The 55868-nt window shown below is 73.0% G+C and carries 51 protein-coding genes, 1 rRNA gene and 1 pseudogene (1 of these 53 running past the window's edge); 37 read left to right on the forward strand and 16 right to left on the reverse strand.

The genetic code is table 11. The features are described from left to right. Positions 1–206: 206 nt before the first annotated feature. From rrf to AB0L89_RS39125, 3 genes are all read left to right on the forward strand, one after another. Positions 207–323, forward strand: a 5S ribosomal RNA gene (rrf, locus tag AB0L89_RS39115). A gap of 94 nt (positions 324–417) precedes the next feature. After that, positions 418–1716: a hypothetical protein gene (locus tag AB0L89_RS39120; protein WP_365152520.1), complete on the forward strand. Its 1299-nt coding sequence runs from the start codon at positions 418–420 to the stop codon at positions 1714–1716. Beyond that, entirely contained in the window at positions 1608–2405 is a 798-nt protein-coding gene (locus AB0L89_RS39125; protein ID WP_365152509.1) for a hypothetical protein, read from the forward strand. The genes AB0L89_RS39120 and AB0L89_RS39125 overlap by 109 nt, the downstream gene beginning before the upstream one ends. Positions 2406–2501: 96 nt before the next feature. Here the strand turns inward: AB0L89_RS39125 and AB0L89_RS39130 are convergent, their stop codons facing one another. Beyond that, complete coding sequence (locus tag AB0L89_RS39130; RefSeq protein WP_365152390.1) at positions 2502–3785, reverse strand: DUF1015 domain-containing protein; 1284 nt, start codon at positions 3783–3785, stop codon at positions 2502–2504. A 71-nt stretch (positions 3786–3856) separates the two neighbouring features. Between AB0L89_RS39130 and AB0L89_RS39135 the strand changes: the two genes are divergently transcribed. Next, positions 3857–4909, forward strand: coding sequence for an HAD-IIA family hydrolase (locus AB0L89_RS39135; RefSeq protein WP_365152392.1), 1053 nt, complete (start codon positions 3857–3859; stop codon positions 4907–4909). A gap of 25 nt (positions 4910–4934) precedes the next feature. Here the strand turns inward: AB0L89_RS39135 and AB0L89_RS39140 are convergent, their stop codons facing one another. Then, complete coding sequence (locus AB0L89_RS39140) at positions 4935–5768, reverse strand: siderophore-interacting protein (protein WP_365152394.1); 834 nt, start codon at positions 5766–5768, stop codon at positions 4935–4937. A 170-nt stretch (positions 5769–5938) separates the two neighbouring features. Between AB0L89_RS39140 and AB0L89_RS39145 the strand changes: the two genes are divergently transcribed. The 3 genes from AB0L89_RS39145 to AB0L89_RS39155 are packed head-to-tail and all read left to right on the forward strand — an operon-like array spanning position 5939 to position 8900. Further along, positions 5939–6982, forward strand: a complete 1044-nt coding sequence (locus AB0L89_RS39145) for an iron chelate uptake ABC transporter family permease subunit (RefSeq protein WP_365152396.1) — start codon at positions 5939–5941, stop codon at positions 6980–6982. After that, complete coding sequence (locus tag AB0L89_RS39150; RefSeq protein ID WP_365152398.1) at positions 6979–8007, forward strand: iron chelate uptake ABC transporter family permease subunit; 1029 nt, start codon at positions 6979–6981, stop codon at positions 8005–8007. The genes AB0L89_RS39145 and AB0L89_RS39150 overlap by 4 nt, the downstream gene beginning before the upstream one ends. After that, positions 8004–8900: an ABC transporter ATP-binding protein gene (locus AB0L89_RS39155; RefSeq protein ID WP_365152400.1), complete on the forward strand. Its 897-nt coding sequence runs from the start codon at positions 8004–8006 to the stop codon at positions 8898–8900. Before AB0L89_RS39150 ends, AB0L89_RS39155 begins: the two co-directional genes overlap by 4 nt. Positions 8901–8904: 4 nt before the next feature. Here the strand turns inward: AB0L89_RS39155 and AB0L89_RS39160 are convergent, their stop codons facing one another. After that, the gene (locus tag AB0L89_RS39160) at positions 8905–9252 is read right to left on the reverse strand and encodes an alkyl sulfatase C-terminal domain-containing protein (RefSeq protein ID WP_365152402.1); all 348 of its coding nucleotides are present in this window, start codon (positions 9250–9252) and stop codon (positions 8905–8907) included. Positions 9253–9294: 42 nt separating this feature from the next. On the opposite strand from AB0L89_RS39160, the gene AB0L89_RS39165 reads away from it, so the two are divergent. The 3 genes from AB0L89_RS39165 to AB0L89_RS39175 are packed head-to-tail and all read left to right on the forward strand — an operon-like array spanning position 9295 to position 11343. Beyond that, a complete protein-coding gene (locus tag AB0L89_RS39165) occupies positions 9295–9603 on the forward strand; it encodes a hypothetical protein (protein ID WP_365152404.1) in 309 nt (102 codons plus the stop codon). 7 nt (positions 9604–9610) lie between these two features. Beyond that, positions 9611–10426 carry a TlyA family RNA methyltransferase gene (locus tag AB0L89_RS39170; protein WP_365152406.1) on the forward strand — a complete coding sequence of 272 codons (816 nt, stop codon included), beginning with the start codon at positions 9611–9613 and terminating at the stop codon, positions 10424–10426. Between the two features lie 11 nt (positions 10427–10437). Continuing rightward, positions 10438–11343, forward strand: a complete 906-nt coding sequence (locus AB0L89_RS39175; RefSeq protein WP_365152511.1) for an NAD kinase — start codon at positions 10438–10440, stop codon at positions 11341–11343. A gap of 65 nt (positions 11344–11408) precedes the next feature. On the opposite strand, the gene AB0L89_RS39180 is transcribed toward AB0L89_RS39175, so the two are convergent. After that, complete coding sequence (locus AB0L89_RS39180; protein WP_365152408.1) at positions 11409–12767, reverse strand: FtsX-like permease family protein; 1359 nt, start codon at positions 12765–12767, stop codon at positions 11409–11411. Between the two features lie 219 nt (positions 12768–12986). Here AB0L89_RS39180 and recN point away from each other — a divergent pair, with 219 nt between their 5' ends. Together recN and AB0L89_RS39190 are read left to right on the forward strand one after the other, a co-directional pair. Further along, positions 12987–14714: a DNA repair protein RecN gene (gene recN / locus AB0L89_RS39185; protein WP_365152513.1), complete on the forward strand. Its 1728-nt coding sequence runs from the start codon at positions 12987–12989 to the stop codon at positions 14712–14714. A gap of 669 nt (positions 14715–15383) precedes the next feature. Continuing rightward, positions 15384–16520 carry a glycosyltransferase family 4 protein gene (locus AB0L89_RS39190; RefSeq protein WP_365152410.1) on the forward strand — a complete coding sequence of 379 codons (1137 nt, stop codon included), beginning with the start codon at positions 15384–15386 and terminating at the stop codon, positions 16518–16520. 1 nt (position 16521) lies between these two features. On the opposite strand, the gene AB0L89_RS39195 is transcribed toward AB0L89_RS39190, so the two are convergent. Both AB0L89_RS39195 and AB0L89_RS39200 read right to left on the reverse strand, forming a co-directional pair. Then, entirely contained in the window at positions 16522–18180 is a 1659-nt protein-coding gene (locus tag AB0L89_RS39195) for a PucR family transcriptional regulator (RefSeq protein ID WP_365152412.1), read from the reverse strand. Between the two features lie 116 nt (positions 18181–18296). Beyond that, entirely contained in the window at positions 18297–20108 is a 1812-nt protein-coding gene (locus AB0L89_RS39200; protein ID WP_365152515.1) for a glycoside hydrolase family 15 protein, read from the reverse strand. Positions 20109–20552: 444 nt separating this feature from the next. Here AB0L89_RS39200 and AB0L89_RS39205 point away from each other — a divergent pair, with 444 nt between their 5' ends. From AB0L89_RS39205 to AB0L89_RS39260, 12 genes are all read left to right on the forward strand, one after another. Then, positions 20553–22229 (forward strand): CTP synthase, encoded by a 1677-nt coding sequence (locus tag AB0L89_RS39205; protein ID WP_365152517.1) that lies wholly within the window; start codon positions 20553–20555, stop codon positions 22227–22229. Between the two features lie 85 nt (positions 22230–22314). Further along, on the forward strand, positions 22315–22941 hold the full coding sequence (locus AB0L89_RS39210) for an NUDIX hydrolase (protein WP_365152414.1): 627 nt from the start codon (positions 22315–22317) through the stop codon (positions 22939–22941). Positions 22942–23210: 269 nt separating this feature from the next. Next, positions 23211–25190 (forward strand): tetratricopeptide repeat protein, encoded by a 1980-nt coding sequence (locus AB0L89_RS39215; protein WP_365152518.1) that lies wholly within the window; start codon positions 23211–23213, stop codon positions 25188–25190. Positions 25191–25335: 145 nt separating this feature from the next. Next, positions 25336–26451, forward strand: coding sequence for an alanine dehydrogenase (ald, locus tag AB0L89_RS39220; protein WP_365152416.1), 1116 nt, complete (start codon positions 25336–25338; stop codon positions 26449–26451). 413 nt (positions 26452–26864) lie between these two features. Beyond that, positions 26865–27971, forward strand: a complete 1107-nt coding sequence (locus tag AB0L89_RS39225) for a ParA family protein (protein WP_365152419.1) — start codon at positions 26865–26867, stop codon at positions 27969–27971. After that, positions 27956–28555 carry a hypothetical protein gene (locus AB0L89_RS39230; RefSeq protein WP_365152421.1) on the forward strand — a complete coding sequence of 200 codons (600 nt, stop codon included), beginning with the start codon at positions 27956–27958 and terminating at the stop codon, positions 28553–28555. The genes AB0L89_RS39225 and AB0L89_RS39230 overlap by 16 nt, the downstream gene beginning before the upstream one ends. A gap of 18 nt (positions 28556–28573) precedes the next feature. Continuing rightward, on the forward strand, positions 28574–29599 hold the full coding sequence (locus tag AB0L89_RS39235) for a segregation/condensation protein A (protein WP_365152423.1): 1026 nt from the start codon (positions 28574–28576) through the stop codon (positions 29597–29599). Further along, positions 29596–30252, forward strand: a complete 657-nt coding sequence (gene scpB / locus AB0L89_RS39240; protein WP_365152425.1) for an SMC-Scp complex subunit ScpB — start codon at positions 29596–29598, stop codon at positions 30250–30252. Before AB0L89_RS39235 ends, scpB begins: the two co-directional genes overlap by 4 nt. A gap of 10 nt (positions 30253–30262) precedes the next feature. Further along, positions 30263–31387: a pseudouridine synthase gene (locus AB0L89_RS39245; protein WP_365152427.1), complete on the forward strand. Its 1125-nt coding sequence runs from the start codon at positions 30263–30265 to the stop codon at positions 31385–31387. Positions 31388–31507: 120 nt separating this feature from the next. Beyond that, the gene (locus AB0L89_RS39250) at positions 31508–32233 is read left to right on the forward strand and encodes an NUDIX domain-containing protein (protein ID WP_365152429.1); all 726 of its coding nucleotides are present in this window, start codon (positions 31508–31510) and stop codon (positions 32231–32233) included. Next, the gene (locus AB0L89_RS39255; protein WP_365152431.1) at positions 32230–33234 is read left to right on the forward strand and encodes an ADP-ribosylglycohydrolase family protein; all 1005 of its coding nucleotides are present in this window, start codon (positions 32230–32232) and stop codon (positions 33232–33234) included. Before AB0L89_RS39250 ends, AB0L89_RS39255 begins: the two co-directional genes overlap by 4 nt. A 3-nt stretch (positions 33235–33237) precedes the next feature. Then, entirely contained in the window at positions 33238–33996 is a 759-nt protein-coding gene (locus tag AB0L89_RS39260) for a nucleotidyltransferase domain-containing protein (protein WP_365152433.1), read from the forward strand. Here AB0L89_RS39260 and AB0L89_RS39265 read toward each other — a convergent pair. From AB0L89_RS39265 to AB0L89_RS39280, 4 genes are read right to left on the reverse strand one after another with little or no spacing between them, the layout of a single operon-like run. Then, positions 33922–34671 carry a nucleotidyltransferase domain-containing protein gene (locus tag AB0L89_RS39265; protein ID WP_365152435.1) on the reverse strand — a complete coding sequence of 250 codons (750 nt, stop codon included), beginning with the start codon at positions 34669–34671 and terminating at the stop codon, positions 33922–33924. The genes AB0L89_RS39260 and AB0L89_RS39265 overlap by 75 nt on opposite strands. 22 nt (positions 34672–34693) lie before the next feature. Continuing rightward, positions 34694–35167 (reverse strand): Rieske (2Fe-2S) protein, encoded by a 474-nt coding sequence (locus tag AB0L89_RS39270; RefSeq protein ID WP_365152437.1) that lies wholly within the window; start codon positions 35165–35167, stop codon positions 34694–34696. Further along, positions 35164–35754: a DUF6529 family protein gene (locus tag AB0L89_RS39275; RefSeq protein ID WP_365152439.1), complete on the reverse strand. Its 591-nt coding sequence runs from the start codon at positions 35752–35754 to the stop codon at positions 35164–35166. Before AB0L89_RS39275 ends, AB0L89_RS39270 begins: the two co-directional genes overlap by 4 nt. 41 nt (positions 35755–35795) lie before the next feature. Further along, positions 35796–36482, reverse strand: coding sequence for a hypothetical protein (locus AB0L89_RS39280; RefSeq protein ID WP_365152441.1), 687 nt, complete (start codon positions 36480–36482; stop codon positions 35796–35798). Between the two features lie 183 nt (positions 36483–36665). On the opposite strand from AB0L89_RS39280, the gene AB0L89_RS39285 reads away from it, so the two are divergent. The 6 genes from AB0L89_RS39285 to der all read left to right on the forward strand — a co-directional run bounded on the left by AB0L89_RS39285 (position 36666) and on the right by der (position 41764). Beyond that, positions 36666–37118 (forward strand): YidB family protein, encoded by a 453-nt coding sequence (locus AB0L89_RS39285; RefSeq protein WP_365152443.1) that lies wholly within the window; start codon positions 36666–36668, stop codon positions 37116–37118. A gap of 116 nt (positions 37119–37234) precedes the next feature. Further along, positions 37235–37597, forward strand: coding sequence for a chorismate mutase (gene aroH / locus AB0L89_RS39290; RefSeq protein WP_365152445.1), 363 nt, complete (start codon positions 37235–37237; stop codon positions 37595–37597). Next, positions 37594–38679 (forward strand): prephenate dehydrogenase, encoded by a 1086-nt coding sequence (locus AB0L89_RS39295; RefSeq protein WP_365152447.1) that lies wholly within the window; start codon positions 37594–37596, stop codon positions 38677–38679. Before aroH ends, AB0L89_RS39295 begins: the two co-directional genes overlap by 4 nt. 172 nt (positions 38680–38851) lie before the next feature. Continuing rightward, positions 38852–39538 (forward strand): (d)CMP kinase, encoded by a 687-nt coding sequence (gene cmk / locus AB0L89_RS39300; RefSeq protein ID WP_365152449.1) that lies wholly within the window; start codon positions 38852–38854, stop codon positions 39536–39538. Then, positions 39496–40200, forward strand: coding sequence for a lysophospholipid acyltransferase family protein (locus AB0L89_RS39305; RefSeq protein ID WP_365152451.1), 705 nt, complete (start codon positions 39496–39498; stop codon positions 40198–40200). The genes cmk and AB0L89_RS39305 overlap by 43 nt, the downstream gene beginning before the upstream one ends. An 82-nt stretch (positions 40201–40282) precedes the next feature. Next, on the forward strand, positions 40283–41764 hold the full coding sequence (der, locus tag AB0L89_RS39310; protein ID WP_365152453.1) for a ribosome biogenesis GTPase Der: 1482 nt from the start codon (positions 40283–40285) through the stop codon (positions 41762–41764). Between the two features lie 74 nt (positions 41765–41838). On the opposite strand, the gene AB0L89_RS39315 is transcribed toward der, so the two are convergent. Together AB0L89_RS39315 and AB0L89_RS39320 are read right to left on the reverse strand one after the other, a co-directional pair. Beyond that, positions 41839–42159: a hypothetical protein gene (locus tag AB0L89_RS39315; RefSeq protein WP_365152455.1), complete on the reverse strand. Its 321-nt coding sequence runs from the start codon at positions 42157–42159 to the stop codon at positions 41839–41841. Positions 42160–42410: 251 nt separating this feature from the next. Beyond that, complete coding sequence (locus tag AB0L89_RS39320) at positions 42411–43196, reverse strand: hypothetical protein (protein WP_365152457.1); 786 nt, start codon at positions 43194–43196, stop codon at positions 42411–42413. 526 nt (positions 43197–43722) lie between these two features. Here AB0L89_RS39320 and AB0L89_RS39325 point away from each other — a divergent pair. Then, on the forward strand, positions 43723–44340 hold the full coding sequence (locus AB0L89_RS39325) for a transglycosylase family protein (protein ID WP_365152459.1): 618 nt from the start codon (positions 43723–43725) through the stop codon (positions 44338–44340). An 85-nt stretch (positions 44341–44425) separates the two neighbouring features. After that, entirely contained in the window at positions 44426–45022 is a 597-nt protein-coding gene (locus AB0L89_RS39330) for a transglycosylase family protein (RefSeq protein ID WP_365152461.1), read from the forward strand. Here the strand turns inward: AB0L89_RS39330 and AB0L89_RS39335 are convergent. The 3 genes from AB0L89_RS39335 to AB0L89_RS39345 are packed head-to-tail and all read right to left on the reverse strand — an operon-like array spanning position 44979 to position 48912. Further along, entirely contained in the window at positions 44979–45680 is a 702-nt protein-coding gene (locus AB0L89_RS39335; RefSeq protein ID WP_365152463.1) for an ATP-binding cassette domain-containing protein, read from the reverse strand. The two genes, AB0L89_RS39330 and AB0L89_RS39335, sit on opposite strands and share 44 nt — an antisense overlap. After that, the gene (locus AB0L89_RS39340) at positions 45681–48347 is read right to left on the reverse strand and encodes an ATP-binding cassette domain-containing protein (RefSeq protein WP_365152465.1); all 2667 of its coding nucleotides are present in this window, start codon (positions 48345–48347) and stop codon (positions 45681–45683) included. Between the two features lie 4 nt (positions 48348–48351). Next, positions 48352–48912, reverse strand: coding sequence for a hypothetical protein (locus AB0L89_RS39345; RefSeq protein ID WP_365152467.1), 561 nt, complete (start codon positions 48910–48912; stop codon positions 48352–48354). 155 nt (positions 48913–49067) lie between these two features. Between AB0L89_RS39345 and AB0L89_RS39350 the strand changes: the two genes are divergently transcribed. The 5 genes from AB0L89_RS39350 (at position 49068) to AB0L89_RS39370 (ending at position 54369) form a co-directional block, all read left to right on the forward strand. Continuing rightward, positions 49068–49643 carry a hypothetical protein gene (locus tag AB0L89_RS39350; RefSeq protein WP_365152468.1) on the forward strand — a complete coding sequence of 192 codons (576 nt, stop codon included), beginning with the start codon at positions 49068–49070 and terminating at the stop codon, positions 49641–49643. Then, the gene (locus AB0L89_RS39355) at positions 49618–50913 is read left to right on the forward strand and encodes an ABC transporter substrate-binding protein (protein ID WP_365152470.1); all 1296 of its coding nucleotides are present in this window, start codon (positions 49618–49620) and stop codon (positions 50911–50913) included. The genes AB0L89_RS39350 and AB0L89_RS39355 overlap by 26 nt, the downstream gene beginning before the upstream one ends. Positions 50914–51076: 163 nt before the next feature. Next, positions 51077–52339, forward strand: coding sequence for a glycosyltransferase family 4 protein (locus AB0L89_RS39360; protein WP_365152471.1), 1263 nt, complete (start codon positions 51077–51079; stop codon positions 52337–52339). Beyond that, positions 52336–53247: a hypothetical protein gene (locus AB0L89_RS39365; RefSeq protein WP_365152473.1), complete on the forward strand. Its 912-nt coding sequence runs from the start codon at positions 52336–52338 to the stop codon at positions 53245–53247. Before AB0L89_RS39360 ends, AB0L89_RS39365 begins: the two co-directional genes overlap by 4 nt. A 45-nt stretch (positions 53248–53292) precedes the next feature. Beyond that, on the forward strand, positions 53293–54369 hold the full coding sequence (locus tag AB0L89_RS39370) for a YafY family protein (RefSeq protein WP_365152475.1): 1077 nt from the start codon (positions 53293–53295) through the stop codon (positions 54367–54369). On the opposite strand, the pseudogene ctaD reads toward AB0L89_RS39370, so the two are convergent. Further along, positions 54308–55868, reverse strand: a pseudogene (ctaD, locus tag AB0L89_RS39375) (cytochrome c oxidase subunit I) (its annotated part continues 74 nt past the right edge of the window); the annotation flags it as partial. The gene AB0L89_RS39370 and the pseudogene ctaD sit on opposite strands and share 62 nt — an antisense overlap.

A 55868-nucleotide genomic window follows, 5' to 3' on the forward strand; every position in this document is an offset into this window, starting at 1 on the left:
AGATCTGGAAGCCCGGTAACGGGTGGAGGTGACTGGTACTAATAGGCCGAGGGCTTGTCCTCAGTTGCTCGCGTCCACTGTGTTGGTTCTGAAACAACGAACAGTTGTGTCGGCTGAACAGCGTCACTACTTAATTGAAGAGTGTGCTTGTTCGCTGCCCTGTTTGAGATCCGGCCGATCTTGATCTGCTGGATATTTCATAGGGTTTCGGTGGTCATAGCGTGAGGGAAACGCCCGGTTACATTCCGAACCCGGAAGCTAAGCCTCAAAGCGCCGATGGTACTGCAGGGGGGACCCTGTGGGAGAGTAGGACGCCGCCGAACAATTTTTGGAGGACCCCTGGTCCCAGCGTTCACGCTGGGACCAGGGGTCCTTTTGTTTTTTGCCGAAGCGCGCCGGCACCCATGCTGCGCAAGAATGACTGCGGTACCGAAGACTAGGAGTCACCGATGTCCACCAACTCTCCCGACGAGCGTCCGGAGCGCGAGCAGCGCCGCCGGGACGGTGGTGACCGGGGCGGATACCGCGGGGCTCCTCGCCGCGACAACGACCGCGGTGGTTACCGCGGGCGTGACGACCGCCGCGACGACAACCGCGGCGGAGGCTACCGGGGTCGCGACGACCGCCGTGACGGCGGCGACCGTGACCGTGGTGGGCGTCCGCCGTTCCGTCGCGACGACCGGTCCGGCGCACCGCGTCGTGACGACCGTCGTGACAACGACCGCGGTGGCTTCCGCAGGGACGATGACCGGCCCGCCTTCCGCCGGGACGACCGCCGTGACGACCGCGACCGCGGCGGATTCCGCCGCGACGACAACCGTGGTGGTGGCGGCTTCCGCGGGCGCGACGACCGCCGCGACGACCGCCGTGACAACGACCGCGGTGGCTTCCGCCGTGATGACAACCGTGGTGGTGGTTACCGGGGTCGTGACGACCGGCGCGACGGTGACCGTGGTGGGTTCCGTCGTGACGACGACCGTGGTGGGTTCCGCCGTGATGACCGCCGTGACGACCGGCGCGATGACCGCCGTGACGGTGACCGCGGTGGCTTCCGGGGTCGCGATGACCGGCGCGATGACAACCGTGGTGGCGGCGGGTTCCGTGGGCGCGACGACCGTGAGGGCGGGCGTCCTCCCTTCCGTCGTGACGACCGGTCCGGTGGGCCGCGTCGTGATGACCGCCGTGATGACCGCCGTGACGATCGGCGCGACGACCGCCGTGACAACGACCGCGGTGGCTTCCGCCGTGATGACAACCGTGGTGGTGGTTACCGGGGTCGTGACGACCGGCGCGACGGTGACCGTGGTGGGTTCCGTCGTGACGACGACCGTGGTGGGTTCCGCCGTGATGACCGCCGTGACGACCGGCGCGATGACCGCCGTGACGGTGACCGCGGTGGCTTCCGGGGTCGCGATGACCGGCGCGATGACAACCGTGGTGGCGGCGGGTTCCGTGGGCGCGACGACCGCGGGCGCGGGCCGCGTCGGGACGACCGGGGCGGGCGGCCCGGCGGGTTCCGCGGGCGGGACGACCGGCGTGACGGCGACCGTGGCGGGTACCGCGGCGGACGCGACGACCGCGACCGTGACCGCGAGCCCATCAAGCGGCTGCCGATCCCGGAGGACGTCACCGGGTACGAGATCGACAAGGACGTACAGCAGGAGCTGCAGAGCCTTCCCAAGGGTCTGGCCGAGGACGTCGCCAAGAACCTGGTGATGGTCGCCAAGCTGATCGACGAGGAGCCCGAGCAGGCGTACGCCTACTCGAAGGTCGCCCTGCGGCTCGCCTCCAGGGTCGCCGCCGTGCGTGAGGCCGCCGGCTTCGCCGCGTACGCGAACCAGAAGTACAGCGAGGCCCTCGCCGAGTTCCGTGCCGCGCGCCGGATGACCGGCAGCGTCGAGCTGTGGCCCGTCATGGCGGACTGCGAGCGCGGGCTCGGCCGGCCCGAGAAGGCCCTTGAGATGGCCGGTGCGCCCGAGGTGCAGAAGCTGGACAAGGCGGGGCAGGTCGAGATGCGGCTCGTCGCCGCCGGGGCCCGCCGCGACATGGACCAGGTGGACGCCGCCATCGTCACCCTCCAGAGCCCCGAGCTGGCCTCGAACTCCGTGCAGCCCTGGACCGCGCGGCTGCGGTACGCGTACGCCGACGCGCTGCTGGCGGCGGGCCGCGAGGACGAGGCGCGCGAGTGGTTCGCGAAGGTCGTCGAGTCCGACAAGGACGGCAGCACCGACGCCTCCGACCGGCTCGCCGAGCTGGACGGCGTCGAGTTCGTCGACGCTCTGGTGGACGACGAGGACGAGGAGAAGGCTCTCGCGCCGGTGGCCTCGGACGAGGACGCCGATGCCGACGAGGACGTCGACGCCGACCTGGACGCGGACGAGCGCAAGGACGCGGACGAGCGCTGATCGCTGAGATCGCCGAGTCATCGGCACGCGGAAGACGGAACGGGCGGCTCCCTGGAGGGGGCCGCCCGTTCCCGCGTATGCGGAGGGAAGGAAGGATCAGAAGGAGAGGTCGCGCAGCACCAGGCCCGTGGCGGGCTTGGGGCCGAAGGACGTCGACTTGCGGGGCATCGTGACGCCCTGCTGGGCCAGCTCGCGCACGACCTCCTCGCGGACCGGGTGCATCAGGACCGCCGTGCCGCCGTCGCGCTCCGCCTTCTCGACGGTCGCCGCCGTGTCGTGGATGTACGCGATGTGGTCCGGGGTGTCGGGGATCCGCCAGACGTGGTCGAGCAGGGTGGCGTGCAGGACCGTCGCGTCCAGGGTGCGCCAGGCCTCGGGGTACTCGCCCGGGATCGTACGGTCGAGGAGGGCCTGGGAGGGGCGGTCCACGAGGTGGAAGGAGCCGTCGCCGACGAGGACGAAGGCGTTGCCCTTGGCGGCGGCCTCGGCCAGGGCGTCCAGCGCGTGGTCGAGCGGGCCCTCGACGGTGCGTACGCGGAAGGAGTCGCCGAGGGCCGCGAGCGCGTCGGCGACCGGCAGCCGGTGCAGATAGCGGTGGATGGCGCGGACCCGCAGCGGATAGCGGGCGGTGTCCACCAGCAGGACCAGGCCGTAGTCCCAGGCGCTGGGGGAGGGGTGCTCGGCGCGCACGCGCAGGTTGGTCGCCCAGCGGTGGTGGCCGTCGGCGATCAGGGCCTGGTGGCGGGAGAGATCTGACTGGATCTCGGCGAGCTCCGCGGGATCCGTCACGGACCACAGGCGGTGGTGGAAGCCGTCCTCGGTGGTGGTCGACAGGAGGGGCTCGCGCCGGACGGTCCGTTCGAGCACGGACCCCGCGCCGGTGGGCTCGGCCTCGCTGTCGGTGCGGTACGTCAGGAGCAGCGGCTCCAGGTTGGCGGAGGTCGCGCGCATCAGGGCGGCGCGGTCCTCGACGACGTGGGGCATGACGTCCTCGTGGGGCAGGACGACGCCGTCCTCGGCCGGTGAGAGGCGGAGCGCGCCGATGATGCCGCGCTGGAGGATGTCGCTGTTGCGCTGTTCGTATACGTAGAGACTGGGCTCGGCGTCGGGGGCGAGGATGCCCTCGGCGAGCCAGCTGTGCAGGGTGTCCGCGGCCTGTTGGTTGCGGGCGGCCGGGGTCGTGGCCTGCGGGAGGATCAGCCGGACGATGTTGTGCGGGTCGGCGGACTCCAGGTGGAGGAGCCCGTCGGGGCGGACGACCACGTCGTACGGGGGCGACGTCACGGCGGCGAGGCTGCCCACCCGCTCGGGGATGTAGCGCACCCCCCGGAAGGGGATCAGGTCGAGGCCGTGGGCGTCCGTGTGACCCGCTGTATTCATTGGGGCATCGTATGTGTGCGAGCCGTGTAGGCGATGATCGGGGGGTGAGATCGAGCGAGGAGAGATGTGTAATGAGCCAGACCGCGGACCCCAGTGCAGGTCGGAGCGTCCGGACGTGTCCGGGGGCCGGTGCGCGGGCGCTGAGCGAGGCCTATGACACGGCTCTGCTGGATCTGGACGGGGTGGTGTACGCGGGCGGGCAGGCCATCGCGCACGCCGTCGACTCGCTCGCGAGCGCGCGGGCGGGCGGCATGCATCTCGCGTACGTGACGAACAACGCGCTGCGCACGCCGGACACGGTGGCGGAGCATCTGACGGAGCTCGGGATCCCGACCGGCGCCGCGGACGTGATCACGTCGGCGCAGGCGGCGGCGCGCCTGGTCAGTGAGCAAGTGCCCGCGGGGGCGCGGGTGTTGGTGATCGGCGGCGAGGGGCTGCGGGTCGCGTTGCGCGAGCGGGGTCTTGAGCCGGTGGATTCGGCGGACGACGATCCGGCTGCGGTCGTGCAGGGGTACGGCGGTCCCGACATGGCGTGGGGCCGGTTCGCGGAGGCCTGTTACGCGATCGCGCGCGGGGTGCCGTGGTTCGCGTCGAACACGGACCTGACGATTCCGAGCGGGCGGGGCATCGCGCCGGGCAACGGCGCGGCCGTCGAGGTCGTACGCATCGCGACGGGCGCCGAGCCGCAGGTGGCGGGCAAGCCGCTGCCCCCGATGCACCGCGAGACGATCCTGCGGACGGGTGCGCGGCGGCCGTTGGTGGTGGGCGACCGGCTCGACACGGACATCGAGGGGGCGTTCAACGGCGGGGTGGACTCGCTGCTCGTCCTGACCGGTGTCACCGACGGCGCGCAGCTGCTGGCCGCACCGCCCGAGCACCGGCCGACGTACGTGGACGCGGATCTGCGCGGGATGCTCACCGGGCAACCCGAAGTCACCGCCGTGGACGGCGGGTTCGGCTGTGGCGGGTGGACCGCTTCGGTGCGGGGCGGTGCGCTCGCGCTGGACGGCGAGGGCGAGGCCATGGACGGGCTGCGGGCGCTGTGCGCCGCGGCCTGGACCGATGCCGGGGACGGGGTCTGCACGCTGGACGCGGACAAGGCGCTGGCACGGCTCGGGGTGTGAGGACGGGGCGGGCGGGGGCGCCGGTTCAGGCGCTCTCGTTGCGTTCGATCAGTTCGTCGGTGGTGGTGTGCTTGCGCCAGTAGCCGGAGAACGTGACGCGCTTCCGGTCGATGCCGCGGTCGCCGACGAGGTGGCGGCGGACGGCCTTGACGGTCGCGGACTCGCCGGCGACCCAGGCGTAGGGGGTGCCTTCGGGGAGGGCCGCGCCGCGGATCGCGTCCGTGGTGGCGCCCTCCTCGGTGAGCCAGTGGATCTCGGTGTCGGCCTTGGTGGGCAGGGGCTGGCGGTCGGCGAGGTCGTGGAGCTCGACCCAGACGCGGGTGGGGAGGCCGGGCGGCAGGATTTCGAGGATGTTGGCGACGGCGGGCAGCGCCGACTCGTCGGCGGTCAGGAGCAGCCAGTCGGTGTCGTGCGGCGGCCGGAAGTCGTACGCGCCGTTCTCCTCCTCGACGGGGGCGAGGACGCCGATGCGCGCGCCGGGCCGCGCGGTCCGTGCCCAGCTGGTGGCCGGGCCGTCGGTGGGGGAGGGGGCCGCGCCGTGGACGGCGAAGTCGACGGTCAGCTCGTCGGGGTCGCGGCGCAGGTCGCGGGTGGTGTACGTGCGCATGATGCCGCGTACCGCGGGGTCGAGGGCGCACCAGGCGGCGTACCAGTCGGTGGCGTCGCCGGTGTCGGTGTCCGGCATGACCGGGGAGTCCTGGCCCGGGTGCGGCAGGAAGATCTTGATGCGCTGGTCGCGGCCGGCCGTGGCCATGCGGGACAGGTCGGGGCCGCCCAGGGTGACGCGGATCATGGCGGGGGTGACGTGCTCGGTGCGCAGGACCCGGGCGTCGAAGAACTGGTAGGGGGATTCGGTCATCGCTTGAGCCTCTTCGACTTCTCGACGGCGGCGGCGAGCCGCTCGGGGGACGGGGCGTATCCGGCGTAGCTGTGGCGCTCCTCCATCTACCGGGGCATGGCCCGGTAGGCCCTGACGGCGGGGAGCGGGGACCGTCGAAGTGAACTAGGAGGGTAGGCTAACCTAACCTGGTGTTGGTCGACAGTCCCCCAGAACCCGGCGCGGAGACCGCTCCCGCGCCCCCCAAGCGCCGCGCGATACGCAGCATCGGGCTGCTCGCCGCTCTGGCGGTCCTGCTGCTCGTCTTCCTCACGAGCATCGCGGTCGGCGCCAAATCGATGTCCCTGGACCAGGTCTGGCACGGGCTGTTCCAGGACACGGGGACGTATGACGACGTCGTGGTCGGGGAGCGGCTCGCGCGCAGCCTGCTCGGACTGCTCGCCGGGGTCGCGCTCGGCCTGTCCGGCGCCGTCCTCCAGGCGCTCACCCGCAACCCGCTGGCCGACCCCGGACTGCTCGGCATCAACCTCGGCGCCTCGGCCGCGGTGGTCAGCGCGATCAGCTTCTTCGGCGTCACCTCGCTGAGCGGCTACGTGTGGTTCGCCTTCGTCGGCGCCCTCCTCGTCGGCCTGCTGCTCTACATCCTGGGCGGCGCGCGCGGCGCGACACCGGTGCGGCTCGCGCTGGCCGGCACGGCGATCAGCGCGGCGCTCTACGGCTATCTGCAGGCCGTCATGATCATGGACGGCGCCGCGCTCAACAAGATGCGCTTCTGGACGGTCGGTTCCCTGGCCTCCGCCAACATGGACACCATCAAGCAGGTGCTGCCCTTCCTCGTGATCGGCACCGTGATCGCGCTGGGCCTGGCCCGGCCGCTGAACGCCATGGCCATGGGCGACGACACCGCCCGCGCGCTCGGCGCCCGTCTGACGCGCACCCGCGCGCTGTCCATGGCCGCGGCGACGCTGCTGTGCGGGGCCGCGACCGCCGCCTGCGGGCCGATCGTGTTCGTCGGCCTGATGGTGCCGCACATCGTGCGCTCCTTCACCGGGCCCGACCTGCGCTGGATCCTGCCGTACGCGGCCGTCCTCTCGCCGGTGCTGCTGCTCGGTGCGGACGTCGTCGGGCGCGTGGTGGCGCGGCCCTCGGAGCTCCAGGTGGGCATCGTGACCGCGGTCATCGGCGCGCCGGTCTTCATCCTTCTCGTCCGGCGGCGGAAGGTGGCCCAGCTGTGAAGGCGATCCGCACCCGGGGCGGCCTCTCCGTCCGCCTCGACGTCCGCACGGCCGTCGTCGTGACCCTGCTCGCCGTCGCCGCGCTCGTCGCGAGCGTCGTCCTCATCGGCACCGGCGACTTCGAGATCCCGGCCGCCGACGTCCTGCGCACCCTGCTCGGCAACGGCGACGCGGGCCAGGAGTTCATCATCAACGAACTGCGCCTGCCGCGGGTCCTGGTCGGCCTGCTGGTCGGCGCGGCCCTCGGCCTCGGCGGCGCGCTCTTCCAGTCCATCGCCCGCAACCCGCTGGGCAGCCCGGACGTGCTCGGCCTCGGCCAGGGCTCGACCGCCGGGGCGCTCGGCATGATCGTCCTGTTCCAGGGCAGCGCGCTCCAGGTCGCGGCAGGCGCCCTCGTCGGCGGCCTGGTCACCGGCCTCGCCATCTATCTGCTCGCCTGGAAGCGCGGTGTGCACGGCTACCGCCTCGTCCTGGTCGGCATCGGCGTCTCCGCGTTCATGACGGCGATCAACGGCTATCTGCTCACCAAGGCGGACTTCGTCGACGCCGCCCGCGCGGTGGTCTGGATGACCGGTTCCCTCAACGGCCGGGACTGGGAACAGGTCTGGCCGCTGCTCGTGCTCTGCGCCGTCCTCGTGCCCGTCGTGCTCGTGTACGGGCGGTCGCTGCGGATGCTGGAGATGGGCGACGACGTCGCGAACTCGCTGGGCGTACGCGTGGAGCGCACCCGCTTCGTCCTGCTGGTCGCCTCCGTGCTGCTCACCGCTGCCGCCACCGCCGCCGCGGGCCCCGTCAGCTTCGTCGCGCTCACCGCGCCGCAGCTGGCGCGCCGCCTCACGCGCTCCCCGGGACCCAACCTGATGCCCGCGATGTTCATGGGCGCCACGCTCCTGGTCGTCGCCGACTGGGCCTCGCAGCGGGCCTTCGGCGCGGACCAGCTGCCGGTCGGCGTCGTCACCGGCGTGCTCGGCGGCGGCTATCTGCTGTGGCTGCTCGTCACCCAGCGCAAGGCGGGGCGGATATGAGTCCCCGCCGCGAACCCGTACCACCCCACGACCAGGAGCGTGCTGCTGTGAACCGGCTCATCGCCGACGACGTCACCCTCGGCTATGACCAGCGCGTCATCGCGTCGAAGCTGTCCGTCGAGATCCCCGACAACTCCTTCACCGTGATCGTGGGCCCCAACGCCTGCGGCAAGTCCACGCTGCTGCGCGCCCTGTCGCGGATGCTCAAGCCGTCCGCCGGGCGGGTGCTGCTCGACGGGAACGTCATCCAGTCGATGCCGGCGAAGAAGGTCGCCAAGACGCTGGGCCTGCTGCCGCAGTCGTCCGTCGCGCCCGACGGCATCACGGTCGGCGACCTGGTCGCGCGCGGCCGCTACCCCCACCAGGGCCTGCTGCGGCAGTGGTCGCCGGAGGACGAGCGGATCGTGAACGAGTCGATGGAGGCGACGGGCGTGCGCGAGCTCGCCGAGCGCTACGTCGACGAGCTCTCCGGCGGGCAGCGCCAGCGCGTGTGGATCGCGATGGCGCTCGCCCAGCAGACGCCGCTGCTCCTCCTCGACGAGCCGACGACGTTCCTCGACATCCAGCACCAGCTCGACGTCCTCGACCTGTGCGCCGAGCTCCACGAGGAGCAGGGGCGCACGCTGGTGGCCGTCCTGCACGACCTGAACCACGCGGCCCGCTACGCCACGCACCTCATCGCCCTGCGCGACGGCGCGGTGATCGCCGAGGGCGCGCCCTCCGACATCGTCACGGCGGAGCTGGTCAAGGAGACCTTCGGGATCGACTGCCGGATCATCGAGGACCCGGAGACGGGGACGCCGCTGGTGATCCCGGCGGGGCGCTCGGGGCGGGGCCGGTCCGCGGGCGGAGCGACCGATGCGGCGAGCGGAGCGGCCAAAGCAGCGATCTGAGCGGCTAGAGCAGCGATCTGAGCTTCAGCAGGTCCCGGAAGCCCGCCTCCAGCCTGACCCGGCCGGAGCCCCACGCCTTCGCGAAGTTGAGCTCGCCCGCCACCATGGCGACCAGGTCGTCGCCCGTCATCGCAAGACGGATCTCGGCCCTCTCGCGGGGCGGGCCCGGGCGGCTGTCGTGCACCGCGATCCGGCCGTTCTCCAGACGCCCCGTGAAGGTGGCGTCGAGGTCGGTGACGTGGCAGCTCAGCGAGCGGTTCAGGGCAGCGGCGCTGCGCACGTCGCCGTCGGCCGACGCGAGGTTGTCCGAGAGTCTGTCGAGTGCGGTACGGCACTCCGCCATGGTCGCCATCGTGATCGACGGTACCCCAGCGCTTCGGGGTAGCGTCGTGCCATGAGCGACTCTTACGCGGGCCCCGAAGAGGGGGAGGCGGTGGAGCCGGAGCCTCAGGTTCCGGGCGAACCGTCGTACGACCCCGCCGCCCCCGCGCCCCTGGGCGTCGAGCGCACGCCCACCGGAAACGCCGAGGTGGACGAGCGTCTCGCCCGGCTCGGCGACGCCGACCACCTCGCCACGGACGGCCACGTCGAGGTGTACGAGGATGTACACCAGGGCCTGCGCGACGTGCTGACCGCGCTCGACGCACGCCCCGGCCCGCCGGCCCCCGCCGCGGCCCCCACACCTTCGTACAACAGGAGCTGAACCGAACGTGGCAGGAGTGGCACGACGCCGCCTCGACGCCGAGCTGGTCCGCAGGAAGCTCGCGCGTTCGCGCGAGCACGCGAGCCAGCTGATCGCCGCAGGCCGGGTCACGGTCGGCAAGACCGTCGCGACCAAGCCCGCGACGCAGGTCGAGACGGCCGCCGCGATCGTGGTCTCGCAGGACGACGGCGACCCCGACTACGTCTCGCGCGGCGGGCACAAGCTCGCGGGCGCCTTCGCCGCCTTCGTGCCGCAGGGCCTGGTCGTGGAGAAGCGGCGCGCGCTCGACGCGGGCGCGTCCACCGGCGGCTTCACTGATGTGCTGCTGCGCGCCGGCGCCGCTCACGTCGTCGCCGTCGACGTCGGCTACGGCCAGCTCGCCTGGTCGCTGCAGAGCGACGACCGGGTCACCGTGAAGGACCGTACGAACGTACGCGAGTTGACGCTCGACGCCATCGACGGCATCCCCGTCGACCTGGTCGTCGGAGACCTCTCCTTCATCCCGCTCGGCCTGGTGCTGCCCGCCCTCGTGCGGTGCGCCGCCCCCGACGCCGACCTGGTGCTCATGGTCAAGCCGCAGTTCGAGGTCGGCAAGGAGCGGCTCGGCAGCGGCGGCGTGGTGCGCAGCGCCGCACTGCGGGCCGAGGCCGTGTGCGGCGTCGCGCGCCAGGCGTGGGGGCTCGGCCTCGGGGTGCGCGGGGTGACCGCGAGCCCGCTGCCAGGGCCTTCCGGAAATGTCGAGTACTTTCTGTGGCTGCGCGCCGGGGCCGATGAGCTGGACCCGGCGGACGTTGACCGTGCCGTGGCGGAGGGGCCCCGTTGACCCAGACCCGAGTGACCCAGACCCGAGCTCGTACCGTCTTCCTGCTCGCGCACACCGGACGGCCCGCGGCCATCCGCAGCGCCGAACTCGTCGTCCAGGGGCTGCTGCGCAGCGGCCTCGGCGTGCGGGTCCTGGCGGCGGAGGCCGCTGATCTGCCGCTCCCCGACGAGGTCGAGACGGTCAAGGAGGCCACGGCCGAGTGCATCGACGACTGCGAGTTGATCGTCGTCCTCGGCGGTGACGGGACGCTGCTGCGCGGTGCGGAGTTCGCGCGGGCCTCCGGGGTGCCGATGCTCGGGGTCAACCTCGGGCGCGTGGGCTTCCTCGCGGAGGCGGAGCGCGACGACCTCGACAAGGTCGTCGACCGGGTGGTCACCAAGGCGTACGAGGTCGAGGAGCGCATGACGATCGACGTCGTCGTGCACCGCAACGGCGATGTCGTGCACCGGGACTGGGCGCTGAACGAGGCGGCCGTGCAGAAGGTGTCGCCCGAGCGGATGCTGGAGGTCGTCCTGGAGATCGACGGGCGGCCGGTCACCGGCTTCGGCTGCGACGGCATCGTGTGCGCGACGCCGACCGGCTCGACGGCGTACGCGTTCTCGGCGGGCGGGCCCGTGGTGTGGCCGGAGGTCGAGGCGCTGCTGATGGTGCCGATCAGCGCCCACGCCCTGTTCGCCAAGCCGCTGGTGACCTCCCCGGACACCGTGCTCGCCGTTGAGGTCCAGCCGCAGGCCCCCAACGGGGTGCTGTGGTGCGACGGGCGGCGGACCCTGGAACTGCCCTCCGGCGCCCGTGTGGAGGTGCGCAGGGGCGAGGTGCCGGTGCGACTCGCGCGGCTGCACCACGCGTCGTTCACGGACCGGCTCGTCGCCAAGTTCGCGCTGCCGGTGTCGGGGTGGCGGGGCGCGCCGCACTGACCTCGTGGGGCGTGGCGCGTCGTGCTGATCTCCTGGGGCGCGGCGCGTCGTGCTGATCTCCTGGGCTACGTCGCGCCGACCACGGAGATCGCGCGCCTGCGCATGACGGCGCGCACCGGCAGGCCGGTGGCCAGCAGCGTCAGGAGCAGGGTGCCCGTCGCCACGCCGGTCGGCACGGGCCAGGGCAGGTACGGCAGCGCGCTGCCGAAGGCCGTGCTCAGGATGGGCGCCAGCGTGCCCAGCGCGATGGCGGTGCCGAGCAGCAGCGCCGTGCCCGCCACGACCACGGCCTCCCAGGCCGCCATCGCCCGTACCTGCGCCCGCTGGCTGCCCACGACCCGCAGCAGCGCGACGTCGCGGCGACGCTCGAAGGAGATCATCGCGAGGGTGTTCGCCGCGGCGATGGCGGCGAAGCCCGCGTACAGCCCCGTGCCCACGTAGTCGAGCCAGACCTCGCCCGTGCTGCCCGCCGAACCGGTGTGGTGCCGGGCCGTCGTATGCATGCCGATCTTGGTGAGTCCGAAGCCGACGACCAGGACGAGGGGGACGACCGCGGCGGAGAAGCGGCGGGGCTGCGAGCGGACGTTGAGCATCGCGAGGCGCGCGCTCGGGCCGAACCGGCCGACCAGCGCGGACACCAGCCAGGCCGCGGGCCCGATGATGCGCGGCCCGAGCAGCCCGGCGCCGGCGCAGAACAGGATGAGGACGAGGAACGCCCCCTCGCTCGCCTCGTCCGCGGGCTGCCGCGACAGGAGCACCGAGACGACGCACGCCCCCGCGACCGCGAGCACGCCCAGCGGCGCCCGCAGGACGCCGAGCCCGCGCCGTCCCGTCGCCGCCTCGGACAGGGCGCGGGCCGGGCGCAGCAGCGAGAAGCGCAGCGCCGACAGGAGGGCGGCCAGGGTCGTCGTCACCACGGCCACGCCGAGGCACACCGGCAGGGCGAGCCAGCTGAAGCGGAAGCCCGCCTCGGCGGGCAGCAGCCCGTGCTCCACCATCCCCGCGTGCCACCAGCGGGCGCCGAGGCCGCCGAGGAAGAATCCCGCGAGGGCCGCGGGGATCGAGGCCGCCAGCGCCTGGACGGCGACCGCACGGCGGATCTGGCGGGGCTTGGCGCCGATGGAGCGGACCATGGCGAGCTCGCGGTGCTGCTGGGCGACGGCCGTGCCCATCGTCGAGACGACCACGAAGATCGACATATAGACAGAACCGATCAGGAGGACGACGGCCATGTCGCCGACGCCGTTCTCCGTGATCTGCCTGCGGGCCGCCGCGGAGAGCCCGTCGGGGCGGTCCGCGCTCGTCGTGCCGAGCATCATCGTCGAGGCGCTCACCACGGTCGCCGCGAAGAGCGCGGCCACCGCCGTGCCCGCGAACGCCGGTCGGTGCGCCCGCAGCGCCGCCTGTGCCAGTCCTGTTGCCATGTGGATCATGGTGCGCCGGGGGAGCGGCGGGATACGAGGGGGCGGGCCGGTGGATCTTGCTGGGGCGGGCCGGACGGATCACGGTGGGGACAACCCCACCCCCGCGAGTGACAGCGGTGTCAGAAGCGCCGTCTCGACCTGCGCCTTCGCCAAAGGGGCCCGGGGCCCGTCGCACACCGGGCCCCTGACCTCGTAAGGTCTTGTTCCGTGTTGGAGGAGATGCGGATACGGTCGCTCGGAGTCATCGACGACGCGGTCGTCGAGCTGTCGCCAGGTTTCACCGCCGTGACGGGCGAGACCGGTGCGGGCAAGACGATGGTGGTCACCAGCCTTGGCCTGCTGCTCGGCGGGCGCGCGGATCCCGCCCTGGTGCGGATCGGCGCGAAGTCGGCGGTGGTGGAGGGGCGCGTCAGCGTGCCCGCGGACGCCTCGGCGGCCGTGCGCGCGGAGGAGGCGGGCGCCGAACTCGACGACGGGGCGCTGCTGATCAGCCGTACCGTCTCGGCGGAAGGGCGCTCGCGCGCGCATCTCGGCGGGCGTTCCGTGCCGGTGGGACTGCTCTCCGAACTCGCCGACGACCTCGTCGCCGTGCACGGCCAGACCGACCAGCAGGGCCTGCTCAAGCCCGCCCGGCAGCGCGGCGCCCTCGACCGGTACGCGGGCGACGCGGTCGCCGTGCCGCTCGCCAAGTACACGGCCGCCTATCGCCGGCTGCGGGCCGTCACCGTCGAGGTCGAGGAGATCACCACGCGCGCGCGTGAGCGGGCGCAGGAAGCGGATCTGCTGCGCTTCGGCCTGGAGGAGATCGCGGGCGTCGAGCCGCGCGCGGGGGAGGACGTCGAGCTCGCCGCCGAGGCCGAGCGGCTCGGCCACGCCGAGGCCCTCGCCTCCGCCGCCACGTCCGCGCACGCGGCCCTCGCCGGCAACCCCGAGGACCCCGAGGGCGTCGACGCCTCGACGCTCGTCGCGGGCGCCTCCCGCGCCCTTGAGGCCGTACGGTCCCACGACCCGGCCCTGTCCGCGCTCGCCGACCGCCTCGGGGAGATCGGCATCCTGCTCGGGGACGTGGCGGGCGAGCTCGCCGGGTACGCCGACGACCTCGACGCCGACCCGCTGCGGCTCGCCGCGGTCGAGGAGCGGCGGGCCGCGCTGACGCAGCTCACCCGGAAGTACGGCGCCGACATCGACGCCGTGCTCGCCTGGGCGGAGGAGGGCGCGGCACGGCTCACCGAACTCGACGGCGACGACGACCGGCTGGCCGAGCTGACCGGGGAGCGCGACGCGCTGCGGGCCGAACTCGCCGGGCTCGCGCAGGCGTTGACCGAGGCGCGCCAGGAGGCGGCCTCGCGGTTCGCGGCGGCGGTGACCGAGGAGCTGGCCTCGCTCGCGATGCCGCACGCCCGCGTCTCGATCGCCATCAGCTGTACGGAGGTTCCCGAGGGCGGGGACGGGGTCGAGGTCGGCGGGCGTACGGTCGCGTACGGGCCCGCGGGCGTCGACGAGGTCGAGCTGCTGCTCGCCCCGCATCCGGGGGCGCCGCCCCGGCCGATCGCCAAGGGGGCCTCGGGCGGTGAGCTGTCGCGCGTGATGCTCGCCGTCGAGGTGGTCTTCGCGGGGACGGACCCCGTGCCGACGTACCTCTTCGACGAGGTCGACGCGGGCGTCGGCGGCAAGGCGGCGGTCGAGATCGGGCGCCGGCTCGCGCGCCTCGCCAAGTCGGCGCAGGTCGTGGTCGTCACGCACCTGCCGCAGGTCGCGGCGTTCGCGGACCGTCAGCTGCTGGTCGAGAAGACGAACGACGGCATGGTGACGCGGTCCGGGGTCCAGGTCCTGGAGGGCGAGGACCGGGTGCGGGAGCTGTCGCGGATGCTGGCGGGCCAGGAGGACTCGGAGACGGCGCGGGCCCATGCGGAGGAGCTGTTGGCTACGGCTCGGGGGGACGGGTAGCGGGCGGGGCGCCTTGGGCGGTGCGCTGTTCGTCCGTCTGGGGGGCGGGCATCGTTGGCGCCCGCGCCTTGGGCGGGCGTCTGCGCGGTTGCTTCGTCGGTGGGGCGGGGCCGCGGGGGTATGTGCGTACTCGCCATCCCTGCGCCCCGCCCCAAGTCCAAAGACGCCATCGCCCGCTCAGTGCTCCGTTCGCACATACCCCCACGTCCCCTCGGGCCGGTCGGGCGCGTGCGGCCCGGTGCGCCCGCGCCGCGGTGGGCGGGACCGTGCCGCTCCGCTGTGGGCAGGCGTTCCGCAAGGCGGAACGGGTGGGCACAGCCCACGGTGCCGGGTGGCGATCAAGGAGGCGCCCGCCCCGGTGCAGGCGGGCACACCCCCGGTGCGGGGCAGCGATGACCGTGGCTCCAGGCCCGGTGCGGGCGGGCGGCGGCCACGGGGAGGGGCGTGGTTCCTGAGGCGCCCGCCACGGCAACGTACGAAAGGAAGACGGCGTACAAACCTCGCAAGGCTCACCCGGTTGGGTGATCCCGGTCGCGGAGTTGCCCATTCAAATACGGAAGTGACCTTTCGGCGGTGCCGGAACGCCCGTGCGGACTGGCATCCTTGGCGCAGCATCTGCCCGAGACCCGTCCGAGCACCGACCGACGCATACCCAGGAGCCCCGGCCACGTGAGCCACGTGAGCAGCCACTCGCCGCACGGACAGACGCCGCTGCACACCGTCCAGGTCCTCGGCGGCGGCAGCGCGGGCAGCAGCGCGCACGTCCGATCGCTGGCCGCGGGCCTCGCCGCCCGGGGCGTGCGGGTCACCGTGTGCGCCCCCGAAGAGGCCGCCCGTGCCTACGACTTCACCGGCACCGGCGCCCGGCACGTCCCCGTGCCCCGCAGCGGCGACCCCGCCTCCGTGGCCGCGCTCCGCGCCGCCTGCGCCGACGCCGACCTCGTCCACGCGCACGGACTGCACGCCGCCCTGCGCGCCTCCGTCGCCCTCACCGGGCGCCGTACCCCCCTCGTCGTCACCTGGCACACCCGCGCGCACGCGGAGGGCGCCCGCGCCCGCGTCCTGCACCTCCTGGAGCGGCGGGTCGCCAAGGCCGCCGCCGTGGTCCTCGGCACCTCCTCCGACCTCGTCGACCGGGCCCGCAGCAGGGGAGCCCGCGACGCCCGCCTCGCGCCCGTCGCCCTGCCTGCGCCGCGCCACCAGGACACCGCCGAGGAACCCGACCGCCTCCTGCACAAGGCCCGCGCCGAACTCGGCGCCGTCGACCGCCCGTTGATCCTGGCCGTCGGCACCCTCGAACGGCACCGCGGCTACGACGTCCTCCTGGACGCCACGCGCGCGTGGCGCCACCTGGACCCGCTGCCCCTGCTCGTCGTCGCGGGCGAGGGTCCCGAACGGGCCGCCCTCCAGCACCGCATCGAGGACGAGCAGCTCCCCGCCCGCCTGGTGGGGCGCCGCGACGACGTGCCCGAACTCCTCGCGGCCGCCGACGTCGCCGTGCTGCCCAGCAGCTGGGAGTCCCGCTCCGTCCTCGCCCAGGAGGCCCTGCACGCGCGCGTGCCGCTCGTGGCGACCGCGGTCGGCGGCGTCCCCGAACTCGTCGGCGACGCGGCCGAACTCGTCCCCTACGGCGACGCGCACGCCCTCGCCATCGCCGTCGTACGCCTCCTCGCCGACCCCGTGCGCCGCGCCCAGCTCAAGGAGCAGGGGCAGGCCCAGGCCGCCACCTGGCCGACCGAGGACGAGACGGTCACCCAAGTCCTCAGCGTCTACGACGAGTTGACCCAGCCGCTGCCGTACAGCTGAGCTACGGCACGTGCCTGCGGGCCCGCAGCGCCAGGCTCAGCGCGAGCACCGTCTGCGGGTCGTCCAGGTCCGTCCCCAGGAGTTCGCTGATCCGGGCCAGGCGGTTGTACAGCGTCTGGCGGTTCAGGTGCAGCTCGCGCGCAGTCTCCGCCTTGCGGCCCGCGTGCGCCAGATACGTCTGCAGCGTCGGCAGCAGCGGCGGCTTGGCACGGTCGTCGTGGGCGCGCAGCGGGCCGATCGCGCGGTCCACGAACGCCGCCAGATCGGGGTGGTCGCGCAGCCGCCACAGCAGCAGGTCGATGTCCAGGCGCCGCGCGTCGTACCAGGGCCGGTCGGACAGGCCCTGCGCGGCCGTCGCCGTCTCCGCCGCGTGCCGCAGCCCCGCCGACGCCGCCGCCCAGCCGCCCGCGACCCCGACCACCACGACCGGCGGCTGCGCGCCGGGCCGCCGCATCCCGGCCCGCTCGACGCCCGCCCGCAGCGCCGCCGCGACCCGGTCGGCCACCGCGGTCCGCTCCGACTCCGACCGCAGGCCGAGCAGCAGCGGCACCCGGCCCTCCACGGGACGTACGCCGAGCAGCGCGGGCACCCCCACCGACGCCAGCTCCTCCGCGACCGCCCGGGCGAGGACCGCCCAGCCGCCCCCGGCCGGCAGTCCGTCCGGGATCCGCATCACCACCGGCAGCAGCGGGCCGCCCGTCGCGCCGGGCTTGAAGCCGAGGACGCGTGCCTGCGCGGGGGCGTCCTCGGCGGTGATCCGGCCCTCGGCGAGATCGGTGAGGAAGTCGCCGCGGCCGCGCGCCGCGAGCTCCTCCTCCTGGCGGGCCTGCATCAGCACCACCGCGAGGCTGCCCGCAGCCCGCTCCGCCGCGATGCGGTGCACCGGCAGCGGCGCCGACTCCACGGCCAGCAGCACCAGACGGGCCCGCACCGAGCCCGCGCCGGGGCCGCCGCCCGGCACGTCGACGATGACCGCGCTCGCGGGCGGGCCCTCGCGGTCGACGGCGCTGCCCCGCAGGCCCTCCCACACCTGGAGCGGATCCGCGCACTCGGTGTCCGCCCCGGCGGCGTACAGCAGCTGTCCGTCCGCCGTCTCCAGGAACACCGGGTTGCCGCTGAACTCTGCGAGGATGCCGAGGACCTGGGGGATGCCGCCCCCGCCGAGCAGCGCCTCCGTACAGCGTCTGTGCACCTCCTCGGCCCGCTGGAGCAGCGCGTAGTGGCCGTTGACGATCTCGGTGTGCACCTCTTCGGTGACCGTCACGAACGGCACCTCCCGGTGCAGCTGCACCAGCGGCAGCCCGGCCGCGCGCGCCGTCTCCACGAGCGCGGCGGGCAGCCGGGCGAAGCGCGGACCCAGCTCGACGACGAGCGCCGCGATGCCCCGCTCGGCGAGCTTGCGCACGAAGGCGCGCTGCTCGGCGGGGCGGGTGCCGAGCCCGAGCCCCGTGGTCAGCAGCAGTTCGCCGCCCTTGAGCAGCGAGGCGATGTTGGGCACCTCGCCGGCGTGCACCCAGCGCACGGTCCGCTGCAGCCGGTCCGCGCCCGCGACGACCTCGGGCAGCCCACCGCGCAGCCCCGGCAGTTCCAGCGCCCGCTGCACGGTGATGCCGCCCTGAGTGGTGGTGCCCTGCGGGGCCTGGGTGCCGTGACTGTCCATGGCGCGGACGCTACCGGGGCCGACCGCCGCGGGCACATCCCGGGCCGGTCACGGCCGCGGCCGAACGCACGGACGGCGACGGGCGGGCGCCCGTCGCCGTCCACGGCAGGAGGGTCCTAGCCCCCGTACGCCCCCGAAGCGGTCAGCCGCAGTGCCGTGTCGATGAGCGGCACGTGGCTGAAGGCCTGGGGGAAGTTGCCGACCTGGCGTTGCAGGCGCGGGTCCCACTCCTCGGCGAGCAGCCCGAGGTCGTTGCGCAGGGCGAGGAGCTTCTCGAAGAGCTTGCGGGCCTCGTCGACCCGCCCGATCATCGCGAGGTCGTCGGCCATCCAGAACGAGCAGGCCAGGAAGGCGCCCTCGTCGCCCTCCAGGCCGTCCACGCCCGCGTCGTCACCGGAGGTGGGGTAGCGCAGGATGAACCCGTCGGGCGTGGACAGCTCGCGCTGGATCGCCTCGATGGTGCCGATGACGCGCTTGTCGTCCGGCGGCAGGAAGCCCATCTGCGGGATCAGCAGCAGCGAGGCGTCCAGCTCCTTGGAGCCGTAGGACTGCGTGAAGGTGTTCCGCTCCTTGTCGTAGCCCTTCTCGCAGACGTCCCGGTGGATGTCGTCGCGCAGCTCGCGCCACTTCTCCAGCGGGCCGTCCGCGTCGCCGGACTCGATGAGCTTGATGGTGCGGTCCACGGCGACCCAGGCCATCACCTTGGAGTGCACGAAGTGGCGGCGCGGGCCGCGCACCTCCCAGATGCCCTCGTCCGGCTCGTCCCAGTGGTCCTCCAGGTAGCGGATCAGCTTGAGCTGGAGCAGCGAGGCGTAGTCGTTGCGGGCCAGGCCCGTCATGTGCGCCAGGTGCAGGGCCTCGGTGACCTCGCCGTACACGTCCAGCTGGAGCTGGTGGGCGGCGCCGTTGCCCGCCCGGACGGGCCGGGAGTTCTCGTACCCGGGCAGCCAGTCCAGCTCCGTCTCGCCGAGCTCGCGCTCGCCCGCGATGCCGTACATGATCTGGAGGTTGTCCGGGTCGCCCGCGACCGCCCGCAGGAGCCACTCGCGCCAGGCGCGGGCCTCCTCGCGGTAGCCGGTGCGCAGCAGCGAGGAGAGCGTGATGGCGGCGTCGCGCAGCCACGTGAAGCGGTAGTCCCAGTTGCGCGAGCCGCCGATGTCCTCGGGCAGCGAGGTGGTGGGCGCCGCGACGATCCCGCCGGTCGGCGCGTAGGTGAGCGCCTTGAGCGTGATCAGCGAGCGGACCACGGCCTCCCGGTAGGGGCCGTGGTACGTACAGTGCTCGACCCACTCCCGCCAGAAGGTCTCCGTGGCGGTGAGCGCCGCCTCGGGCTCGGGCAGCGCGGGCGGCTCCTTGTGGGAGGGCTGCCACGAGATGGTGAACGCGATCCGGTCACCCGGTGCCACGGTGAAGTCCGAGTAGGTGGTCAGGTCCTTGCCGAAGGTCTCGGCGGACGTGTCCAGCCATACGGAGTCGGGGCCCGCGACGGCCACCGTGCGCCCGTCGACCTTGTGCACCCAGGGCACCACACGGCCGTAACTGAATCGCATGCGCAGTGCCGAGCGCATCGGCACCCGGCCGCTCACGCCCTCGACGATCCGCACCAGCTGCGGGGCGTCGGTGTCGCGCGGCGGCATGAAATCGATCACGCGGACGGTGCCGCGTGAGGTGTCCCACTCGGATTCGAGCACCAGGGAGTCGCCGCGATAGGTGCGGCGAGCGGCAGCCGGCGGCTGCGCCTCCGGGTTGTGCGCGGGCCCAAGGCGCCAGAAGCCGTGCTCCTCGGTGCCCAACAGGCCGGCGAATACGGCGTGGGAGTCGAAGCGGGGCAGGCACAGCCAGTCGACTGTGCCGTCCCGGCAGACCAGGGCAGCGGTCTGCATGTCTCCGATGAGTGCGTAGTCCTCGATGCGCCCGGCCACGTGCATCTCCAGTCGAACGGCCACGTTCGCCCCGCGGGGCGCTTACTGGTCAGCGGTCAAGTGATCGTTGACGAGCGCTAGTTCCGGGTGCAAGGCGGGGTGATGCCGTGTGCCGGATGGGGCTCGGCAGCGAGTGTCCGAGCAGGATACGACGCACCCTAGTGATCTGTGCGCCCCTCTTGGCAACGAGGCTCCGCCGAACGGGTGAGCGCCAGGTGAGAGGCGGTGTGACCGGGGTCGCGACGGGTGTGCGCGTGCCGTGACGGTGTTGTGTGCGCCCGGTGGCGGAGCGTGGCCGGAAGCAGCCTCGCCGCGTCGCTGATACCCTGGTAGCCCGTGAGCCGGTGGTCCTAGAACCCCCGAACCGCAGCGACGGCACCTCCCCCGAATCCCTGGTGAGGACGCCGGTACGCACCTCCAGACCGCGACCACGGGAGCCCCCTCTTGGCCATGCAGCCCAAGTCCACGACGACCAAGCACATCTTCGTCACCGGGGGTGTCGCCTCCTCCCTCGGCAAGGGGCTGACCGCCTCCAGCCTGGGCGCGCTGCTCAAGGCGCGGGGTCTGCGGGTCACGATGCAGAAGCTCGACCCGTACCTGAACGTCGACCCGGGCACGATGAACCCGTTCCAGCACGGCGAGGTGTTCGTCACGAACGACGGCGCCGAGACCGACCTGGACATCGGCCACTATGAGCGCTTCCTCGACGTCGACCTCGACGGCTCGGCGAACGTGACCACCGGCCAGGTCTACTCCCAGGTGATCGCCAAGGAGCGGCGCGGCGAGTACCTCGGCGACACCGTCCAGGTCATCCCGCACATCACCAACGAGATCAAGCACCGCATCCGCCGCATGGCCACCGACGACGTCGACGTGGTCATCACGGAGGTCGGCGGCACGGTCGGCGACATCGAGTCCCTGCCGTTCCTGGAGACCGTGCGCCAGGTCCGCCACGAGGTCGGCCGCGACAACGTCTTCGTCGTGCACATCTCGCTGCTGCCCTACATCGGCCCCTCCGGCGAGCTGAAGACCAAGCCGACCCAGCACTCGGTGGCCGCGCTGCGCAACATCGGCATCCAGCCCGACGCGATCGTGCTGCGCGCCGACCGCGAGGTGCCCACCGCCATCAAGCGCAAGATCTCGCTGATGTGCGACGTCGACGAGGCCGCCGTGGTCGCCGCCATCGACGCCAAGTCGATCTACGACATCCCGAAGGTCCTGCACACCGAGGGCCTGGACGCCTACGTGGTGCGCAAGCTCGACCTGCCCTTCCGCGACGTCGACTGGACCCAGTGGGACGACCTGCTGGACCGCGTGCACAACCCGAAGCACGAGGTCACCGTCGCGCTGGTCGGCAAGTACATCGACCTGCCCGACGCCTACCTCTCGATCACCGAGGCCATGCGCGCCGGCGGCTTCGCCAACAAGGCCCGCGTCAAGGTCAAGTGGGTCACCTCGGACGACTGCAAGACCCCGGCGGGCGCCAAGAAGCAGCTCGGCGACGTCGACGCGATCCTCATCCCCGGCGGCTTCGGCGACCGCGGTGTGAACGGCAAGATCGGCGCCATCCAGTACGCCCGCGAGAACAAGGTGCCGCTGCTCGGCATCTGCCTCGGCCTGCAGTGCATCGTCATCGAGGCCGCCCGCAACCTCGCGGACATCCCGGACGCCAACTCCACCGAGTTCGACGCCGCGACCGCCCACCCGGTGATCTCCACCATGGCCGAGCAGCTCGACATCGTCGCGGGCGACGGCGACATGGGCGGCACGATGCGTCTGGGTATGTACCCGGCCAAGCTCGCCGAGGGCTCCATCGCGCGCGAGGTGTACGACGGCAAGGAGTACGTGGAGGAGCGCCACCGTCACCGCTACGAGGTGAACAACTCCTACCGCGCCGAGCTGGAGAAGAAGGCCGGCCTGCAGTTCTCCGGCACCTCCCCGGACGGCAAGCTCGTCGAGTACGTCGAGTACCCGCGCGAGGTCCACCCCTACCTGGTCGCCACCCAGGCGCACCCGGAGCTGCGGTCCCGTCCGACCCGGCCGCACCCGCTGTTCGCCGGTCTCGTGAAGGCCGCCGTCGAGCGCCAGGAGAGCGAGCGCAAGACGGGCGGCAAGCAGGGCAAGTAACACCGGAGCGATACGGTTGCCGGGGTGCGTGTCTTCGCGACACGCGCCCCGGCTTCTGTTTGCACGTGTGGGAGGACAGCGCGACATGACGATCAAGGACACCGCCGAGGAGTGGCAGATCACGGAGACGCGGACCCCGTTCGTCGGCAACAAGACCTCCGTGCGCGTCGACGGCGTGGTCATGCCCGACGGGTCCGTCGCCCACCGCGACTACCAGGTCCACCCCGGCTCGGTGGCCGTCCTCGCGCTCGACGACGACGGCCGCGTCCTGGTCATCCGCCAGTACCGCCACCCCGTGCGCCACAAGCTCTGGGAGATCCCCGCGGGCCTGCTGGACGTCCCCGGCGAGAACCCCCTGCACGCCGCCCAGCGCGAGCTCTACGAAGAGGCGCACGTCAAGGCCGAGGACTGGCGCGTCCTCACCGACGTCTTCACCACCCCCGGCGGCTGCGACGAGGCCGTGCGCGTCTTTCTCGCCCGCGACCTGGCCGAGGCCGAGGGCGAGCGGTTCGAGGTCTCCGAGGAGGAGGCCGACATGGAGCTCCAGCGCGTACCGCTGGACGAGCTCGTGCGCGGTGTCCTGGCCGGGGAGCTGCACAACAACTGCCTCGTGGTGGGTGTCCTCTCGCTGTACGCGGCGCTCAAGGGCGACGGCCTCGACGCGCTGCGCCCGGCCGAGGCGCCGTGGCCGGCCCGCCCCTTCGAGGCGTAGGCCCGTCCCGGCGTTCCGATATGACGATCCACTGATCCGATCGGGCGACTTGTGCGTGCCGCGCAACCGGGAGCGCCACGGGGCCTGAACTAGGCTCTGAAAGCGTCCCGCCCGAAGTCCCGGCGGGTTCGTGCAGGCGGACGGGAGCGTGGCCCGTGACGGATCAGGCGGTCGACACGGACGGTGCGGCGGCGGGCGGTGCCGTGCCGTCGCCCGCGGGTGCCGCGTTGGAGCCGACGGAGAATCAGTTCGTCGGCAGACGCCGGGAGTTGAAAGAGCTCCGGGCCGACATCGACCGGGCCGGACTCGACACCCTCTCGGGCCGCAAGGCGCCGCGCGCACGTGTCCTGCTCGTCGCGGGCCGGCCCGGCTCCGGCCGCACCGCGCTCGCCGGGGAACTCGCCCGCCGGCTCGCGGACGACTACCCCGACGGCGTGCTGCGCGCCCGGCTCACCGAGCCCGACGGCACCCCGGTGCCCACCGAGCGGACCGCCCGCGAACTGCTCGGCGCCCTGGACGTCCCCGCGCCGCCCGGCGCGGACGAGGACCACCTCGCCGAGACGCTGAGGGACGCCCTGAAGGACCGCCGCGCCCTGCTCGTCCTCGACGACGCGGCCGACGCCGAACAGGTCGACCCGCTGCTTCCCGACACCCCCGACTGCCTGGTCGTCGCGGTCTCCGAGGGGCCCCTCACCGGCATCCCCGACGTGCGGCCGTGCACCCTCGGCGGCCTGGACAAGCCGGCCGCCGTGGAACTGCTGGCCCGCGCCGCGGGGCCCGTGCGCATCACCGTCGACCCGCGCTCGGCGGAGTCCCTGGTCGAGGCGTGCCAGGCGCATCCGGCCACCCTCGTGCTCGCCGGGGGCTGGCTCTCGGTGCGGCCCAAGGCCGCCGTCGCCGACCTGGCCAAGCAGCTGCACGACCTGCCCGACGAGGGCTCGGCCCTCGCCCGTGTCTTCGCCCACACCTACGCCTCGCTGCCCGCGCCCGCCGCGCGGATACTGCGATTCCTCTCCCTGGCCCCGGCCGGCCACGTCGACCCGCACACCGCGTCCGCCCTCGCGGGCTGCTCGGTCTCCGCGGCCCGCGCCACGCTCGACGACTTCGTCGGGCTCGGGCTCGTGCGGGCCGTCGCCTCGCCGCTGCCGCAGTACGAGGTGCCGGGGTGTCTGGTGCCGCTGCTGCGGGCCCGCACCGAGAGCCAGGACCGGCCGGCCGAGGTCCAGCTGGCCAGGGCCCGGATGCTGGAGCGGACCGTGCGCCTGCTCCAGTCGTGCCGGGCGGTCACGGAGCCCGACGGCTCGGCCGCCCGCAAGAAGCTCGCCGGGCTGCCGCGCGCGCTGCGCTTCCCGAGCCCCCGCGCCGCCTGCGAATGGCTGCGGCTCCGGGAGCCCGCGCTGCTCGCCGCCGCCCGCCTCGCGGTCGCCGACGGGGAGCTGGACACCCTGGCGCGGCGCCTGATGGCGGCCCTGACCCGGGCCCTGGTCGCGCACCGCGGCACCGAGGACGCCGCGGCGGAGCTGTACGGCATCCACCAGCTGGTCCTGGACGTGGCCGAGCGGCGGGACCTGCCGCGCGAGCAGGCCGCCGCGCTGCTGAACCTCGCGGATCTGGACGCGCGGACGGGCCGGACGCAGGACGCGCTGGCGCGCTATCGGGCGGCGCTGGACGCGGGGCGTGCGGCCGGGGATCCGTACGCCACCGGACGCGCGATGGAATCCGTAGGCGGCGCCTACCAGGAGCTGGGGGACTGGCAGCGGGCCGCGGACTGGTTCGGGCGGGCGCTCGCCCAGCGGCTCGCCCGCGGCGAGCGCGTCGACGCGGCCCGCCTCTACGGCCGGATCGGCGCCGTGCACACCTACGCGGGGCGCTACGGGGAGGCGCTGCGCAGCTGGAGCTCGGCGGTCACCGGGCACCGCAAGAACGGCGATGTGGCCGCCCAGGCCCGGGCGTTGAGCGAGATGGCGCGCGTGCAGGAGTACGCCGGGCGGCCCGAGGAGTCCCTGCGCACCTGCCAGGACGCCGTCGAGTGGGCGCGGCACGCCAAGGACGTACGACTGCAGGCCGCGCTGCAGCTCCGGCTCGCGGACACCCTGGAGCGCCTGGGCGACCCGGCGGCGGCCCGGCTGCACCGCGGCGCCGCCGAGCGCATGCTGGGAACGGAGCTCCCGGAGGATGCGAGGCTTGAAACGAACGGTGGAGCACCGGCTTCCGCCTACGAAATCCGTAGCGCATCCGCAGAAGATTGAAGCATTGGAAGGCTAGACAGCGAGAAATCCTTCATTAGACTGGCTCCGCCGCGCACTTCCGTGGTGTCTCCCGCTGCGCCCTCGTGTGCACCGGTCTGTAACGCATTGCCCGAAACATCCCCTGAGCCAAGGACCGTGATCGACGATGAAGGTCGGCATCCCCCGCGAGGTCAAGAACAACGAGTTCCGGGTGGCCATCACCCCCGCCGGTGTGCACGAGCTGGTGCGCCACGGCCACCAGGTCGTCATCGAGCGGAACGCCGGCGTCGGCTCCTCGATCACGGACGCCGAGTACGTCTCGGCCGGTGCCAAGATCCTGGACACCGCCGACGAGGTCTGGGCCACCGCCGACCTGCTCCTGAAGGTCAAGGAGCCGATCGCGGAGGAGTACCACCGCCTCCGCAAGGACCAGACCCTCTTCACCTACCTGCACCTGGCCGCCTCCAAGGAGTGCACGGACGCGCTCCTGGAGTCCGGCACGACCGCCATCGCCTACGAGACCGTGGAGACCGCGAACCGCGCGCTCCCGCTGCTCGCCCCGATGTCCGAGGTCGCGGGCCGTCTGGCCCCGCAGGTCGGCGCCTACCACCTGATGGCCGCCAACGGCGGCCGCGGCGTCCTGCCGGGCGGTGTCCCCGGCGTGGCCGCGGGCAAGGCCGTCGTCATCGGCGGTGGCGTCTCCGGCTGGAACGCCGCGCAGATCGCCATCGGCATGGGCTTCCACGTGACCCTGCTCGACAAGGACATCAACAAGCTCAAGGAAGCCGACAAGATCTTCGGCACGAAGATCCAGACCGTCGTCTCCAACGCCTTCGAGCTGGAGAAGGCCTGCCTGGAGGCCGACCTCGTCATCGGCGCCGTCCTCATCCCGGGCGCCAAGGCCCCGAAGCTGGTCACCAACGAGCTCGTCTCGCGGATGAAGCCGGGAAGTGTCCTTGTCGACATCGCGATCGACCAGGGCGGCTGCTTCGAGGACTCGCACGCCACCACGCACGCCGAGCCGACCTTCCCGGTCCACGGCTCGGTCTTCTACTGCGTCGCCAACATGCCCGGCGCGGTGCCCAACACCTCCACCTATGCGCTGACCAACGCGACGATGCCGTACATCGTCGAGCTGGCGAACCGCGGCTGGGTCGAGGCCCTGCGCCGCGACCCGGCGCTCGCCCTGGGTCTCAACACCCATGACGGCAAGGTCGTTTACAAGGAGGTCGCCGAGGCCCACGGTCTCGAGCACATCGAGCTGGAGTCGCTCCTCGGCTGACCCGGGTGACCGACTCCGGTCGGTCTCCGACACTTTCGTCAACGAAAGTCGTCAATCTCACGCCAGCGGCCGGACCTTGAGAGGGGTCCGGCCGTATGCGTATCCGCGCAGACACGCTCAACTGGCCTTGAACGTAACCCTTTAACCGTTTCGCCCACCCCTGAAACGTGCCGACGGCACGCCATACGCCCTTGACATCAGGGTGTTCCTTTGCCGACACATCGGGTCCGGTCCGGCGGATTGTGTTGCTGTGGACCGGTGACACGCCATAGAGTCGCCAACCGTCGGCATGGTGCCACGCTGACCTATCGAGAAATTTCCTGGTCACCAAGGAGGTAAGACGACTTGTGAATGAGTCGACATTTGCTCCCGGGGGTGGTCAACCAGGAACGTCTGAGCGGGACCAGGGGCCCGTGGGGCTCGAGGCCGTCGGCTCCGTCGCTGTCCGCACCTTCGAAGCCCGGCAGAGCCCCCAGCCGACACAGCAAGTACCCCAGAGCATGGATGGCCATCACGTGAACGCCATGGCCGGCGACCGGAGTGGCGATGACACCCACACCCACCTCGCCGACTACGAGGAACTGCCCCAGGGGCACTTCTACGACCCCGACGCCGAGTACGAGCCCGACCCGGAGTACGCGGCGACGCTCGCGCCGGACGCGGCCCGTCAGCGCCGCGAGCGCATCGGCCCGACGGGGCGCCCGCTGCCGTACTTCCCGATCCCGGGACCGCTGACCGACCACGGTCCGGCGAAGATCATTGCGATGTGCAACCAGAAGGGCGGCGTCGGCAAGACGACGTCGACCATCAACCTCGGTGCGGCCCTCGCGGAGTACGGACGCCGTGTCCTGCTCGTCGACTTCGACCCGCAGGGCGCCCTCTCCGTGGGCCTCGGGGTGAACCCGATGGAGCTGGACCTGACGGTCTACAACCTCCTCATGGAGCGCGGCATGTCCGCGGACGAGGTGCTCCTGAAGACGGCGGTCCCGAACATGGACCTGCTGCCCAGCAACATCGACCTCTCCGCCGCCGAAGTGCAGCTGGTGAGCGAGGTCGCGCGCGAGTCCACGCTCCAGCGGGCGCTCAAGCCGCTGATGCAGGACTACGACTACATCGTGATCGACTGCCAGCCCTCGCTCGGCCTGCTCACCGTGAACGCCCTGACGGCCGCTCACAAGGTGATCGTGCCCCTGGAGTGCGAGTTCTTCGCGCTGCGCGGTGTGGCCCTGCTGACCGAGACCATCGAGAAGGTCCAGGAGCGGCTCAACCCCGACCTGGAGCTCGACGGCATCCTCGCGACCATGTACGACTCCCGCACGGTGCACAGCCGCGAGGTGCTCGCGCGCGTGGTCGAGGCCTTCGACGACCACGTCTACCACACGGTCATCGGGCGGACGGTCCGCTTCCCGGAGACCACGGTCGCCGGTGAGCCGATCACGACGTACGCGTCCAACTCGGTGGGCGCGGCAGCCTATCGCCAGCTCGCCAGGGAGGTGCTCGCCCGGTGTCACGCCGAGTGAGTCTGCCCGGGGCCGACGAACTGTTCCGTACGACCGGGGGGATGGCGCTCCAGTCGTCGTCGCCGCGACGCCAGGCGAACGGCGATGCGAGGGTGCCCGCGCCGGCGGGTGAGAGCGACGAGACCGCGGCCTCGGCCGAGGACGCGGCGGCGCAGGGCGACGGCGGTGAGCCCGCCGAACACGCGGCCACGGACGCCGAGGCGGGCGCCGAGTCGCGCAGCCGGGCGGCGGGCGCCGCCGAGGGCGAGAAGAGCGCGGGACGCCGGTCGGCCGGGGCGCAGGAAGGTTCGGCCACCCAGGGCTCCGGCAAGTCCGGCGGCTCGTCGACCGCGCAGGCGCGGCGGCGGGCGCGGGCCGCGAACCGGCGGCCCAGCGGGCGGGAACGGCACGACGAGAAGATCACCGTGTACGTCTCCGCCGAGGAGCTGATGGACCTGGAGCACGCGCGGCTCGTGCTGCGCGGCGAGCACGGGCTCGCGGTGGACCGCGGGCGGATCGTGCGGGAGGCGGTGGCCGTCGTCCTCGCCGATCTGGAGTCGCGCGGGGACGCGAGCATTCTCGTGCGGCGGCTGCGCGGGCGGTAGGGGTAGCGTTCACTGGCGATGCGCCTGAACGAAGACTCCGTACCGCCTGCCCGGCGTCGTGCCCTGGGCCGGGGGCCCGGTACGGCTCCCGCGGAGCCGGAGGCCGCGCCCGCGGCCGGGGACGCGCCGTCGCCCGCGGCCCCTGCGGTGTCGTGCCCGCCCGTTCCGCCGAGCGGAACGCCCGCCCACGACCCCGGCAGCGACTCCGCGGAGCTCCCGGTCGAACCCGACGACGGGCGGTTCAAGGTCCGCCTCGCGAACTTCGAGGGGCCCTTCGACCTCCTGTTGCAGCTCATCTCCAAGCACAAGCTGGACGTCACCGAGGTCGCGCTGTCCAAGGTGACCGATGAGTTCATGGCGCACATCCGGGCCATGGGGGCCGACTGGGACCTCGACCAGACGACCGAGTTCCTCGTCGTCGCGGCCACCCTGCTCGACCTGAAGGCGGCCCGGCTGCTGCCCGCCGCCGAGGTCGAGGACGAGGCCGACCTCGCGCTCCTCGAAGCGCGGGACCTGCTGTTCGCGCGGCTCCTGCAGTACCGCGCGTACAAGCAGATCGCGGACATCTTCAGCGGGCGGCTCGACGAGGAGGCGCGGCGCCACCCGCGGACCGTGGGCCTGGAGCCCCACCACGCCGAACTGCTGCCCGAGGTCGTCATCAGCATCGGGGCGGAAGGATTCGCCAAGCTGGCCGTGAAGGCGATGCAGCCGCGCGCCAAGCCGCAGGTGTACGTCGACCACATCCACGCCCCGCTGGTCTCCGTGCGCGAACAGGCCGCCGTCGTGGTCGCGCGGCTGCGGGAGCGGGGCGAGCTCAGCTTCCGGGTGCTCGTGGAGGACGTGGGGGAGGACACCCTCACCGTCGTCGCCCGTTTCCTGGCGCTCCTGGAGCTGTACCGCGAGAAGGCCGTCGCCCTGGACCAGGAGGACCCCCTGGGGGAGCTGATGGTGCGGTGGACCGGCGGTGACGGCGACGAGGCGCCGACCGTGACCGACGAGTTCGACCGGGCCCCCGAGCCGGCGAAGGACGAGGAGAAGGCATGAGTGCGCTGAGCCCGGCGGGCGATCTCGCCGGCGCCGTCGCGGAGCTCGAACTGCGGCCCGCGCTGGAGGCCGTCCTGATGGTGGTCGACGAGCCGGCCACCGAGGAGCACCTCGCGAAGATCCTGCAGCGGCCCCGGCGCCAGGTCGCCGACGCGCTGCGGGCGCTGGCCGACGAGTACACCGTGCAGAAGCGGGGCTTCGAGCTGCGGCTCGTGGCGGGCGGCTGGCGGTTCTACTCGCGGCCGGAGTACGCGGCCGCCGTGGAGGGCTTCGTCCTGGACGGGCAGCAGGCCCGGCTCACCCAGGCGGCCCTGGAGACCCTCGCGGTCGTCGCGTACCGTCAGCCGGTCAGCCGCTCCCGGGTCTCCGCGGTGCGCGGGGTCAACTGCGACGGCGTGATGCGCACGCTCCTGCAGAGGGGACTGGTGGAGGAGGCGGGCGCGGAACCCGAAACAGGTGCGATCCTGTACAGGACGACGAACTACTTCCTGGAGCGGATGGGCCTGCGCGGCCTGGACGAGCTCCCGGAGCTCGCGCCCTTCCTCCCCGAGGCGGACGCGATCGAGGCGGACACGCTGGAAGGGGTTCCGTCGTTCGACCCGGACGCACCCGATGCGCCGGGTGTCGAGTACACCGAGCACACAGCCGACTAACGGAAATTTGATGCGAAGCAGCAGCGGCAGGAACAGCAGCGGAAACAACGGCGGGAGCCGTGGTGGCAACAGCGGCGGCCGCGGCGGGAACGGCGGCGGCCGCGGTAACCACCGCGGGGCCGGCAACAACCGCGACGACAAGCAGGGCGGCGGCGGCCGTCCGAAGAAGCCGCGTCCGGAGGAGCGGCGTTACGACGTGGGCCCCGGCGGTACCCAGGACGGCCCGAAGTCGGGCCGCGGCGCCTCGGCGCGCGGCGGTGCCAAGGGTGGCCCGCGGCGCGGCCAGCAGTCCGGCGGCCGCACGGCCCCCTCGCGTTCGCGTGAGTACGAGACGCGGGCCGAGGAGCGCAACCGCGAGCGGTACGCGGGCAAGAAGGACGTGAAGCTCCCCAAGACCTTCCCGGGTGCCGAGCAGGAGGGCGAGCGGCTCCAGAAGGTGCTGGCCCGCGCCGGTTACGGCTCGCGCCGTGCCTGCGAGGAGCTGGTCGACGAGGCCCGCGTCGAGGTCAACGGCGAGATCGTCCTGGAGCAGGGCCTGCGCGTCGACCCCGAGAAGGACGAGATCAAGGTCGACGGCCTGACCGTGGCCACGCAGTCGTACCAGTTCTTCTCGCTCAACAAGCCCGCCGGTGTCGTCTCCACCATGGAGGACACCGAGGGCCGCCAGTGCCTCGGCGACTACGTGACCAACCGCGAGACGCGGCTCTTCCACGTGGGACGGCTCGACACCGAGACCGAGGGCGTCATCCTGCTCACCAACCACGGCGAGCTGGCGCACCGCCTGACGCACCCCAAGTACGGCGTGAAGAAGGTCTACCTCGCGCACATCGTGGGCCCGATCCCGCGCGACCTGGGCAAGCAGCTCAAGGACGGCATCCAGCTGGAGGACGGGTACGCCCGCGCGGACCACTTCCGCGTCGTCGAGCAGACCGGCAAGAACTACCTGGTCGAGGTGACGCTGCACGAGGGCCGCAAGCACATCGTGCGGCGCATGCTCGCCGAGGCGGGCTTCCCGGTCGACAAGCTGGTGCGGGTGGCCTTCGGGCCGATCACGCTGGGCGACCAGAAGTCCGGCTGGCTGCGGCGTCTGTCCAACACCGAGGTCGGCATGCTGATGCAGGAGGTCGACCTCTAGGCGCCGGGCTTCTGGAAGGCGACTTCCGAAAGTCGCCCTCCGCGCGACGGCACCCCTTGCGTGGGTCACCCCCCTCTCTTTATAGTCAACTGGACCATAAAGAGAGGGGGGTGATCGTGCATGCAGGGATACGACAAGTACGCCTTCGAGCCCTTCGCCGTCACCGTCGATCTGGCCGTGTTCACCATCCGCGACGGCGCGCTGCACGTGCTGCTCGTCGAGCGCGGCCAGGAGCCGTACGCGGGCCGCTGGGCGCTGCCCGGCGGGTTCGTGCTCCCCGACGAGTCGGCCGAGCGGGCCGCGGGGCGCGAGCTGGCCGAGGAGACCGGGATCGCGGACGTCGGCCGGCTCCACCTGGAGCAGGTGCGCACCTACAGCGAACCGGACCGCGATCCGCGCATGCGGGTCGTCTCCGTCTCCTTCGCCGCGCTCGTGCCCGATCCGCCCGAGGTCACCGGGGGCGGCGACGCGGCCCGCGCGGCCTGGCTGCCCTACAGCCCTGCGACCTACCGTCCGCTCGCCTTCGACCACGACCGGATCCTCGCCGACGCCCACGACCGGGTCGGCGCCAAGCTGGAGTACACCGGGCTCGCCACGGCCTTCTGCGCCCCCGAGTTCACGCTCGGCGAGCTGCGCCAGGTCTACGAGGCGGTATGGGGCGCCGAGCTCGACCCCGCCAACTTCCGGCGCAAGGTCGTCGGCACGGCCGGGCTCGTCGAGGCGGTCCCCGGCGCGGCGCGGCTGACCGGCGGGCGCGGCAAGCCCGCGGCGCTCTTCCGGGCGGGCACCGCCACCACCCTGCACCCGCCGCTGCTCCGGCCCGCCCCGGAAGGACCCACGCCGTGAAGCGCGCCGCCACCGGATCCCTGCTGGGGCTCGCCCTCGGGGACGCGCTCGGGTTCCCGACCGAGTTCAACGACGTCCCGTCGATCCTCGCCAAGTGCGGGCCCTGGCGGGAGATGGAACTGCCGAAGCCGGCGTTCATCACGGACGACACCCAGATGACGCTGGCGCTGTGCCGGGCCATGGAGGCCGCGTCCGCACGCGGCGTGTGCGGCCCCGAGCGGTTCGCGCTCCTCACGCGCCGGGAGTACGTCGCCTGGAACGAGTCGCCGGACAACAACCGCGCCCCGGGCACCACCTGCATCCAGGCCTGCGAGCTGCTCGCCGACGAGGAGCGCGCCTGGGCGGACGCCAGCCGGCTGCACTCCAAGGGCTGCGGCGCCAACATGCGCGTCGCGCCCCTCGGCCTCGCCCCCGGTCTGAGCGACGAACAGCGGGCGGGCGCCGCCCAGCTGCAGTCCGCCCTCACCCACGGCCACCCCACGGCGCTGGCCGCCTCCGACCTCACCGCGCACGCCGTGCGGCTGCTCGCCGAGGGCGCCGAGCCGACCGGACTGGTCGGGCTGCTGCGCTCCTACGCGTACGAGAACCGCGAGACGTACCACGAGCGCTGGCTCGGCGAGCTGTGGGCGCGGGGCGGCGCCGCGACGCCGGAGGCGTTCATCGCGCCGGGCTGGGACGAGTGCCTCGGGGTGCTCGAACGGCTCCAGGACGCGCTGCGCTCGCCCTCGCCCGAGACCGATCCGTGTCTGGCCACCGGCGCGGGCTGGATCGCCGAGGAGGCGCTCGCCACCGGGCTGCTGTGCTTCCTGCTGTTCGTCGACGAGCCGGTCACCGCGCTGCGCAGGGCCGCCTGCACGTCGGGCGACTCGGACTCGATCGCGTGCCTGGCGGGCGCCTTCGCGGGCGCCCACCTCGGGGCCGACGCGTGGCCCGCCGCGTGGACGGCGCGTATCGAACACCGGGACGAGCTGCTGGCGTTCGGCGCGCTCTGGGATTCTTGAGCCATGACTTCCGACCTGGGTCTCGACGTCGACCTGAACGCCGTCGTCGCCGAGCAGAGTGACCCCCTGCTCTTCGCGACGGTCTCGGGCGCGCATCTGTACGGCTTCCCGTCCCGTGACTCGGACGTGGACCTGCGCGGTGTGCACCTGCTGCCGGTGGCCGATCTGGTGGGCCTGCGGGAGCCGGACGAGACCCGGTCGCGGATGTGGGACCAAGGCGGGGTCGAGATGGACCTCGTCACGCACGACCTGCGCAAGTTCGTGCGGCTGATGCTGCGGCACAACGGCTACGTCCTGGAACAGCTGCTCTCCCCGCTGGTGGTGCACACCACCGACGCCCACGCGGAGCTCGTCGCGCTCGCGCCGACCGTGCTCACCAGCCACCACGCCCACCACTACCGGGGGTTCGCGAGGACGCAGTGGCGGCTCTTCGAGAAGAACGGCGGGCTCAAGCCGCTGCTCTACACCTTCCGGGTGCTGCTGACCGGCATCCATCTGATGCGCGGCGGAGCCCTGGTCGCCCATCTGCCCACCCTGTCGGGGGAGGTGCCGGAGGCGCCCGCCTATGTGCCGGAGCTCGTCGCCGCCAAGGCGGAGGCCGAGCACGGCGGGGCCGACGTGGACCACGCGCGCGTGGCCGCCGACGTGGCGCTGCTGCACGCCGCCCTCGACGAGGCCCAGGCGGACTCAGCCCTGCCGGGCGTCCACCGCGCGTACGACGCCCTGCACGACCTCGTCGTCCGGGTGCGCCTCCAGGGCTGACGCGCGGCGGGCGCGGAAGAGGAAGTCCGCGACCCGCTCCCGGTCGGGTTCCGCCGGGAGCGGGCTGCGCGGCGCCGCCTCCGCCGCCTCGGCCGCCAGCCGGGCCATCCAGGACTCGACCTCGGGCCAGGGGACCTCGCCGCGCTTGACCGCGAGCAGCGGCTCGCGACGGTCGCCCACGTCGATCGTCAGCTCGCCGGTGCGCAGCAGGTCACGGCAGGACATCAGCAGCCGCAGCAGGTGCATCGCGTGCTTCCAGCGCGGGGCGCCGTGCGTGCGGACGTCCGCCTCCAGCTTCTTGCGCTGGCCCAGCGCGTAGCGCGCGAAGGTGTCGTGGGCCCGGCGCGAGAGGAACGCGTCGCGCAGCGCGAGCAGCTCGCGGCCGGTGTCCGTGAGCTGCTCCACGAGCGGGGAGTGCAGGCACTCCAGGACGTTCGGATTGGCGCGCAGGGCGAGCTCGCAGAAGCGCTCCAGCTCCCAGCTGAACTGTTCCTCCGCCGGACCGTCCAGGTGCGTCGGCGGCTTGTCGAAGCGCCAGAACAGGGGGGTGGGGGCCAGGAAGACGCCCCTGCGGTCGGTGTCGCTGCCCTCCGTGGCCAGGCCGAAGGCGCGCGAGCCCATCACGCAGGAGTAGACGGTGTGGTCGCGTACGAGGGCCAGGTCCCGGGGGTGCATGGGCCGAGCGTACGGGCCGCGGTCAGCCGAGGGTGATCGATTTTCCGGTGACCGTGATCTTCTCCGGGGGCAGCGGGCGCGGGGCCGGGCCGCCGGCGACCGAGGCGTCGGCCACGCGGTACTTGCTGCCGTGGCAGGGGCAGTTGATCGTGCCGCCCGAGACCGTCGAGACGATGCAGCCCTCATGGGTGCAGACCGCGGAGAAGGCCTTGAAGTCGCCGCTCTCCGGCTGCGTCACGACCACCTTCCTGTCCTTGAAGATCTTGCCGCCGCCCACCGGGATGTCGGAGGTCTTCGCCAGCTCCGGTCCCGCGGGCGGCTTCGTGCCGGGGGACGCGGAGGTCCCGCCGGACCCGGATGCCGTCGGCGACCCCGACCCCGACCCCGACTCCTGAGTCCCGGCGCCCTCGTCGCCGTACTTGCTGCACCCCGCCGCCAGCGCCGCCGCGCCCGCGGCGAGGACCGCCCGCCGTGACGCCCGCCCGCCGCCGCTCACGTCGTCACCCCGAACGTACGGAAGAACCACAGCGCCGACGTCAGCCAGATCACCGTGAGCGCCACGAAGACCAGACCCGCGACCACCGGGAGCAGCCACCCCGGCAGCCGCTCCGCGCGCAGCAGCAGCATCTTGGCGGTGAACGCCCCGAAGAAGAAGCAGCCGAGCAGCGAGTGCCACATCACGCGGGTCGAGTACGTCTGGTAGCCGAGCGCGTAGAGACAGTGCACCGCCACCGGGACGGCGACCAGGAAGGCGATCCGGCCCGACCAGCGGTGCAGCGCCGCCGACCAGGACGGGCCCGGGATCCTGCCGTACAGCATCAGCGCCGAGACGACCTGGAGCAGCGCGAAGCCGAACGCCGTCGTGGCCAGCCAGGACTTGACCGCGCTCGTGCTGCTGAACCCCGCGAGGTTGAAGGCGGTGCCCTCGGGGTCGTGGACCTTGCCGTACGCGCCGAGGCCGACCGCGACGGCCGCCGCGACCAGCGCGGGCACGAGGTAGCGGGCGGCGCCGGGCTGCCGCGCACCCGCGTGCGGGGGGACGGGGAAGCCGCCCTGGGTGGGGGCGTTCGGGTCGACGCTCATGCGGGCTCCCTTGCGGCGGTACGGGACTGCGGCGGTGCGGGCTACGGCTCCACGGGCCGGGCGGTGATCTCGGCGCCGTCGACGCGGACGGTGCCGGTGTCCGGGTCCAGGCGCGGGGCCTTCGCGGGCTCGCCGTCGCGGTTGAGGATGCCGACCTGGCTGCCGTCCCGCAGGACGATCCAGCCGCCGTCGATCCTGGCGCCGCGCACCTCGGTGGTGGCGCGGTAGAGCCCCGAGGGCTTCTCGGCCTTCCTGGCCGTGAACCGGGAAGTCTCTTTGTCGACGTCGACCGTGCCGCGGACCTTCTCGCCGGCGATCCGGCCGGTCAGCTTCGCGCCGTGCTTGCCGGTCAGGCGCATCGAACCGTCGTCCTCGACGTCGCCCTTCAGCCAGGACTCCGTGTCGCGGCCGTCGCAGAAGTACGCGATGGCCCGGCCGTCGCGCACCGAGATCGAGACCGCCGAGGTGTCGTCGTCCGTGCGGCCCGCGTACTCGGCGTCGGCCGGGGGCTTCTCGGCCGGGCTCTCGCTCTTCGTGGGTCCGCTCTTCGTGGGTGCGGGGGAGGGCTTCGGCGAGCTCTTCGTGGGGGAGGGCTTCGGCGTCACCGTGCCGGGTGCCGTGCCTCCGTACGACGAATTGCCCGTCCCCGTGGTCGCGTTGAGCGACAGCATGAACAGGGCGAGCAGCAACCCGCCGAGAAGGGTGAGGAGCGGACCTGAGCGCTTCATGGAGCCTCCCCCGAGGCGCGGCACCTGCCGACTCCATGCAAGCGGACCCGCCCCCGCGCGTCCATAGCCCAACGGCACCCCATCGGCCCAAGTGGCGACAGGGGGTGATTCGGGTGACATTGACATGGTCTGAGGCCCGGCCTCCCACGGCACGGGCCCGGCCACTCTCTGAAAGGCGTGACCATGGCGGGTAACGATCTGGGCAGCCTTCTCGGCGGCCTTCTCGGCGGTGGCCAGGGCGGCGCGGCCGGCGGCGGGGGCGGGAACATCCTCGGCTCGCTGCTGGGCGGACTCCTGGGCGGCGCGGGCGGCGGCGGTCAGGGCGGCGCAGGGGCCGCGGGCGGCAATCCGCTGGGCGGGCTGCTCGACATGATCACGAAGTCCGGCCTGGTCGACCAGGCACAGCTCGACTCCTGGGTCGGCAAGGGCGACAACCAGCCGCTCACCCCCGACCAGGTCAAGGAGGCCGTCCCCGACGAGACCCTCGACAAGGTCGCGAACGAGGCGGGCGTCAGCCGCGACGAGGCCGCGGGACAGATCGCGGAGCAGCTCCCGCAGGTCGTCGACAGGCTGACCCCCGAAGGGCAGGTCCCGACCGAGTCCCTGGAAGACATCATCAAGCAGCAGCGCCTCTGACCCTCCTGGGGACCGCGCGGCGCCCGTCTCGGCAGACGGGCGCCGCGCACTCCTGTGCGGGACCCTGACTACGCTTGCCGTACAACAGTCGTACAAGGCGAGCGAGGAGCGGCACTGTGGCGGTACGAGCGGTCCGGGGAGCCGTCCAGCTCGAACGGGACGAGGCCGGGCACATGAGTGAGCAGGTCAGCGCCCTGCTCACCGCCGTCCTCGAACGGAACGGGCTGACCCAGGAGGACCTGATCAGCATCTGGTTCACGGCCACGCCCGACCTGCACTCCGACTTCCCCGCGGCCGCCGCGCGCGGCCTCGGCATCGTCGACGTACCGCTGATCTGCGCCCAGGAGCTGGACGTCGAGGGCGCCATGCCCCGCGTCGTCCGCGTCCTCGCGCACATCGACACCGACCGCCCCCGCTCCGAGATCGCGCACGTCTACCTCGGCGCCGCGGCCGCACTCCGCAAGGACATCGCACAGTGAGAACCGCCCTCGTCATCGGCACCGGCCTGATCGGCACCTCCGCCGCCCTGGCGCTCGCCTCCCGCGGCGTCACCGTCCACCTCGCCGACCACGACCCGGCGCAGGCCCGCACCGCCGCCGCGCTCGGCGCCGGTACCGACGAGGCCCCCGAGCGCCCCGTCGACCTCTGCGTCGTCGCCGTGCCGCCCGCGCACGTCGCCGGGACGCTGGCCGACGCCATGCGGCGCGGGGCCGCGCGCGCCTACATCGACGTGGCGAGCGTCAAGGGCGGCCCGCGCCGCGAGCTGGAGGCGCTCGGCCTCGACCTCACCCCGTACATCGGCACGCACCCCATGTCCGGGCGCGAGCGCAGCGGCCCGCTCGCCGCCACCGCCGACCTCTTCGAGGGACGGCCCTGGGTGCTCACGCCGACCCGGGACACCGACACCGAGGTGCTCAACCTCGCCCTGGAGCTGGTCGCGCTCTGCCGCGCCGTCCCCGTCGTCATGGACGCCGACGCCCACGACCGCGCGGTCGCGCTCGTCTCGCACATGCCGCACCTGGTCTCCAGCATGGTCGCGGCCCGCCTGGAGCACGCCGAGGAGTCGGCGGTACGGCTGTGCGGCCAGGGCATCCGCGACGTCACGCGGATCGCCGCGTCCGACCCCCGGATGTGGATCGACATCCTCTCCGCCAACCCCGGCCCGGTCGCCGACCTGCTGGCCGCGGTCGCCACCGACCTGGACGAGACGGTGACGGCGCTGCGCGCGCTCCAGTCCGCCGACGAGGGCGAGCGGACCGAGGGCGCGGCGGGCGTCGAGAGCGTGCTGCGGCGCGGGAACGCGGGCCAGACCCGGGTGCCCGGCAAGCACGGGGCGGCCCCGGCGGCCTACGAGGTCGTCGCGGTGCTCATCGACGACCAGCCGGGCCAGCTGGCCCGCATCTTCGCCGACGCGGACCGCGCGGGCGTCAACATCGAGGACGTGCGCATCGAGCACGCCACCGGCCAGCAGGCGGGCCTGATCCAGCTGATGGTCGAGCCGAAGGCGGCGCCCGTGCTGAGCGCGGCGCTGCGCGAGCGCGGCTGGTCGATCCGGCAGTAGGCAGACAGGCAGCAGACGGGCAGCGGACACGGCGGGGACACCCCGGCGCACACCACGGTGTGCGGGCGGCCCCAGGGGCTGTCGGGGCAGGGTGCGCGAGCCAGTAACCTTGTGCGGGGCGTGTTCGCGCCCCGCCTCCCCGCTCCGCGTACTGCGAAAGGTGTCCGACACCGTGGAAACCGCCGCCCCGGCAGCCGTGATCGTCGCCATCGACGGACCGTCCGGTACGGGCAAGTCGAGCACCTCCAAGGCCGTCGCCGCCCAGCTCGGCCTCAGCTACCTGGACACGGGTGCCCAGTACCGGGCGATCACCTGGTGGATGGTGCACAACGGCATCGACCTCACCGACCCGGGCGCCATCGCGGCCGCCGCGGGCAAGCCGGAGATCGTCTCGGGCACCGACCCGGCCGCCCCGACCATCACGGTCGACGGCACGGACGTCGCGGGCCCGATCCGCACCACCGACGTCACCTCCAAGGTCAGCGCCGTCAGCGCCGTCCCCGAGGTGCGCGCCCGCATCACCGAGCTGCAGCGCTCCATCGCCGGGTCGGCCGAGGACGGCATCGTCGTCGAGGGCCGTGACATCGGCACGACCGTGCTGCCCGACGCCGACCTGAAGATCTTCCTCACCGCCTCGCCCGAGGCGCGCGCCGCCCGCCGCTCCGGCGAGCTGAAGGGCGCCGACGTCAAGGCCACCCAGGAGGCCCTGATCAAGCGGGACGCGGCGGACTCCAGCCGCAAGACGTCCCCGCTGGCCAAGGCCGGCGACGCCGTCGAGGTCGACACCACCGAGCTCACGCTCCAGCAGGTCATCGAGTGCGTCGTCACCCTCGTCGAGGAGAAGCGGGCCGGGAAGTGAGCGAGGCTCCGGCCGAGCGGGCCGCCGCCTCCGAGCGGGGTGCCGAGGTGGGCCGCCGCATCGGCGTCGGCCTGATGTACGGCCTGTGGAAACCGCGGGTGCTCGGCGCCTGGCGGGTGCCCGCGAGCGGGCCCGTGATCCTGGCCGTCAACCACTCGCACAACGTCGACGGCCCGATGGTCATGGGCGTCGCGCCCCGGCCCACGCACTTCCTGATCAAGAAGGAAGCGTTCATCGGGCCGCTGGGCTCCTTCCTCCACGGCATCGGCCAGGTGAAGGTGGACCGCTCGGTCGCCGACCGCACGGCCATCACCCGGGCCCTCGGCGTCCTGGAGCAGGGCGGCGTCCTCGGGATCTTCCCCGAGGGCACCCGGGGCGACGGCGACTTCGCCTCGCTGCGGGCCGGGCTCGCGTACTTCGCGGTGCGCTCCGGCGCCCCGATCGTCCCGGTCGCGGTGCTGGGAAGCACGGAGCGGCGCGGACGGTTGTTCAAGCAGCTGCCTCCGCTGCGCAGCCGGGTCGACGTCGTCTTCGGCGACCCCTTCGAGGCGGGCGACGGCAGCGGGCGGCGCACGCGCAAGGCGCTCGACGAGGCGACCGTGCGCATCCAGGAGCGGCTCACCGCCCACCTGGAAAACGCCAGGCGCCTGACCGGGCGCTGAGTGAGACTTATCAAGTAGTGCCCCGGCCCGATGTGCGGGCCGGTGCACCGATCACCACGATGAACGACGAGGTACGGACTTCATGAACGACCAGATCCAGCCCGAGGGCGACGGCTTCGCCGAGCACGACCACGGGGCGCTCGGCGACGCCGAGTACGCACAGTTCATGGAGCTCGCCGCCGAAGAGGGCTTCGACATCGAGGAGGTCGAGGGCGCCATCGAGGAGGCGGGCCACGGCCCGCTGCCCGTCCTCGCCGTCGTCGGCCGCCCCAATGTCGGCAAGTCGACCCTGGTGAACCGCATCATCGGCCGCCGCGAGGCCGTCGTGGAGGACAAGCCGGGCGTCACCCGCGACCGCGTCACCTATGAGGCCGAGTGGGCGGGCCGTCGTTTCAAGGTCGTCGACACCGGCGGCTGGGAGCAGGACGTCCTCGGCATCGACGCCTCCGTCGCCGCCCAGGCGGAGTACGCCATCGAGACCGCCGACGCCGTGGTCTTCGTGGTGGACTCCACGGTCGGCGTCACCGACACCGACGAGGCCGTCGTGCGCCTGCTGCGCAAGGCCAAGAAGCCCGTGGTGCTCTGCGCCAACAAGGTCGACGGCCCCAGCGGCGAGGCCGACGCCACCGCCCTGTGGTCGCTCGGCATCGGCGAGCCGCACCCGGTCTCCTCGCTGCACGGCCGCGGCACCGGCGACATGCTCGACGCCGTCCTGGAGGCCCTGCCGGAGGCGCCCGCGCAGACCTTCGGCGGCCCCGGCATCGGCGGCCCGCGCCGCATCGCCCTCATCGGCCGGCCGAACGTCGGCAAGTCCTCGCTGCTCAACAAGGTGGCGAACGAGGAGCGCGTGGTCGTCAACGAACTGGCGGGCACCACCCGCGACCCGGTCGACGAGCTGATCGAGCTGGGCGGGGTCACCTGGAAGTTCGTGGACACGGCGGGCATCCGCAAGCGCGTCCACCTCCAGCAGGGCGCCGACTACTACGCGTCGCTGCGCACCGCCGCCGCCGTAGAGAAGGCGGAGGTCGCGGTCATCCTGCTCGACGCCAGCGAGTCCATCAGCATCCAGGACCAGCGCATCGTCACGATGGCCGTCGAGGCGGGCCGCGCGATCGTCGTCGCGTACAACAAGTGGGACACCCTCGACGAGGAGCGCCGCTACTACCTGGAGCGGGAGATCGAGACCGAGCTCGGCCAGGTCGCCTGGGCGCCCCGGGTGAACGTGTCGGCGCGCACGGGCCGCCACATGGAGAAGCTGGTCCCGGCGATCGAGACGGCCCTGGAGGGCTGGGAGACGCGCGTGCCGACCGGCCGCCTGAACGCGTTCCTCGGCGAGATCGTGGCCGCCCACCCGCACCCGGTGCGCGGCGGCAAGCAGCCCCGCATCCTCTTCGGCACGCAGGCGGGCACCAAGCCGCCGCGGTTCGTCTTCTTCGCCTCGGGCTTCATCGAGGCCGGCTACCGCCGCTTCCTGGAGCGCCGACTGCGCGAGGAGTTCGGCTTCGAGGGGACGCCCATCCACATCTCGGTGCGCGTCCGCGAGAAGCGCGGCCGCAAGAAGTAGTCGGTCGTACGCGCGCGAAGGCCCGGCCCCCCGTCATCGGGGGGCCGGGCCTTCGGCTGTCCGGAGCCGGTGTCTCAGTGCTCGCGGCGCGGGCCCGGCGGCAGGGCCGCGGGGAACTGGTGGTGGCCCGTGGCGTGGTGCGCGGTGGCGTAGTGGTCGTGCTGGCCGTAGCGCGCGACCTGGAACTGGCCGTAGGAGCCGGAGCGCTGGTCGTGCCGGCCGCCGCCGTGGTGCTGCATGCCGTACGGTCCCGTGCCGAAGGCGGTGAACCCCAGCTCCTCCTCGCCGGTCCGGTCGCCCGGCAGGGCCCTGAAGGCCCTCAGGTACTCCGAGTACAGCGTGTCGTAGATGGGTGTGGCCGAGCGGTCGCCCGTCGTGTCCTGCGCCGAGCGCATGGACGGGATGGGGTTCTGGTACGTCGGCCGGTGGCGTGAGGGGTCGTATGGGTGCACGTATGTGCCAACGAAACCGGCGCTCTGCGGATGCGGGGGGCGCGCGGCTTTCCGGGTCCGGCAGGAGTGTGACCGGCGCGTTCGGCGCCGGGCGCCGGTGTCCGTGATCAACGGGAAGCGGCCCCGACACCCCCCGGGAGAGGGGCTGTCGGGGCCGGTGGCGCCGGTGTGGCTCAGATGCGGCTCGGTGCGGCTCAGGTGCCGGCGAGCGGCATCGCGCTCGCGACGAGCCTGCCCTGTGAGGCCGCCTTGTCCAGGGCGTCCCGCAGCAGGTCCTCACGCGGCTGGCGGCCGATGGAGCCGACGGGGGCCGCGAAGAGCAGCACGGTCTGCGTCTTGTTCGCGGCGGCCCGCCAGGCCTCGGTGACCTGGAGCGGCTGGTGCGCCTGCCACCAGGCGACGGGGGAGCCGCCGGCGGTGCCGGGCTGCAGGACGGCGTGCAGCTGGCCCATGGCGAGGAGCACGGACCAGCCGTGCAGCACGGAGGGGACGCCGTCGAGCGAGGTGACCGGCATGAAGCCCTGCTCGATCAGGAGCGGCAGGAAGTCGTCGCCGCCGCCCGGCGCGGCGCCGGGGCGGGCGATGGGGCCGGTCGGCTCGACGACGAGGGCGGGGCGCAGCTCGCCCTCGATCAGGACGAGACCGCTGGTCACACCGAGGACGGCCTGGTTCGGCGTGACCTCGGCGGCGGAGTCCGCGCCGTCCTCGCCGGTGATCGACCGCACGGCGCCCTGGAGCTGCTCCTCGGAGACCGTGACGATCTGGGAGGGCAGGCAGGAGGCGTGGGCGAAGGCGAGCACGGCGGTCTCGTCGCCGACGAACAGGACCGTGCTGGTGCGCTCCTGTTCGGCGTCGCCCGGGGTGCGGCAGGACGTGCAGTCGTAACTGCCCGGCGTGTTGTCTCCGGCGAGCAGCCTGTCGGCTTCTTCGTCGCCGATTTCGGCGCGTACGTCGTCGCTGACGTCGAGCATGCGCGGCACGGGTGGCTCCTCGGGATCGTCGCATGGGGTGCATGTGGTGGGTGTGGTGGCCGGACGGCGCCCGGCTCATAGGAAGACAACGGTGGATCAGTGGCACAGGTCACGCGCGAAGGCGAACGGAATCGAACCATCCGCAGCGGAGGGTGAATTGGCCCCTGGAATCCGTCACTCCGCGCCAACACGTGTCGTGCACATGGAAGTTGGGGCGGTGAGCTGAGTCACAGATCGACGCGGGGTGCGGTTGACAAATCCGGATATCAGGGAATGAAGTGGGTGGCCGAAACCCGCCGATACCCGAGGTAACGCTCAACTGGCCTCGAACGACAAGGAGTTGGTTGTTGTCGGGGCGAGAGCGCTCATAGATTCCACCGCCGTGTGCAGCGAGCACCGCTCGGGTACGTCCGCCGGTCGCATCAGCCAGCACGAGCGACCACACCGGCGGGCGGGGCCGCACGGACCCCAGGCGCCGGATGCGTGAGGGGCCCGCACGGCCGGGGGAAGCCCGGGTCCTCCGAGAGGGATATCCATGTCCGCACGTCCCAGTCGCACCCGCACCACGGCAGTGATCGGTGGGGCCGCTCTCCTGGCTCCGCTCGGCCTGCTCGCCGCCACCGGCCAGGCCGGTGCCGCGGACAGCGGAGTGTGGGACCGCATCGCACGGTGTGAGAGCGGCGGAAACTGGCAGATCAACACGGGCAACGGCTACTACGGCGGGCTGCAGTTCTCCGCCGGTACCTGGCGCGCGTACGGCGGCGGGGCCTACGCGCCCACGGCCGACAAGGCGTCCAAGGCGCAGCAGATCGCTGTCGCCACCAAGGTCCAGCGCTCCCAGGGCTGGGGCGCGTGGCCCACCTGCTCGGCGCGCGCGGGAGCGTACGGCAGCGCGCCGTCCGCCGCGGCGCCGGTGCCCAAGGCCGTCAAGCCGGCGCCCAAGGCCTTCAAGCAGCGGTCCGCGACGCCCGGCCGCGCCGACCGGGGCGGCCCGCGCGGCGCCTCCGGGAACTACACCGTGCGCCAGGGCGACACGCTGAGCCTGATCGCGGCCCGGCACGGAACCAGCTGGCAGCGGGTGTACACCGCCAACCAAGGAGTCATCGGCGGCGACCCGGACATGATCGTGCCGGGCCAGCGGCTGCGGGTCTGACCCGCGTCGTCCGACCGGGTGGGGCCGCCCCCGTGGGGCGGCGCGGCACGCGAGGACCGGCCGTCCGGCTGCCTAGCGTGACCCGATGCACCCGAAGTTGACGAAGCGTTCGTGGTCCGTGTCCCTGGTCGTCGGCGCGATCCTGGCGGCGGTGGCGTCACTTCCCTCGGCAGCCGCGTCCGCGGCACCGCCACCGCTGCCGGGAGCCCCCTCGGCGGCCTACGACTGTTCGCTGGCCAAGGGTCCGTGGAACTGCCTCGCCGAGTGCGAGAGCAGCGGCCGATGGCACGTGAACACGGGCAACGACTACTACGGAGGGCTGCAGTTCTGGCAGCCCACCTGGGAGGAGCACGGCGGGCTCAAGTACGCGCCGCGCGCCGACCTGGCCACCAAGGAGGAGCAGATCAAGGTTGCGGAGGAGGTGTTGCGCACCCAGGGGTGGGGGGCCTGGCCCGTCTGCTCCAAGAAGGTGCGGATCGACCGGTTCGACCGGCGCGTCCACGAGGTGAAGGCCGGGGAGACGCTCAGCTCGATCGCGGCCCGCTACCACGTGAAGGGGGGCTGGAAGGCGCTCTACAAGGCCAACCGCGACATGATCGGGGACCACCCCGACCGGCTCAACGTGGGCACCCTGCTGGTCATTCCGGGCCGTACCGCGGCCGGGGCCCCGGCGCGGGGCTGAGTTCGCCCGGCTCTCCGCTGAACGCCACGGCGCCCCGGCGCAGTTCGTGCACCAGCACCGCCGCCCGTCCCGCGCCCCCGCGCAGGGCGGGCGGCAGCCGTTGCTCGGCCACCGCCACACAGGCGCCGGCCACGGCCAGCCCGCGCAGCAGCGCGTACGTCCGTGCCGCGACGGTGGGGGACATGCCCTGGGTCGGCTCGTCCACGAGGACCACCCGCGCGTCGGAGAGCAGGGCCCGGGACAGGGCCAGCATGCGCTGTTCGCCGCCCGAGAGCGTGCCCGCGCCGCGGGACAGCAGGGGCCGCAGCTCGGGGTACGCGTCCAGGGCACGGGTGACGTCGCCCTTCGCCTGGGACAGTTCGAGGTTCTCCGCGACGGTCAGGGCGGCGAACACCGCCTGGCGGTCCGGCACGAAGCACAGACCCCCCGCCGCGCGCTCGTGGGCCGGGCGGCGCGTGATGTCCCGGCCGTCGCGCACGACCGCGCCGGAGGAGAGGGCGACCGTACCGGCCAGGGCGCGCAGGGCCGTGGTGCGGCCGGAGCCGTTGCGGCCCAGGAGGACGGTGAGGGCAGCGGCCGGGACGGCGAGCGTGATGCCGTGCAGGGCCTCCAGGGGTCCGTAGCGGACGCGGGCGGCGCGCAGTTCGATGCCGTGCATTCAGCGGACCTCCGCCAGGACGTGCTCCGCCGGGCCGGAGGCGACGATGCGGCCCGCCGCCATCACGTGCACGGTGTCCGCGAGGCCCGCCACCAGATCGAGGTCGTGCTCGACCACCAGAAGCGCCATGCCGTCGGCCGCGAGCGCCCGCAGCAGGGCCGTCAGGGCGGCCGCTTCGGCGGTGTCCAGGCCCGCGGCCGGCTCGTCCAGAAGGAGGGTGTGGGGGGCTCCGGCCAGCGCCCGCGCCAGTTCCGTGCGTCTGAGGGCGCCGGTGGAGAGGTCGGCGGCGGGGCGGTCGGCGAGGTCGGTCAGGGACAGCAGGCGCAGGGCCCGGTCATGGGCCGCGTCGGTCCGGGCGCCGGCCGCCTGGTCCGCGCCCACCCGGACGTTCTCCGCGACCGTCAACGACGGGAAGACCGCGAGCTGCTGGAAGGTGCGGGCCATGCCGGAGCGGGTGCGGGCGTGGGCGGGCAGGCGGGTGATGTCGCGGGCGCCGAGGGTGATGCGGCCCGCGTCGGGGCGCAGCGTGCCGGCCAGACAGTGGAAGAGGGTGCTCTTGCCCGCGCCGTTGGGGCCCACCACGGCGGTGATCCGGCCCCGGGGCACGCTCAGCGTCACGTCGTCCAGGGCCGTGAAGCCGTCGTAGGCGAGGGAAATGCGGTGGGCGGTGAGGGTGGGACGACGGGGCGCGCGCGGCTCCGGGGCGCGGGGGGCCGCGGTGCGTCCGGTCCGTCGTGGGGGCGGGGCGCTGTCCGTGGCCCGCGGCGGGGGTGCGGGCGTGGCCGCGCGCTCCTGCGCGGCCGGGGCCGTTTCCGGTCCGCCACCCGCGAGCGCCCCCCGCACCGCCCTGCCCAGGGGCGTCAGCCGGGGAGTGCGGCGCAGCCGTCGCGTGGCCGCGCGCAGCGCCTCGTACGGGCCTCCGGGGAAGCGCCCGACCAGGACCGCGAGGACGCCGATCAGCGCCGCCGCCACCCCGCCCCGCGTCCCCGCGTCGAGGCCCACCAGGAGCGCCGCCGCGGCCAGCGCCCCCAGCACGCTGTCCGAGCCGAGGACCACCACCGCAGCGAACCAGAGGAGTCCGCGTACGGGGTCGTACGCACCGGAGTCGAACGCCCGCTGCCCCATGGCGAGCATCCCGCCGCCCAGCGCGGCCAGCGCCGCCCCCGTGACGAAGGCCGTGAGCTTGAGCGTGCGCACGGGCACCCCGGCCGCCGCCGCGCCCGCCTCGTGGTCCCGCATCGCCGCGAGCGCGCGTCCCGTGCGGCCCCGGCGCAACGCGGTGACCAGGAGCAACGCCCCTGCCAGGAGCACGAGTTCGAGGACGTAGTACGCGCGGTCGCCCCCGAAGCCCGCCGGGCGGTCCGGGGCCAGGCCCGACGTCGCGTACGGCTGCGCGAAGACGAAGCGGCTCACGCCCACGCCGACCGCGAAGGTCGCGAGGGCCAGCGCCAGACCGTGCCTGCTGATCGCGGGCCAGCCCGTGAGCAGGCCCAGCGGCGCGACGAGGAGCACTGCCACGGCCAGGGCCGGCAGGTGCGGGAGTTCGGGCAGGCCGGGGAAGCGGCCCGCCGTGAGCAGGGCCGTGAACAGGGCGCCGAGGCCCGCGTACGCCGCCTGGCCCAGCGAGATCTGGCCGCCGCGGCCCGTGACGACGACGAGGGACAGCAGGATCACCGCGAGCGCGGGCACCTGGACCGAGGTCGTCAGGTCCGGGCCCGCGAAGCCGAGGGGGATCAGGAAGAGGACCGCCGCCACGATCCACGCGCCCGGCGGCGTGGGGACGCGGGCCGTCGCCGTGCGGGGCAGCGCGTCCTGCGCGCCGATGCCCGGCAGGATCAGGGCCGCGACGAGCAGGGCGATCACGAACAGGTTCGCGCCCGCGGTCTGGAGCAACTGCTCCTGCCAGCCGCCGGGGTGCAGGCGCGTCAGCTGGCTCTGCGCGACGCCGAGCCCGAGGGCGACGGTCACGGCGACGGGCAGGCTGCGCATGCCGGCCGCCACGGCCACCGCCACGACCTCCATGACGAGCAGCGGCATGCCGTACGGGTCCAGGCGCACGAAGGGGGCGAGCAGGACGCCGGTGAGGCCGGCCGTGAAGGCGCCGAAGGCCCAGCCCGCCGCGGCCACCCGGTCCGCGTCGATCCCGGCGAGCCGGGCGAGGCCGCGGTTGTCGACGACGGCGCGCAGCTCGCCGCCGAAGCGGGTCCACCGGGTCACCGCGCCCACCGCTGCCGCGAGCGCGACCGCCGTGCCCAGTTGGACCCACGGATCCGAGGAGAGCAGCGCGGGCACGTCGTCGCGGGCGCCCGGTCCCCACAGGAGGGTCGCGCCGCCCACCAAGAGGACGAAGACGCCGATCGAGGCGACCAGGGTCTGCGCGGGGCTGCTGCCGAGGACCGCGAGCGGGCGGAAGACGGCGCGGTCCAGGAGCAGGCCGATGCCGGGGGCGACCACGAGCAGTGTGACGGCGGCCGCCAGGGGGAGCGGCCAGTGCCATTCGACGGTGAACTGGCGCAGGACGTACGCGCAGACCATGGCGATGGCGCCGTGCGCGAAGTTGAGGACGCCGGTCGCGCGGTACGTGACGATCAGGCCGATTCCGGTGAGGGCGGCGGCGCTGCCGACCGAGAGCCCGGCCAGCGTGAGGTCGTAGCTCAGGGACGCCACCGGGTCAGCGCTCCGGGGCGGGTGCGGGGGCGTCCGGCGGGTCCTCGGGGGGCGGGGCGTTCCGTGCCTCGGGGCGCGGGGGTTCGCAGATCGGGCAGGGGGCCAGACCGCCCGTCGACAGGACCGTGGCGTCGGCGGGGACGGCCTCCGGTTTGCCCGCGACCAGGGCGCAGTCCGCGCGGTGCCAGAGCGTGCCGCCGGGGACCATGAGGAGGCCGTCGCCGGTCGCCGCCGGGGCCGGGGTCCGCTCCGTGACCTCGGCGGGTGCCGTCGCCACCAGGAGGCCGTACAGCTCCTCGACGCGCGCCGCGGCCAGGGCGCTCCTGCCGTGGGCGAGCAGCACCGCGCCCGCGACGATCAGCGCGGCGCCGGGCACCGTGCACGACGCGAGATAGGGCAACTGCCGCTCGGCGAACCGCTCCCCGGAGATGCCGTACCAGCCCGTCACGCACAGCACCGCGCCCGCCGCGAGGGCCGCGTACGCCGCCCAGAGCAGGGGGTGCACGGCCCGCGCCCCGGCCGGTCGGGACGCGCTGTCTGTCCGAGCTGTCCGATCCACCCGCATCGAGCCCCCTGGGACACGTTGTCGGTCACGTCGGTGACGCCGGTCCGGTCATCGGTCTGTCCATGTCAGCCGATGGCTTGCACTATGCCTTCTGCAAGCTGACCCTGAAAGCACCGGGCCCTGATGGCCCGGACCGACACCCGGTGGTGAGCCAGATGGTTCTCGGGAGCAGCCCCAGGCGGGGGACGACGCGCGGGCGGGGAAGGGTGCGGAGCGCGGCGCTGGCGGCCGCCGCGGTCCTGCTGATCGCACCGGCCGCCGCGGCCTGCGGCGACGACAGCGGCGGCGGCGACGGCGCCAAGCCGCCCGAGCCGTCCATGGAGAGGACGACCGAACCGGCGAAGGATCCGCAGGACGGCGCGACCGCGCCCGCCGATCCGGCCGCCGCCGAGAAGGAGGTCCGCGCCAACTGGGAGAAGTTCTTCGACCCCGACGTCTCCCTGAAGGACAAGGAAGCCGTCCTGGAGAACGGCGCCGAGATGCGCGCCGTCCTGGCGGGATTCAGCGGCGACGAGCGCGGCAAGCAGGTCGCCGCCGACGTCTCCGGGGTCGAGTTCACCTCGGCGACCGGGGCCGACGTGACGTACGCGCTGACCCTGAAGGGCGCCACCGCGCTGCCCGACGCCTCGGGCACCTCCGTCGAGCAGGACGGCACCTGGAAGGTGTCCGTCAAGACGCTCTGCGCCCTGGTGAAGCTGAGCGGGAATGCGTCGCCCGGTCCGGGCTGCTGAGGCACTGCTCGCCGTCGCCCTCCTGACGGCGAGCGCGGCCTGCGGGAGCCGGCTGCCCGAGAGCGACTTCGAGCGGCGCGGCACGGCGCCCGCCCCCGCCGGCGGCGAGCCGATCGCGGTGGGCATCATCACGAGCGCGACCAGCCCGGTAGGCGGCGCCGCCTTCACCGGGCCGCGCGACGGTGCCAAGGCCTACTTCGACCGCCTGAACGCGCGCGGCGGCATCCAGGGGCGCAAGGTCGAGGTGCACACCTGCGACGACGGCGGCAGCGGCGTCGGCAACAACGACTGCGTGCACAAGCTGGTCGAGGAGCAGAAGGTGGTCGCGCTCGTGGCGACGACGTCCCTTGACTACGCGGGCGCGGCACGGGTCTCCCGCGCGCGCGTGCCCGACGTCGGGGGCCAGCCCATCGGGTCCGCGTACGAGACGTATCCGCATCTCTACGGGATCTACGGCAGCCTCGCCCCGCGCGAGGGCAGGCCGGGCTGGGGCGGGAAGCTGTACGGCGGGACCGAGGTCTACCGCTACTTCAAGCGGGAGCAGGGCGCCCGGACCGCCGCCGTCGTCTCCTACAACCAGGCCGCCTCCGCCGCGTACGCCCGGCTCGTCACCCGGGGCCTGCAGGCCGAGGGGTACAAGGTCGTCACCGAGCAGGTCGACTTCGCGCTGCCCAACTTCCGTGCCGCCGCGGCCGACCTGAAGGAGCAGGGCGCCGACCTCGTCTTCGACGCGATGGACACCCACGGCAACGCCCAGCTGTGCAAGGCGATGGACGACGTCGGCGCGAAGGTCACCGCCAAGGTCACCAACGTGCAGAACTGGACCTCGACCGTCGAGGCGGACTACAAGGACGCGCCGCGCTGCCGCAACGCCCTGTGGGCCACCGGGTCGAGCCGCAACTACGAGGACACGGGCCACCCGGCCGTCCGCGCGTTCCGCGCCGCCATGAAGGGGCACGAGGACCTCTCCCAGTGGCAGCTGGAGGGCTGGGCCGCCGCCATGTGGTTCACGGACGCCGCGACGTCCTGCGCAAGCGGAAGCGGGGGCATCACGCGCGCGTGCGTCGACCGCTTCATGAACCGTGACGAGCCCTACGACGCGCGCGGGTTGCTCGTGCCGGTCGCTTTCGAGCACCGGGCGAAGCCGCCCACCACGCGCAGGACGTGTGTGTCGGTGGCACGCTGGCAGGACGGCAAGGGCTGGATCTCCCGGGGCGGGGACATGGACGACAACTGCTTCGTCGTCCCTCAGCTCTCCTACCAGCCTTGATGTGCGAGATCGCGAAAAGGTTCCACCTCCCCGCTACCGATCAGGCATCCGTTTCAACACAGGATGATGATGAAACCCAACCCTTGGCCAGGAATCCCCGTCTAACCCATCGGTAGGCGGACGAGGGGGACTGTCCGCACGGAAGCGCGGAATACGGGGACGCATGCACATCTCTTTCCTGATTCACAACGCGTACGGAATCGGAGGGACGATCCGGACGACGTACAACCTGGCGAACACGCTGGCCCAGCAGCATGACGTCGAGGTTGTCTCGGTCTTCCGGCACCGCGACGAGCCCGTGTTCGCGCCTGACCCGCGCGTGCGCCTGAGCCACCTCGTCGACCTGCGCAAGGGGACCGCGGGATACGAGGGCGAGGACCCCGAGCACCTGACCCCCGCGCGGACCTTCCCCGCCGCGGAGGGCCGCTACGACCAGTACAGCGCCCTGACCGACCGCCGCATCGCCGACCACCTCGCGGCCCTGGACACGGACGTCGTCGTCGGCACCCGCCCCGGCCTCAACGTGCACATCGCCCGCCAGACCCGGCGCGGCCCCCTGCGGGTGGGCCAGGAACACCTCACGCTCGACAGCCACTCCAGGGAACTGCGCCGCCAGTTGCGCAGCGTCTACCCCCGCCTCGACGTCCTGACCACGACGACCGAGGCCGACGCCCGCGCCTACCAGCGCAAGATGCGGCTGCCCGGCGTCCACGTCCAGGCCGTGCCCAACCCCGTGCCCGCGCCCGGCATCGAGCCGGCCGACGGCTCCCACAAATGGGTCGTGGCGGCCGGCAGGCTCGCGCCCGTCAAGCGGTACGACCTGCTGATCAGGGCCTTCGACACGGTGCGCCGCGAGCGGCCCGACTGGCGGCTGCGGATCTACGGCGGCGGCAAGCAGAAGGACAAGCTGCGCGCGCTGATAGACGAGCTCGGCCTCTACAACCACGTCTTCCTGATGGGCCCGGCCCACCCCATCGAGCCCGAGTGGGCCAAGGGCTCCATCGCCGCCGTCACCTCCAGCCTGGAGTCCTTCGGCATGACGATCGTCGAGGCGATGCGCTGCGGGCTCCCGGTGGTCGCCACCGACTGCCCGCACGGCCCCGGCGAAATCATCGACAACGGTGTCGACGGGCGCCTCGTCGAGGTCGGCAACCCCGACGCCATCGCGGGCGGACTGCTCGAACTGATCAACAACGACTCGCTCCGGCAGCGGATGGCGGGCGCGGCGCTCCAGGACTCCGAGCGCTTCGACCCGGAACGCATCGCCGAGCGCTACGACGCGATGTTCTCCGGGATGCTCGCCCGCGGGACCTCGCTGGGGGGCCGGATGCGCGGCTCCCTCCACCGCACGCGCGGCGCACTGCTCGGGGGCGCGTACGCCGTGCGGGATCTCGGCCGGGTACAGACGAAGGGATCGACCGCATGACGGCCTTGGCCACCTCGCAGGCGACGCCGCACGCAGGGGACGACCAGGAGGCGGCGACGGCGCCACGCGCCGACTGCATCGCCGACTCCGCCGGCGGTCTCACCTTCGACGTCACCGACACCGGGGAGCCGGGGCTGCGCGACGCGGCCTATCTGCTGCTGCGCCTGCGCGAGTCCGCCGACGAGGTGCGCCTGCCGCTGTCCCCGTCGGCGGACGGCCGGCTGCGCGCCGCGCTGCCCAGCAGCGTGGAGCTCGCCGAGGGCCGCTGGAACGCGTACGTCCAGGTCGCGGGCGGCGACCCGCGCCGGCTGATGCCGGGCGTGAACGACCTGCGCTCCCTGGTCGACCGCGCCCCCAGCGGCAGCCGCGGCCACGTCGCGGTGCGCATTCCGTACGCGACGAAGCAGGGCAACCTCTCCGTGCGCAGCTGGCTGCGCGCGCCGCACGCCGAGGCCGGCCAGATCGAGATCGGCGACGCCGCCATGACCGTGCACGGCCGCCTCTACGGCACCGCGCTCACCGACGGCGCGTACGCCGAGGCCGTCCGGCGCGCCGAGCCCGGCCTCGTGCACCGCTGCGACGTCGCCGTCGAGGGGCCGCGGTTCACCTTCGGGGTGCGCCACGGACTGCTCGCCGACAGCGGTCCCGGGCCCTGGGACCTGTGGCTGCTCCCGGCGGGGGAGAACGGGCCGCGGGTGCGACTTGCCCGCCTCCTGGACGACGTCCCGGACAAGAAGACGATCTTCACCTACCCGGCGACGCGTTTCACGACGGCCGCGCACGGCACCGTCGAGGCGGGCCCGTACTACACCAACGACAACGACCTGGCCGTCCGCGTCCGCGAGGCGAGCGGCGCCGCGGAGCCCACGGAGCGGCAGGCCGAGGAGGAGCCCGGCACCGAGAGCTGACACCGAGGACAGCGGCTGTCCTCGATCACCGGCACAATCACGTCCATGTTGGAGACATCGGCACGACTGCTCCGCCTGCTCTCCCTGTTGCAGGCCCACCGCGAATGGTCCGGCGCGGACCTCGCCGACCGGCTCGGCGTCACCGCGCGCACGGTCCGCCGCGACGTGGACCGGCTGCGCGAGCTGGGCTATCCCGTCAACGCGAGCCCCGGCACCGGGGGCGGCTACCAGCTCGGCGCGGGGGCCGAGCTGCCGCCGCTGCTCCTGGACGACGACGAGGCGGTCGCGGTCGCGGTCGGTCTGCGCACCGCGGCGGGCCAGGGCATCGAGGGCATCGGCGAGTCCTCGGTCCGCGCCCTGGGCAAGCTCGAACAGGTGCTGCCGAACAGACTTCGCCGCCGCGTCGGCGCCCTGAACGCCTTCACCGTGCCGATGCTGCGCACCCCGCGGCGCGAGGGCGTCGACGCCGGCGTGCTCACCGAACTGGCGCACCTGTGCCGGGACTCCGAGCGGCTGCGCTTCGACTACCGCGACCACGAGGGCAGTTCGACCCGCAGGACCGTCGAACCGCACCGCCTGGTGTGCACCGAGCGCCGTTGGTACCTCGTGGCCTGGGACCTGGACCGCGACGACTGGCGCACCTTCCGCGCGGACCGCATCGAGCCCCGGCCGCCGCACGGCCCGCGCTTCGCGCCGCGCACCCCGCCGGCCGAGGACCTCGCCGCGTACGTCTCCAAGGGCGTCTCCACGCGTGCGTACGCCGCCCGGGCGGTGGTCAGACTGCTGGTGCCGCTGGCCGAGGCGGCCGAGCGGATCACGCCGTCCGACGGCACCCTGGAGGCCGAGAGCGAGGGGACCTGCCTGCTGCGCACGGGGGCCGCGAGCCTGGACGTGATGGTCTTCCACGTGATGTTCATGGGCTTCGAGTTCGAGATCGTCGAGCCCGCGGAGCTCGCCGACCGGGTCAGGTCGGCGAGGGACCTCCTGAGCCGGGCCCTGGACCGGGGTGTCGGGTCTGCGGGTCCCGCGGCACCGGACTCCCGGCCCGCGCCGCGTACGCCGCGTACTCGGGATGGTGCAGGTCGAACGCCGGGGACTCCGAGCGGATCCGGGGCAGCGTGACGAAGTTGTGCCGGGGCGGCGGGCAGGAGGTCGCCCACTCCAGGGAGCGGCCGAACCCCCAGGGGTCGTCGACGTCGACCTTCTCGCCGTACTTCGCGGTCTTCCAGACGTTGTAGAGGAACGGCAGCGTGGACAGGCCGAGCAGGAACGCCCCGATGGTCGAGATGGTGTTGAGGACCGTGAAGCCGTCGGCCGCCAGGTAGTCGGCGTAGCGGCGCGGCATGCCCTCGGCGCCCAGCCAGTGCTGGACCAGGAAGGTGGTGTGGAAGCCCACGAAGAGCGTCCAGAACTGGATCTTGCCGAGCCGCTCGTCGAGCATCTTGCCCGTCAGTTTCGGCCACCAGAAGTAGAAGCCGCCGAAGGTCGCGAAGACGACGGTGCCGAACACGACGTAGTGGAAGTGCGCGACGACGAAGTACGTGTCGGTGACGTGGAAGTCGAGCGGCGGCGAGGCCAGGATGACGCCGGTCAGGCCGCCGAAGAGGAAGCTCACCAGGAAGCCGACCGCCCACAGCATGGGGGTCTCGAAGGACAGCGAGCCTCTGAGCATCGTGCCGGTCCAGTTGAAGAACTTCACACCCGTGGGGACCGCGATGAGGAAGGACACGAAGGAGAAGAACGGCAGCAGGACCGCGCCCGTGGCGAACATGTGGTGCGCCCACACGACCACGGACAGGCCGGTGATGGCCATCGTCGCGCCGACCAGCGGCAGGTAGCCGAAGATCGGCTTCCGGCTGAAGACCGGGATGATCTCCGTGATGATGCCGAAGAACGGCAGCGCGATGATGTAGACCTCGGGATGCCCGAAGAACCAGAAGAGGTGCTGCCACAGCAGCGCCCCGCCGAACTCCGCCTCGAAGACCACCGAGCCGAACCGCCGGTCCGCCTCCAGGACCAGCAGCGCCGCCGCCAGCACGGGGAAGGCGATCAGCACGAGGATCGAGGTGAACAGCACGTTCCAGGTGAAGATCGGCATCCGGAACATCGTCATGCCGGGCGCGCGCATCCCGATGATGGTCGTCAGGAAGTTCACCGAGCCGAGGATCGTGCCGAAGCCGGAGAGCGCGAGCCCCATGATCCACAGGTCGGCGCCGATGCCCGGCGACCGGTCCATGCTGTTGAGCGGCGCGTACGCGAACCAGCCGAAGGCGGCGGGCCCGCTCGGCACGAGCAGCGAGCCGAGCACCATCAGGCCGCCGAAGAGGAACAGCCAGTACGACAGCATGTTCAGCCGTGGGAAGGCCACGTCCGGCGAGCCGATCTGCAGCGGCATGATCTCGTTGGCGAACCCCGCGAACGTCGGCGTCGCGAAGAGCAGCAGCATGATCGTGCCGTGCATGGTGAAGGCCTGGTTGAACTGCTCGTTGGTCAGCAGCTGCAGCCCGGGGCGGGCCAGCTCGGCCCGCATCATCAGGGCCATCAGGCCGGCGGCGAGGAAGAAGAAGAACGACGTGATCAGGTAGAGGTGACCGATCTTCTTGTGGTCCGTGGTGGTCAGC

Origin of the sequence: Streptomyces sp. NPDC052114, assembly GCF_040680155.1 — a bacterium.
Classification (GTDB): Bacteria; Actinomycetota; Actinomycetes; order Streptomycetales; family Streptomycetaceae; genus Streptomyces.

What these genes read in the sequence shown, in the direction of transcription:
- AB0L89_RS39120 (WP_365152520.1), top strand. Translation starts at nt 418, where the DNA reads ATGACTGCGGTACCGAAGACTAGGAGTCACCGATGTCCACCAACTCTC.
- AB0L89_RS39130 (WP_365152390.1), bottom strand. Translation starts at nt 3,785, where the DNA reads ATGAATACAGCGGGTCACACGGACGCCCACGGCCTCGACCTGATCCCC.
- AB0L89_RS39135 (WP_365152392.1), top strand. Translation starts at nt 3,857, where the DNA reads ATGAGCCAGACCGCGGACCCCAGTGCAGGTCGGAGCGTCCGGACGTGT.
- AB0L89_RS39140 (WP_365152394.1), bottom strand. Translation starts at nt 5,768, where the DNA reads ATGACCGAATCCCCCTACCAGTTCTTCGACGCCCGGGTCCTGCGCACC.
- AB0L89_RS39155 (WP_365152400.1), top strand. Translation starts at nt 8,004, where the DNA reads ATGAGTCCCCGCCGCGAACCCGTACCACCCCACGACCAGGAGCGTGCT.
- AB0L89_RS39160 (WP_365152402.1), bottom strand. Translation starts at nt 9,252, where the DNA reads ATGGCGACCATGGCGGAGTGCCGTACCGCACTCGACAGACTCTCGGAC.
- AB0L89_RS39165 (WP_365152404.1), top strand. Translation starts at nt 9,295, where the DNA reads ATGAGCGACTCTTACGCGGGCCCCGAAGAGGGGGAGGCGGTGGAGCCG.
- AB0L89_RS39180 (WP_365152408.1), bottom strand. Translation starts at nt 12,767, where the DNA reads ATGGCAACAGGACTGGCACAGGCGGCGCTGCGGGCGCACCGACCGGCG.
- recN (WP_365152513.1), top strand. Translation starts at nt 12,987, where the DNA reads ATGCGGATACGGTCGCTCGGAGTCATCGACGACGCGGTCGTCGAGCTG.
- AB0L89_RS39195 (WP_365152412.1), bottom strand. Translation starts at nt 18,180, where the DNA reads ATGGACAGTCACGGCACCCAGGCCCCGCAGGGCACCACCACTCAGGGC.
- AB0L89_RS39200 (WP_365152515.1), bottom strand. Translation starts at nt 20,108, where the DNA reads ATGCACGTGGCCGGGCGCATCGAGGACTACGCACTCATCGGAGACATG.
- AB0L89_RS39205 (WP_365152517.1), top strand. Translation starts at nt 20,553, where the DNA reads ATGCAGCCCAAGTCCACGACGACCAAGCACATCTTCGTCACCGGGGGT.
- AB0L89_RS39210 (WP_365152414.1), top strand. Translation starts at nt 22,315, where the DNA reads ATGACGATCAAGGACACCGCCGAGGAGTGGCAGATCACGGAGACGCGG.
- ald (WP_365152416.1), top strand. Translation starts at nt 25,336, where the DNA reads ATGAAGGTCGGCATCCCCCGCGAGGTCAAGAACAACGAGTTCCGGGTG.
- AB0L89_RS39235 (WP_365152423.1), top strand. Translation starts at nt 28,574, where the DNA reads ATGCGCCTGAACGAAGACTCCGTACCGCCTGCCCGGCGTCGTGCCCTG.
- scpB (WP_365152425.1), top strand. Translation starts at nt 29,596, where the DNA reads ATGAGTGCGCTGAGCCCGGCGGGCGATCTCGCCGGCGCCGTCGCGGAG.
- AB0L89_RS39245 (WP_365152427.1), top strand. Translation starts at nt 30,263, where the DNA reads ATGCGAAGCAGCAGCGGCAGGAACAGCAGCGGAAACAACGGCGGGAGC.
- AB0L89_RS39250 (WP_365152429.1), top strand. Translation starts at nt 31,508, where the DNA reads ATGCAGGGATACGACAAGTACGCCTTCGAGCCCTTCGCCGTCACCGTC.
- AB0L89_RS39260 (WP_365152433.1), top strand. Translation starts at nt 33,238, where the DNA reads ATGACTTCCGACCTGGGTCTCGACGTCGACCTGAACGCCGTCGTCGCC.
- AB0L89_RS39265 (WP_365152435.1), bottom strand. Translation starts at nt 34,671, where the DNA reads ATGCACCCCCGGGACCTGGCCCTCGTACGCGACCACACCGTCTACTCC.
- AB0L89_RS39275 (WP_365152439.1), bottom strand. Translation starts at nt 35,754, where the DNA reads ATGAGCGTCGACCCGAACGCCCCCACCCAGGGCGGCTTCCCCGTCCCC.
- AB0L89_RS39280 (WP_365152441.1), bottom strand. Translation starts at nt 36,482, where the DNA reads ATGAAGCGCTCAGGTCCGCTCCTCACCCTTCTCGGCGGGTTGCTGCTC.
- AB0L89_RS39285 (WP_365152443.1), top strand. Translation starts at nt 36,666, where the DNA reads ATGGCGGGTAACGATCTGGGCAGCCTTCTCGGCGGCCTTCTCGGCGGT.
- der (WP_365152453.1), top strand. Translation starts at nt 40,283, where the DNA reads ATGAACGACCAGATCCAGCCCGAGGGCGACGGCTTCGCCGAGCACGAC.
- AB0L89_RS39315 (WP_365152455.1), bottom strand. Translation starts at nt 42,159, where the DNA reads ATGCGCTCGGCGCAGGACACGACGGGCGACCGCTCGGCCACACCCATC.
- AB0L89_RS39325 (WP_365152459.1), top strand. Translation starts at nt 43,723, where the DNA reads ATGTCCGCACGTCCCAGTCGCACCCGCACCACGGCAGTGATCGGTGGG.
- AB0L89_RS39330 (WP_365152461.1), top strand. Translation starts at nt 44,426, where the DNA reads ATGCACCCGAAGTTGACGAAGCGTTCGTGGTCCGTGTCCCTGGTCGTC.
- AB0L89_RS39335 (WP_365152463.1), bottom strand. Translation starts at nt 45,680, where the DNA reads ATGCACGGCATCGAACTGCGCGCCGCCCGCGTCCGCTACGGACCCCTG.
- AB0L89_RS39345 (WP_365152467.1), bottom strand. Translation starts at nt 48,912, where the DNA reads ATGCGGGTGGATCGGACAGCTCGGACAGACAGCGCGTCCCGACCGGCC.
- AB0L89_RS39350 (WP_365152468.1), top strand. Translation starts at nt 49,068, where the DNA reads ATGGTTCTCGGGAGCAGCCCCAGGCGGGGGACGACGCGCGGGCGGGGA.
- AB0L89_RS39355 (WP_365152470.1), top strand. Translation starts at nt 49,618, where the DNA reads ATGCGTCGCCCGGTCCGGGCTGCTGAGGCACTGCTCGCCGTCGCCCTC.
- AB0L89_RS39360 (WP_365152471.1), top strand. Translation starts at nt 51,077, where the DNA reads ATGCACATCTCTTTCCTGATTCACAACGCGTACGGAATCGGAGGGACG.
- AB0L89_RS39365 (WP_365152473.1), top strand. Translation starts at nt 52,336, where the DNA reads ATGACGGCCTTGGCCACCTCGCAGGCGACGCCGCACGCAGGGGACGAC.
- AB0L89_RS39370 (WP_365152475.1), top strand. Translation starts at nt 53,293, where the DNA reads ATGTTGGAGACATCGGCACGACTGCTCCGCCTGCTCTCCCTGTTGCAG.